The organism is Leptolyngbya sp. FACHB-8 (assembly GCF_014695575.1).
Lineage (GTDB): Bacteria > Cyanobacteriota > Cyanobacteriia > Elainellales > Elainellaceae > Vacuolonema.
Genome location: NZ_JACJOO010000077.1, coordinates 1 through 57,671, shown reverse-complemented (window position 1 = coordinate 57,671; position 57,671 = coordinate 1). Strand labels below are relative to the sequence as shown.

The following is a 57,671-nucleotide window of genomic DNA, read 5'->3' as shown; positions in this document are numbered from 1 at the left end:
GCAAACTTATGGAGAATTAATTTGTGAATTGGTTGACCAAGCAGTGGCTTCGCTGGAAATTGGTACTCAGTTTTCTGCTCGTCAGTTAGCGCAAGAAATCTCCTTAGCCGTGATTCTTAAGGTCGTTTTCGGAATTGATCAAGAGGAACGCTTCCATCATCTCAAGTCACTCATTGTTCAATTCACCGATTCACTACAATCTCCTTTTATTGGTGGTTTGCTTTTCTTTCCGTCTTTACAAAAGGATTGGGGGACGCGAAGCCCTTGGGGATATGTGCGGCATCTGCAACGGCAGATGAGGGAACTGATCTATGCTGAAATTTCCAATCGTCGTAGTCAGCAGCATGTGGGTTCAGACATTCTGAGTTTGCTGATGCTAGCCCAGGATGAAACGGGCCAACCCCTGAATGATGCCCAATTGCATGATGAGCTATTTACGCTTCTGTTAGCGGGTTATGAAACAACTGCAACGGCGATCGCCTGGGCACTGTATTGGATTCATCGCCATCCTGAAGTTGGCAAAGAGCTACTTGTAGAACTGAGTTACCTGGGAAAGGCTCCAGATCCAACTACCGTTGTACAATTGCCCTATCTCACTGCCGTCTGTAACGAGTCTCTACGCCTTTTCCCTGTTGCAACACTCACCTTGCCCAGAGAGGTCAAAGAGCCTGTAGAACTGATGGGTTATCAATTAGAACCTGGAATGAGACTGTATGGTTGCATTTATCTGACTCATCAGCGCCCAGATCTCTATCCGAATCCTAAATTGTTTAAGCCAGAGCGCTTTTTAGAACGGCAATTCTCTCCTTACGAATTCCTTCCATTTGGTGGTGGTACGCGCCGTTGTATTGGGGAAGCATTAGCTCAATTTGAGATGAAATTAGTGATTGCAACCCTGCTTTCTCACTGTCGATTAGAACTGGCAGATTCATCTCCTGAATACCCTCAGCGGCGAGGGGTGACCTTTGCTCCGGCTAGGGGGGTACAGATGGTTCTGACTACGAGGCTGGGAGGCGTGACGTGAGTCAATATTCAGGCTTGACTAAACTAATCAAAAAGCATCAGAGGATCTGCTTGGTGGACGAGAACCTGATGCATTGACAGACCACTAGATCCAAGCAGTGGTGGCCGCTGTCATCCAAGAAAAAACAGGGGGCAAATTGCCACCCTGCTTATGATTTCACACTTTAGAAAAGGCTATTACTACAGCCTCAGTCAGCTGAATTAGCTGTTGGCCTCAATGGCAGGTTCGCTCTCTGAGGTCACAGGTGTATTGCTCAGACTGACTTTAATAACCTGATTTCGGACTTCAGGGGTCTTCGGCAGTGTCAGATGCAAAATGCCATCTTTATATTCGGCTTGTATCTGGTCATTTTGTACCGCAGCAGGGAGGCGAAGGACGCGATGGAACTTGCCGTAGCGGAACTCAGAACGAAGTATATTGTTGTCCTTCTGCTTGGACTGCTGGTGACGCTCACCGGAGATGGCGATCGCTTCTCGGCTTACCTGAATATCAATGTCCTTGGCTTCAAGGCCAGGAATTTGAGCACGGAGCGTAAAGGCATCACCCGTATCCTGTAACTCAATGGCCGGTGTCCAGACACTCGATTGAGTGTTGGTCGTGGTCAGTTCATCAAAGAGATGATCAAACTGACGACGCATGGCTTCAATTTCGTAGAGGGGATGCCGGTAACGGGTCAGCATAGAAGGGGTTGGGTAACGATTTAGGTGTTGAATCATCATGTCCCTATGGTGCCGCAACGTCTGTATAGCAGGGGGGAGGTAAACTCGACAGTTTAAGGTGAAATTCCCGCAACTTACAGCGTTTTTCAATCACTTAAAATCCGGTTGTTTTTATGAGAGCCGCGCTTAGCGCGGCTTTCATAAAAACAACCGGGGCTGTAGCGTTGAGGCAGGTAATCCAGAAGCCTTTGAGACCTCAGTGATATTCATTATTTTTTTGTGCAACTACTGCTTGACTTCAAGTCAACTTGAAGTTGTATCTTATCTTCAAACACAACTGAGTACAAGACCCACGTTATTAAGTTCGTCGCATGTGATTGATATCTTGAGCAGCAAAGGAGCTGATATGGAAGCAAGTTTCTGGCATCAAAAATGGGAAAAGGGTGATATCGGTTTTCACCAAAGTGAGGCAAATGCATTACTAATAAAACATTTTGAAGGATTAAATCTGGCCAAGGGTAGCCGTATATTTCTGCCTTTGTGTGGCAAGACACGCGATTTTGCATGGTTGCTGGCTGGTGGTTATCGCGTTGTCGGTGCAGAATTGAGCGAACTCGCAATCAACGATTTGTTTAATGACCTTGGAATCGAGCCAGAAATTTCCAGAGTTGAAAAATTAACCCGCTACTGCGCAAAGGATATCGACATATTGGTCGGTGATATTTTTGATGTATCTGTTGAAGTTCTTGGACTTGTTGACGCGATATATGACCGAGCAGCGTTGGTTGCAATGCCAGCAGACATGCGGAATCAATATACGTCACACCTGATAAAAATCACGAATGCGGCACCGCAGTTGCTGATCTGCTACGAATACGATGAACAACTAATGGATGGACCCCCGTTTTCAGTCAACGAAGCAGAAGTAAAACGCCATTATGCGGCCGCTTATCGATTGAATCGTGTTGAACATAAGGATGGTGGCCGTAGATTAAAGGGAAAAGTTGCGTCAATTGAGACGGTTTGGTTGCTCCAAAAACCTTAAAGGGCTAGGTTTATATCATCCACTACGGCGGCGCGGACACTACCGCCGCAGCCGCACGAACTGATACGCCTCAAGCCGCCATCCTACAGAATTAGGGCATATCATCATTGGTCCGCAGGGTGCCGTTGAGCTTGCCTGTTAGCTTACTTAATGGTTTGTAGGAATGCATACAGCTAATCTGTAGTTATCGCAAGGTTAGCCTGAGTAGAAGCTTTTTGAGAGGGAGAGATGTTATTAGAGTTAGCGATTGGAGATGCATACGGTGCTGGATTTGAATATGCTTCAAAGCAGGTTCTGGAACGAAATAATTTATCTGGTTATTTCCAGCATCCCCGCTATCGTACCCGCCCGGGTCAATATACGGATGATACGCAAATGAGTTTAGCGATCGCAGAAGCAATTGTGGCAGACGATCCTTGGACACCTCTAAACCTTGCTCGTCGTTTTGTTGACGTCTTCCATCGTGATCCTCGTGAAGGTTATGCTTCACGCTTTTACGCATTTCTACAGCAGACTCAAACTGGAGAGCAGTTCCTTGCTCACATTCAACCTGTAAGTGATAGAAGTGGGGCTGCGATGAGGGCAAGTCCAATTGGTATTTTCACAACGCTGGAAGAGGTATTAAAGCGAGCATCGATTCAAGCGCAGCTGACACATAATACCGCTGCTGGAATTAGTGCCGCTCAGGCCTCAGCCTTGATGACGCATTATTTTCTCTACAACCTGGGTGCTAAGTCAGCACTCGGTGAGTTTCTTGATCGCCATGTTCCTGGGTATCAGTGGAGTGAGCCGTGGCAGGGCGAAGTAGGAGCCAAAGGATGGATGAGCGTTAGAGCAGCAGTGACAGCAGTGCTTCCTCACACAAGCCTCTGTGCCATTTTGCAAGATTGCATCAGCTTTGGAGGTGATGTTGACACGGTGGCAACGATCGCATTAGCGGCTGCCAGTTGCAGCCAAGAGGTAACTCAAGATTTACCGCAGCATTTGGTGGATGGCTTGGAGAACGAAGCATACGGGCGGGATTATCTGCGTCAACTTGATACTAAATTACTAGAGAAAGTCCAGCGGTAATTGTTGTATTTGTGTGAGTGGAGGACTTAGTAAGCTGGGGCGATCGCTAATGAACTGATCGTAAAATTGATATTTAAGCTGATATGCATTCCCTTCTACATTGATGCAGTGAAGTAGAGCATCTTCAGAAAAGCAAGCTCTAGATAGAAACTACCTGTGGCAGTACTATTGCAAACTACTAAAAGCCTATTGCAGAAATGTTGCCATTTGTAATCTAATCGTTATAATGGCCTGCAAACTCAAAGAAATTGTTGGGGATCCCTTATGAACAAAGGTGAACTGGTCGATCAGATAGCTGAGAAGGCAAACGTTACCAAGAAGGTGGCAGATGGCATATTATCGGCCGCGATCGAAACCATTATGGAATCTGTTTCTCAAGGGGACAAGGTAACGTTAGTTGGATTTGGGACATTTGAACCTCGGGATCGTCAGGCTCGTGAGGGGCGAAACCCCAAAACTGGGGAAACCATGACTATTCCTGCGACAAAAGTTCCTGCATTTTCTGCAGGGAAAATGTTTAAGGAGAAAGTAGCTCCTCAATAATTCTATTGAGAAGTCGCGATACAAGATTTGATTGACCAGGAAATGGGCATTGGCCCATTTCCTGGTTTTGCTTGATGCTTACGCTTACAAAATGCTTTGAAGTGTTACTTAGGGAAAACTCCTTTCACAAAATCTTGTTTCTGCTTACAGGTATCTCACATTTACGGCTTCCCAGTTGGCTTTTGGTTCATTGGTGATGTGAAAAAGCACCTCGACCTGTCGCCCTTCTGCATTCAGACCAACAACCCATAGCCCTCGGCTCGTTTGTTCCTGAGCAAAAATGCCTTTCAGATCTGAGAACTTCACATCGCTACTCCCTACTGAGAACCTGAACTTTTGACAGCAGCGGTTTCAAGGCGTTCGTACTGCTCACGATGGCGATCGCTCAAGCGAATATATTCCAGGTCCGTCTTAGCCAATTGCCACTTCTCATAAAAAATTCTGGCGGATTCAGCTTTAATCGGATCTTCTTCTCGGGGCAGAACTGTTTTCGACCCTGCTACATATTTGCGTCCTGACTTGTGATTGGCATAACGACGCGATCGCGTATAACCCATCTGTAGAAACTTTCGCGCCATGTCCATTCCAACGAAATCGCCTTGGGTCTTGTACTGGAGAAACAGGTTGTAAATTCTATCAGAGGATTGACGGGCAATTTCTGGGGTTTTGAACTTCCAGTAGGGCAAAATTTCGCTTTTGTAGGGTTCAACTAGCAAAACACCCTGTTCGCCCTTCCCGATGCGGTACAGTTCTGGATGCTGCCGAAAGTCGATTAGCTTGAAATCGAGTGAATAATCAAATTCCTTCATCTACAAAAGCTTAGCTAAATTCAGGATTGCCACGATTGACCCAGCTTCTTTATCTTGCCTCAATCTATTACTGATAAAATCGCTCTTCTGACATACTGCACTTCCAACATTCTGTATATGTATTTGGGTAAGGATAGTGCCAAAATGCCCAACACCTGTTGGACATTTTTGAGGGGAATATTGAGTAAGCTTCTGCAAACGCTCGCATATTCAGGAGATTAGAGCATGAAAAAACGCTCATATCGAGAACTCCTTTTTGAAGCAGCTTGCTAACCTCTCAATGACTTTTGCTCCCCAGCCTTGCTCCTGTTGTCGCTGAAGAATCTCCCTGCCAAGATGCCAGTACAACAAACTCAAAACTCAGGAGATTTCCAGCAATAAAATTACCTCTGTGATGTGGATGCTTTGCCCGCTTTGCGGGCAAAGCATCCACATCACAGGTAAATTCTTACGCAGAAATCTCCTCAGTTCTCGATTAACTGAAAGAGCGACTTAGAGTTGAGCCTGTTGAATTCGTTCTTTTAAAGACTGGAAAAAGCTTTCATACTTGCCCTAAGATAGCTTACTGCCCATGATCCTTTCAATAAACACCCACCCAAATAGAGCCCTCAATAAGGGCCTGTGCTTACACAGCTCCGATCATCCTTTCAATTTCTTGGAGCTTATTTTTCAGAGCTTGCCTCAATTCCTCTAATTGGTCTTGCTCAATTTCCTGTAGCTCAATAGATTGAATGGTTTTGATTGCCTTCTCAGCTACTTTAGGTTGTTTGACCTTAGAGTTAGTTGTTTGATACTGCTTTAAAGTGTCTTTTACTAAAGCTTTAGTCTGGCTTAGCGGCAGCTTTTCTTGAACAACTTTTTCTGATACTTCCAATCGAATTGAGCGAGCTTTTGACTCACTCACCTCTAATAGCTCCGCTGTCAGCTTGTTCAACTCTCGGGCTTTACTACTTTCGAGTCCTTCCGATTTGATAACCTGCTTCAAATCTTCTGGTAGATCTAGTAAAGGAAAGATGTTGTTACTAATGGATACTGGATGGAGTTGCAGCCCCAGAAGGACAGCAAAAATATCTCGTTCTTCTACCTGCTTAAATCCAACTGATTCAAGCCATAGTTCCTGCTCTTCATGGTTTGCAATTCTAATTTCCGATAGCTTTGATAACTGTCCACCTCGTTCAAGCCTGCGAATAACAGACTTAAGGGTTTTAGGAATTGTTTTTTCCTGATCCTCAAAGTAAGGATAGCGGTGAGTAATGAGCCGGACCAGAGCCGCCGCCAAATCTAGATCATGTAATTTTTGAGAGTGAATACTGGTAACCAATTGTCCCTCAAAAATATCTCCTTCATCTACTGCTTCTTCTAGCAAAAAGACGGCCTTAAGAGTTTTCCAACCCAACAGGCTAGCAGCTCGCCACCGCAGCTCCCCCTCAAATAAAACGTATCGTCCGTTGGCTTGAGGAACAACAATGATTGGAGTTTTCTGGCCATGCCGGGTCAAACTCTCTGCTCTTTCTTGAATCAGTATTTTCGGAAAAGTTGCTCTGGGTTGGTTGGGATCAGGCTCAATCAGACTAAGGCTAATTTCATGGGTTCCGCCTGTAGCTGCAAGCTGGCTTGTTAATTCTTCTATTTGTTGTTCTAGAGCAACTTTTTCCTGTGAGCTTAATGTACCTGACCGGAGTTGAGTGAGCTCGGCCTCAAGCTCTTCAACTCGATTCTTTAACTGGTGAACTTGATGAGATTGCCCCGCCTCACCAAATAACTGCTTCATACCGACTGGTTTGGGTGCTGCCATCTTCTATTCCTCCGTCATCAACTTCACTAAATCATTCACAATCGGGTTGAAATCTTTCACCGCATTACTACCCGGGCGGTATAGATGAAGTGGCAAACCAACTCCACAGGCTTTGATGTAGTAATTTGACTCCCTGATATAGGGGAAACAGCGAATTCCCATTTGTTCAATTAAAGCTGGCAATGTTTCGCTAGTGTCAATGTCTTTTCTGGGTTTTCCCTTTTTGTCTAGCCCTAAAATATCTCGATGGGTTCCAACTTCGTAGAGATCAACTCGCGTTGGAACAAATCCCATAATTTGAGGTTCGGGCTTTAATCGCAAATCATTAATTTTGCTGTAGTACCACTCCAAAAAACCTGCAAAGCTTCCAGTATCTTTGTACTCTGGCTTGATGGGTACAAGAACATGGGTACTGGCTGCTAAAGCTAATAAGCCCATCGGTTCTAAAGATGCAGGAGTATCAAAAATGACCAGGTCGGAATTAATGGGATAGTCATCCAATCTGTCTTTGAGGCTATAGTGGCGGCGATCGTAGAGATAGACCTCTCGAATACTTTCTTCTAGTGCTTTTCCTCCCTGAATTGCCGTTACCGTAGAAACGTGGTTAGTCCATAGGGGAGTGAGCGGATAGTTACCATCGAAGCTTTTTTTAAGCACTGCTGCAACAGATTCTTCATATGAAGCAGAATCAAGCCGTGCAAATATACGTAGTGAGGCGTTTTGATCTAATTCGATCAAGGTTACTTTATAGCCTTTTAGCCCTACTGCGTAGGCTAGATGAACGGCCAATGTTGTTTTACCTGAACCTCCGGCATTACTCGCGATTGTCAACCGAACTTGTTTTTTTGCTGTCTTTTTTCTCATAGAACCTAAAAGGATTGCTGTAGCGAGTGAGCTAACATCCGCCAACATGAAACTGTGCCTGGCAGGCGAGACTAACGTTAGTCCACAAAATTTATTGAGTGCAATACTAAATCACAGGTAATTGCAAGAAAGCTATGTTTGCACTACCCAGGCACTTCAGAAGCTTAGAACTACAGTAAAAGGCATGGGAGCGTTACGTTAATGTGGACTAACGTTAATCCACAAATGAAATTATAGAGCTGCTAGGCGATCGCACTTACACAAAACCGATCAAGTTTTTTGATCTTATGTGGGTACTGCTTATAGTCACGTTACATAACACGATGTGAAACTAAGGTGGTTGCATGAAAATTTTGTTAGGTGCCACTAAGCAATACATACGTCCTGGCCCTGGTGGGATATTAATTTACGTTTTCAACCGGTGATGTATCATTGCCCTTTTCTGCTGTGTAAATGATTCACTGACTATTCATTACCAGAGGATGACCCTTACCCCCTAGGGAGTTTGCTCTAACTTCAGGTGATTGTGCAGCCATCGCCTACAAGCGTTTCAGAAGGTGATGAATAATCCAGGCTAGAAAACTTTGGATAACGTGGTGCTTCAAACCCACATAGATTGGAGATTTTCGTGAACAAGAATCGGGCTTGGCTGCATCATATCGAAACGCTACACACACTCAACCCAAACGTGCGGATGCTGGTAGTGTGTGCGCGAGTTGGGCCAGATTTATAGATCTATCGAAACTCAGCACCAAAAAACAATTCTGCTTGACTTTCCCGACCACCTGGCTAATCTCTCCCGTTACCATCGTGCAGATCATCTCTTTGAACTTAGGGGAGTATTGGCGCACCTCTACGCGCTATCGAAGCCTTGCAAGATATTGATACTCTGGTTGCAGTTATCCCCCCTCGAGTTCAATCCCCAAAACCTGGTAGTAATACCTCACGAAAGCGATAGCTACTACCGGTTTAAGTATCTCCATAAACGGCGATCGCAGATTCAGGTTCCTCTGCCCCACTCCATTTCACCCCGCATTCAAACCCAAATTCAACAACAATTTTCCTGGTTCTACAGCAATGTGCGGGTTGATTAAGTACGGTGGTGTGGGGCACTTCGTGCCCCACACCACCGTTGCTGTACTTAACGCACTCGCACGTTGCTATATCAAACCTTTTATCCTGGTTTCTGGCCAGTAAAATTCGGCAAACCTATCAATGAGTTATTGCTCTAGACGGATGAATGGGTTGTAGTGAAAGGGATACAAGGTACCCCTTTCACTACAACCCATTTATACAGTTGAAATATAAGCTTGCTAAAGCTACCAAGGACTACCAATCATCGTAAAGGATGCCCAGAAGTAAGGATGAGTGAGGTCAATAGAAGTATCAGCAATGTCAGAAGGAATGGAAACGACTGCGCCTCGTGTGGTGATCAGTTGGTTATCGGTTAATTGAATTTCGCCACGTAGCAGAGCCAGCTGCGTTTGTCGTAAGGCTTCGGAACGAGTTGGGGCTTCCTGGAGTTGTTGATAAAACTCGCTCATAAAAGCCAGCGTACCCGTGTCACTCACATACCAGAGGCTAGCCAGCACCGATCGCACCCCAGCCTGCACAGCCAGACCACCAAACCCAAGTTCAGCCTGTTCATCTCCTAGCGCCGTTTTGCAGGCACTCAGCACAAGCAGTTCCACGGCCGGACTGTTGAGGCGCAGATCCCGCAAGGCATCCATGGGTAAGCGGCGATCGCCAAATTGAATAAAAGAGTTTTCCAATTGCCCCGGCAGAAACTCGGCATGAGTGGCTAAGTGCACAATGCTGTAGGGCCGCTCGTATCGGCTCTTGAGCAAATTTACCTCAGTGAAGTCTTGATTGAGATAGGCCACGCTATTGGGTACGGCTGCTGTGACAGCCTCCAGTTCAATAGGAACAGCAGGTAAGGGCTGCAAGGTATCAAACTGGGATGCCCCCATAGCCAGAATAGGCACCTGGCGGAGGTCGTGGTACTGGGTGTCCGTAAGACTGACGCTAGGCATCAGACCGATACTGTAACGTTCAATCAAAAACTGCTCACCATCGTAGAGAACCGAGAGGGGGAGCGATCGCAATCCCGTATCCAAAATAAACGCAAGATTGCCAATGTTCTGAGTTTCTAAATTCGCTTCTAAAGGAGCAATAAGCCATTCATAAAGCTGCTGGGCAGGAACTCGATAACGGTTCGATTGCAAGCGGTTCGGTGCTGTAATTTCATTGATGAGCTGTTGTCGTTGCTGGAGCACCATGGCACGGGTGACGCCTTCTACACGATGCCGCACCACATCTCCGCTGGGCAGTACCAGAAGTAGTTCTAGCTCATCACTAGCTTGGGGTTGTGCTGTGAGTAGGGGAGATTCAGTGGAATTAGGCTGTCCCAGATAGTTGGTGATTTGCTGGGACGCGATCGCCTCACGTTGGGCGTAGCCATTGGGCAGGGAAATGCTCGTGGAAGCAAAGCTGATATAGATCAGGGCAGGGGGAATGCCTGTCTGATCTGCCAGGGCTAGCAATGTGTCTCTAGTTGCCGAGATCTGAGGATACTCCAGGGGTTCGTCCGTAATGACTCTGGGCTCATTGCCTCCTCCACCGCAATCTCCCGTGTCAGAACAATTAATACGGGGCAGGCGGGGCCGAGGGCCAGACGGAGGGCCAGACGGAGGGCTGGAATATTCCGTTAGGATTTGCACATTGCCACGGGTCTCACTACCAGGAATGGATTCGCCAACCGCAAAGGTATTTACTCCATCGGTAATCGCTCCTACACTCCCATTCTCCCCAAAGTTCTCGCCAATGACGAAGGGGGTATTACCGTTGCCGCCATGGAGAACGGTAATGGCACCACCACCCTGACCACCCGTGGAAGAAATGCTGCTGACGACCCCATCTCGATTTAGCGTCGAACCGGTTGCCCGGAAAAATCGACCCACTGTAATATCGACGGTGCCACCGATACCTCCAGCACTTCCATCAGCGTTGATGGAGTTAACTTCTATGTCGCCACCCTCTGCTGTAGAGGTTAAGGTAATGGCTCCTCCGTTTCCCGAATTCGCTGACGATGAGTTGGAAGCCGAATTCAAGAAACCTGTTGTACTGTCTCCGTCAGCGGTTAGGCTGATGGCTCCACCATCTCCTGCTGTGCCAGAGCGGGATTCTGACGAGGAGTTTAAGTTGTTGGTCGTAATGTTGCCTCCAGCATTGAGGATGATTGCCCCTCCATTGCTTGCTGTGCTGATGAAAAACGCACCAGAATCGGAAGAGAGTGAGGATGAATCTATACTTTCTGTTGTAATGTCGCTACCTGCTGTGAGGGTGATCGCGCCTCCGTTTCCTGCGCTATAGCGCGGACGGGAGTAAGTGTTCAAATTCCCCGTTGTGAGGGTGCCACCGGCAGAGAGGGTAATCGCGCCTCCATTCCCGGCGGCTGAACTGGTATCGAGAGTGGTGACGTTGATGTTAGCCCCTGAAATCGTGATATCCCTTCCAGCAGCAATAATTGAGCTACCTTCATTCATCACAAAGTCACCCACTCCAGAGTTGTCGGCATCGGCTCTGAAGGTAATGCTTCCAGTTGTTCCAATCCCAAAGCTAGCCTGAAAGGTTATTGCTCCATCATTCAGTGTATTGACGGTGATATCGTTACTCGCCTCCAGAAGAACATTGGTACTGCTTGCTAAGGCTTCTAGAGCGCCTTCTGAAAGGGTGAAGGATGCCTCAGGGGAATCTGTAAAGAGAACCTGTCCATCAAGGATTTCTGTATCATTATTGCTATTGCCCCCGGTACCGACGCCCCCCGTACCATCAACAATGGTGATATTGGTAGGGTCAAGCAACAGGGTACCGAGTTGACCGTTGACGGCTGTCAAATCCGCCTGACCATTAAACAGCAAATTTTGGGCACCCGATACCTCCACAAACCCGCCATCACCTGAGATAGCTCCACCTCGAGCGGAAACCGTTCCAAGGAATTGAGTTGTGTCATCTGCCCAAATGATTGCCCGTCCCCCATCCCCCTGACCGGAGGCATCTACGGCGATCGCCGAATCCTGACTGACGTAGGTACGCGAGGCATTGAAAACATTACCCTGGCCCTGGTAGTCACCGCCGATGCGGATAGTGCCGCCATTTGTGCCGGAGGCGTTGAGGTTAGCGTCGAGGAGTGCGACGCGATCGCCCAACACATTAATCTCCCCGCCCGTCCCCGCCGCATTCAACGCTCCCGCTACCAGCGTTGTTCCATCTTGCACAGGCACATTCGCGCCACCCAACCGAACCGTACCATCCGGGTTCACTGTAATTTGTGAGGCAGCGGCTACATTGCCACCTGTCAGTAGTTGGGGAAGCGATAGAGGTGTGAGATTTACAGGATTCAAAGCGGCATCCCAGGTACCATTGACCGCTTCTAATTCCAGACTGAGCAGGTTACCTGACTGGCTCAAGCGCACTCGGTTCTCACCGGGAACAGCTGCTAAGGTAATGGTGCCACTGGGTGCGGTGAGGGTGCCCGTATTAGCTACGGTTCCTCCCAGTAAGGTGATACTTTCACCGGAAGGCACCCTGAGGTCAGCGAAGTTAACAATACTTCCGCTATTAGCTAACGAAAATGCAAAGCTATCGGGATTACCCACCAAATCAGCATAGCTGTTGTCGCCAAAGGCATTGAACCAGTTGTTACCGAATCCCATCCCGTTGGCTGTGGTGGCCAGGAATGACCCGGATAAATCCAATCGAGCATTGGGACCGAAGACAATCCCAGCAGGGTTCATCAGATAAAGGTTTGCGCCATCCTGCACTTGAACTAGGCCATTCAGGATGGAAGCATTACCTCCAGTGACCCGTCCTAAAATATTCTCAATACCAGGTTGTGTGAGAAATGTAGCAATTTCATCGGTACTCAACCCTAACTGCTGAAAGCTGTGAAAAAGATTTTCCTGAGTGCGGGTGCCACCAGTAATGGTATAGCGATCGCCTTCCCGTATAATTTGCGTCCCAGTTCCGTCATTAGCAGGAGTGATGGATTGTGCGAGCAGTGGGACAGGAGTCAACAGTAGAACGAAGATCGAAATGGGAAGCGATCGTCTATACATTACAAAACCCATACTCTAGGTAGACGCGAAGATGGCTGAATTTATCACTGAAATGAGCAGTTCCCAACGAATGCTTCTAAATAATTTATGATTGCGAAAAAACTTATGATGAGTTCCATTTTCATCAAGTAGCTCTCTTCATTAGCAGAAGCAAGCCCTTACAGCCCTGGTCGATAGCCTTTAGTATTCGTGTGCTAGTGCCGTGCTTCTCTATACCAAGGCGTTAGCAGCCAGCTTGGTAGTGATAGTGATGCGATCGCTCTCGATTTGCTCATAAAGTGGATTTGTGTAAGCCCTATATCTCTAATGCTGAGAACTGTCTTCTTGGTCACCCTACGAAACACTTTCAATTTAGAGAGCGCTTCCTGCTGGCTATTCCTCTGGGATTTCGATATCTGCTACTGCTTGGCGATCGATTAAGGCTTGAAGCATTGAGAGCTGCTGTTCTAATTCTGTAAGTACTTCCCGTCGCTGGATTCTTGACCTCCAATCGCGATATTTTTCACTACCTGCTTTGCCCAAGTGCTGATTCTTATATTCAGGATTCTTGCTGCTGAGCTTGTAGTAGAGGTACTTCCCCTTAGGCACAGGACTAATCCAGACATTGATGGGAGCGATACTGCCAGACCTCCGGATGCCATGAATAAGTTGAAGAAGCCGTGCGCGTTCTGCTTCTAGATGAGGGCTACCCATTTCTGCCGATTTACAGTTAGACCGACAGAATTATAGAAATTTAATTGCTAGTGTGATCGCCAGAACGTTACAAGATGTTTTAAAGGTCGTTTTTCCGTGCGTGAAACGCGCGAAAAAATAACCTTTAAAGCAGCCCCTAGTACGCTGAGGCAGAAATCCATCACCTATGTTTTGTGTGGGGTGCTTCGCACCCCACACAAAACATAGGTTGCGAACTTAGGCCGCAGCCTACTAGTTTCATATGCAGCGCTTTTCAAGTGCTTAGAATTTAATTGTTTTTGTGAGAGCCGTGCCGCGCACGGCTCTCACAAAAACAGCCGTGGCTGATTCAAGCGCAAAGCGCTGTAAGACCTTTAATCCAACTGCTCCGTTGCCTTAAGAAAAGCTCGTTTGGCGGCCAATTTATTCTTGCGATTGGTGTAGCGTTTGAAACTGCGAATGTCTCGGTGCCGCGATAGTTCCATCGCTAAAGCTGTGTCCATTTCCAATTTGACAATTAAATTGGTGCAGAAGGTATGCCGCCCACGGTGTGCATGCAAGTCAATCCCTGTGTACTCAGCCAGTTGTTTCATGACCTCCTGCACCCCCCAGTATGTTAACCGTTGCCCTTTGCTCCGATTGGAGTTGGAGATGAATAAGGGGCTCTGTGGTAGAACTTCCTGTCCTGTTGATCGTGCTTGAACTTGCCGTTGATGGATGTAAGCATCTAAATCAGTTCGTGCCTGCCGAGTGAGTGGCACTTCTCCCACACTATTGTGTTTTGCTTCTCGAACCACAACCTGCGACCCATCGTAATCCTCAAAGTTGAGGTTGATGGATTCCTCTGCCCGCAAACCATGTAGCAAAACCGAGAATAGTGCGCGATCGCGCACTGGGTCACGACTGATTTCTGAAATGGCTGTGTAAATCCGCTCAACTTCGTCATCTTCAAGCTCCTGGGATTGCGCCTCCGGAACCTTCTCCTGTTTCACGCCCGTTGTCGGGTCATGAGAGAGGTACTCTGACTCCAGCATCCACTTATAGAAGGTTTTCAGTGTGCGCAAAATCCGGTTGACCGAATTAGGAGCCAGTTGCCGCTCTTGCAAGAGATATTGCTTGAACTGTGCTACCTGTCTTCGGGTAACAGCGACCCAGGTCTGTCTTGTCCAGTCCATAAAATACTGCAAGTCTCGGCGGTAAGCTTTCTCACTCTTTGGCTTGAGCGATCGCGCTGCGATGAACTCATCCACCTTCACCTCTCTGAGATCCTTCGGAGACTCCAAATTAGTAGTCGGGGCTCTAGGAGTTTCTTTGCCACCGGTCAGCGACACAATTATGGGATCAGGAATAGTTGTGCGTTTCATGGCGATCGTTAGATAACAACAAGTGACTGCTAGATACTCCTCTCCTCTTGATTAAAGCGCGAGATGAGGAGAACGAGAATGAAGACGTGTAGACAGACCTAGCTAAGTAAAAATACTTATTCTTTGAGTCACTATTCTCGACATGGAATTATTATCCGGAATATGATACTCATCAGACAAGTTACAGCGCTTTGCGTTTGAATTAGCCACAGTTATTTTTGTGAGGGCTGCGCTCCGCGCGGCCCTCACAAAAATAACCAGATTTTAGGCGCTTGAAAAGCGCTGTAAGTTGCGAAATCAGGGGATGCGATACAGTCGAGGCAATATTTACGTTTGAGGTTGCTATGCTGTCGCCGTTTCCAGGTATGAATCCTTGCCTTGGAGGCTATCTCTGGGTAGATGTTCACAATGCCCTAGCGAGTAAAATTCGGCAGCAATGGGTATCCCATCTGTGACCCCGTTATACGGCATGATTAGAAATTTACATGGTAGAAGACATCGCTCCAGAAAGTGAAATTGGTATCCTCTATCCAAACGTGGAAGTTTTGCGTGTAATGTCTTCAGCAGGGGGACAGATTGCTGACATTGCTGATAAAACTGGAGGACCGGAGGGGCGATTGGTTTTCATCACAACGGTCCCTTTAACCCTGCCGATGCTTGCTCCCATTGATATTCGGATTCCAATCGTCGAAATTCATGATGCGGCCAATAGTATGCTAGTAGGCTGCGGCCTAAGTTCACAACCTATGTTTTTGTGTAGGGTGCGAAGCACCCTACACAAAAACATAGGTGATGGATTTCCGCCTCAGCGTACTAGTCTCTTGTATTAAAATTCTTTCACCCGTCAACAAACGAGAACTCGGATTGACACGAGGCGTTCACGGCTATTGATGAGGAAGCGGCTTATGATTTATCCATTAATGACCGTTAGACTCCGCCACCAACTTTCTCCGAATCGGAGGGCTAGTGGATGGATCGGCTTCTTACACCACTGCGCGACGTGAAATAACAAGGGTTAATCAATATGGCAGCATCTATCTCTGAAGCGATGATTCGGCATCATACAACGGCAAATTCCTGGAACCAGGGAGAAGATTACTACCAGGGGGGAGCCGTTACCGATATTGTGCAAAGAGGAAACACCATTTCTGCTGAGGTGGAAGGGAGTGATGTTCGACCCTATCGCATTGATATTCAGCTTGATGCAGGGGGTGTCAAATCTGCTCATTGTAGCTGTCCCTATGTTTACGAAGGCTGGTGTAAACATATCGTAGCGGCGGCTCTAACCTCGGTGCGCCAGCCCAAGCGCATTCAACAACGGCCTACATTATCACAGCTTCTGGATCGCCTGGATCATGTAAAAACTCAGCAGTTAGTACAAGCGTTAGTCGAGGAACAACCCACACTCATTGATGTCATCGATCGCCAGGTGACGCTGCTATCAGCATCGGCAGCACCGGCTCAGACAACGCCAGCGCGTCGGCGTGCATCGTTCGATACGACTCCTTTTCGGCGGCAGGTGAAGCAGATTTTGCGAGAAGGCGTGCGATGTTTGGAAGATGGCTATGACGATGATCCCTTTACCGATGCCTTGCTGAACGTTGTTGAGAAAACCTTGAACTTTGCCAGAAATGGTGATGGCTATCATGCGATCGCCATCTTGTCTGCCATCACAGAAACCTATGTTGGGGAATGGGACGAGCTTTGTGAGTATGGTGGGGATTCCTTTTCAATTACTGACCCTTTGGATGAGGCCTGGACAGAGGCGATCCTCAGTACGGATTTGAATGAGTCAGAAGCCGTGGATTTGGGCGTCATGCTGGATGAATGGCAGGATAGCCTGGATGCAGACTTCTCGATGAGCCTTGCAGCCTTGCAGCAGGGCTGGGACGACCCAGAACTTCAACGAGTACTGAACCAAGGCCGTGGGTATTCTGACCCAGCTCGACTGGAATCTTCTTTCGGGCAAAAACTGGCTCAGATTCGACTGCAAATTTTGGATCGTCAGGGACGACAACAGGAGTATTTGAACCTGGCGCGGGTTGAAGGATTAATCCTGCAATACCTGACGCGATTAGCGCAGACGGGCCAGATTGAAGCGGCTATGGAAGTGGCTCAGGAACGGATGACGACAGCGGAGGAAGCCTTTGCTCTGGCGCAGGTATTGCGGGAGGGTGAACATTTAACAGAGGCGTTGGCGATCGCCCAAGCCGGTCTTCCTCTGACAGGCAATTGTTGTTACACCCTGGCAGATTGGACGAGTAATTTGGCAGAAGGTATGGGAAATTTGTCTGTTGCTCTGGAAGCTAGTATTCGAGCGTTTCAGTTGCAGCCGAACTTCTCTGATTATCGACGGGCTGCCCATCTTGCAACGGATCAGTGGGAGTGTATTAAACCAGATTTGCTCAACATGCTACGGCAATCTTCCGACTGGCAGAACCGGGAAGCCAAGGTTGATATTTTTCTGTATGAGGGACTACTGGATGATGCGATTCGTGCAGTGGAAACGGATACCTACTACCGCTCTGAATTGCTATATCGGGTGATGCAAGCAACGACATCCACCCATTCGGATTGGGTCATTAAAACGGCACGTAAACAAGCAGAGCCGATTATGTCACAGGGAAAATCCGATCGCTACCAGGAGGCGGTGAAGTGGTTACAGCAAGCCAAAACTGCCTATGAGCAATCAGGGCAGAAATCGACTTGGACTGATTACTTCAATCGATTGCAAGTGGATTACGGCCGTAAGCGTAAGCTGATGGATTTATTCAACCAATTGCGGTAGCTCGACATGGCAAGAAGCTTACCGGATAAATGTTGAAAGTGTGCCATGCTATCAGCCGAGCAGTCTCAAGTGCTGCACGGAGCGGATGGTTATGGATGCTAGAATCCATCCGTTTGTATAGCCGCAGATCTTAGGTGCGGCATCGCGATCGTGTCGACCAAACGCGCAGTTGTAAGCGGAAGGAAAAAGAACCTGAGCTACGATTTAAGTACTCAGATCTGACAGTTTCTTCTAATTTTTATTAGACGAAAGGAGTAAGTTTTTATTTCTTAGGAACACATACAAATTATAGCGCTGTGCGGGTTGATTAAGTACGGTGGTGTGGGGCACTTAGTGCCCCACACCACCGTTGCTGTACTTAACGCACTTGCACATTGCTATAAAATAAAACCTGGATTATATAGAAAGCGCAGCTCTGCTGTATTTGCTACATATAATTCAAGGTGTTAATAAATTGGCTCTTCTAAGTGAACTGAATGAAATGAGGAATTAGAACGTGATGCAATTGCAAGAGGGGATTTTCTCAATCTCCACCGGAGATTTTCCACAGGTTGTTAAAGTATGGGAAGCCTCTGTTCGGGCAACCCATCATTTCCTTACTGAATCCCATATCCAATTTTTTAAACCTCTGATATTTGATGCACTCTCTCAGATAGTAGAGTTAGATGGTGTACGGAATCATCAAGGAGAAGTTGTTGGCTTCATTGGTGTAGTCGGAAACAAAATCGAAATGCTGTTCATTGATCCGGCATGGCACGGGCAGGGGATTGGACGGCAGCTCATTCAGCATGCCATTGGGACGTTGGGCGTGACAAAAGTGGATGTGAACGAACAGAATGAACAGGCAGTAGGGTTTTATTTACGAATGGGGTTTGAAATAGAAGGGCGATCGGAGGTGGATGGCATGGGTAAGCCATTTCCTCTATTACATCTGCGGTTAAGGAATGGATAGGTGAAATGTCTCGTGGTGTTGACAACATAAGGTAACGGCTTTGCTTACAGCATAACTGCTGTATCTTCTGCTCGACCTACGGTTGCCTTGTACAATTAGTTAATCGCTCTCCTGAATTACGGGAGGAGGAAAACGGCACACGAAATGCCTTGTTTCTAGAGTGTTTTGGGCGTATGAAGTATGCCTAAAACGTTCCTCTGTAATCTACTCAAATTGGGAGTTAAGGGGCGTTTGAATTTCCGGAATATTGGCAGCACTGACACCTTCTACGAGGGTGCGATTTAGCATAGGGTTATTGCGATGGGTAAAGCCAGTATCGCTATCAGGATGGAATACAACGAGGGCAAGACCACTATTTTTAGTGCGAAATTTGTGGGGACTATGGCAAGGAATTATAAAGAGCATGCCGGGTTGGAGTTGCACAATGCGATCGGGTGTTTCGGCTTCCCCAACTCCATTGAGGACGACACCAATGCGATCGCTGGGATGGGTATGCATCGTTTGATCACAACCTGATGGGAAATAGAGAGCATTAAGGCAGGGTTCACCGGAGCGCATCGGCGGAATTAATACACTGTTGGCTCCACCATCAATGTAAGCAAAACGTCCCCTGGATTCGACGGGTCCTCCCATGCTAAACATCCCTTCGGCATTCAAGCAGGTAATCACCATCCCACAGGAGTTTTCGCCGCCAATACTACCCTGACCGGGTAAGCAAAAGTACATGTCGGGGTACAGTGAGAAGGTTTGTCCTGCCCAATGACGCTGAAGTTGCGGATTGCCCTGATAAACAAAGCCCCAATGAGTTCCATCCCCAGGAAGTTCGACGACATTGTTCTGCCAGGTTGTCAGGGTTAGGATTGGACTGAGGTTCTGAACTAGGGTTTTCTGAATTGAATGGATATCCATAGGGCTAGTTTGGCATCAGTAAAGTCTCTTCAACATGCTGGCGCGTCTTGCGATCCATTCGGCAGCCCTCGCTCTTAAGACAGCGCAGGAGTAATTCATTAGCTTTGTAATATTGACGTAAAAGATTTTTCTCGTTATCAGTAAACTGACGATTGCTCAATTTCCATGCGTCATTTCCGATATGATTTAGATTGTCTTTTGCAACTTTTCTGGCATCATCCGCCATTTGCTCTAACGCCTTATCATCTTGTAGTATTAAATTTTCCCGTTGCGTAAATTCTTTTAATCGTCGATGTAAGTCTGGTTTAATTTTTTCTGACTGTAATGCTACCCGAACACCAATCCACATAGCTTCATCAGCGGAGTGAGTTGCCGTGATTTTTTGATCACTCGGTGCGCTTGCTTCGTAATCCTGGGCGATCGCAATGGCCTGTTCGAGACTAATATTGAGGATACGAGTAAAGAAACTGGCGCATACGAGAATTTTTGCGGTGGGATCTGCCAGGAGGGCGATCGCTCGTCGCTTGTCTATGTCGAAGTCGATATCAAAACAAAAGGCACGGGCAGCCAGTGGTTTACAAAAAGAGAATTCTGGCGAAGTGGCGCGATCGTGAACATAGTGCAAAAAACGCTGAAGCTTTGCTTCATGGGCTAAGAGGCCGTCAATGGCTTGCTTCATAGGCAGAATTAAGCGACTAGCATCGCGCAACATCTCTGTTGTTAGGAGAAATATTTCTTGCCAACGGCGATCATGAAGATGGTTTAGTAAGTTATGGATGGCCTCATCAAGATGAGCCGCGTTGAAAACGATTTCACGGGCTGCAAAGTATTCTTGAAAGGTGAGGTGGGAGAAGGAATAAATGCCTTTTGCCCGTTCTACCAATAACCCATGCTGTGCTTCGATGGAGCGCAGAACAGCCTCGCTATCAAGTTTTAGGGCTTCAGGGTCAGACTGAGCATCGGGTAAATCAGCAATATAGTCAGCAATGTACTCCTCCAGTACCGATTGTTTGAAGAAATAGGATTGCTGTTTGAACGTGACCAACGCAATATAACTGAGTAGATCTTGCTTGTGCTGGAGTGATAGCTTCTTGTAAACTTGGTCTCGTTGAATTCCCCGTTTGGCATCCCATTTCTTGAGAAGTGCATCAATACCTTCCTTATATAGCTCGGAGCGGCTTGCTGGAAACTCACCTGATTCCTCAAAGGCAAGGCAGAGCAATGTCAGCAATAAGGGACTGACAGCCAATTGATATATTTTAGGGTTTTGATTCAATGCCCGAAGAAAACTTTCAGGTTTGATGGGTTTTTGGCTAAACCATTTAGCTACAAATGCCGCAATTTGTACCTCATCAAAATCAGCAATTTCGACCTCAGTGAATTTTTCAAAGGTATATTCCCATGCGGCGATACGACAGGTAATAACAAAGTGGTTGTCGTAATATTGTTCCGAAAAAGTGCGAATGTCTCGCACAATGCGATCGTGATCCTCACCGCGAACTTCATCTAATCCATCTAGCAGAACCAACGCTCGACCCTGCTGAAAAATGGCGGCGATCGCCTGCGAAGCCTCTGGATCATCATGAAAATCCCGATGACAAATGTATTGTAATAACTCAGGTTGGTCGGGAGTTTCTGCAAAATCCTTTAGAGTAACAAAGATAGGCAACCGTTCCGATTCAAATTTTCCCTCATTGCACTGGATGGCTAAATGCTTCAGGAACGTTGTTTTTCCTGCTCCAGGCTTACCTAAAATAATCAGCCTGCGATATTTCTGAACTGCTTCTATACCAGAAATTCGTTCTTCAGTGGCCTGCCCAAAACCCAGGCGATCGAACGTCTCAACATCGCAACTTTCCAGCAGGTCATCTAGCTTTTTGCGCCTGCGCCCACTGAGTTGCTCCAGAATATTGACATCCGTATAGATGTCCTCAATGCCAATGGGGTAGGACATATCCAGAATTCGCATCGTGCCGCACCGCTCCTCAAGGGCAGCGTAGGTTTGCCGTCGCAGGTTCTGCACTAACGCGATTGGATCATGATCAAAGGATTCTAATGAGACATTCGTTATCGTTGAAACTGTCGGTGTAAGGGCAGAGAAGTCAGCGATTTCTTGCCAGTTGAGATTGAGGCGATCGCAAATTTTGACAAAAATGGGTTGGGCGACTGGTTCTCCCTTGAAGAAGTTGGTAATGGGCTGCCGACTGCAATCAACGAGCGTACTCAGTCTTTTCTGAGTCCATCCTGCTTTTGTCATGGATTGCTTCGCAAGTTGAATGCCGATCTGAGAGGCAGCTAGGGAGGGTTTAGCCATAGAACCGCTGTTTTGGTAGGGCAATAACATTCGCAGACAAATAGCCCTTAAATAGACTATACACTAGCTTTACTTGCTACTTCTCTTAAAACTCACACCCAAGAAAGAGTTTTTCAAGGTGAAACCTACCCATTACTGGTATTTCCCAGTCATCCTTCACGCTTCGTCGGTATAGGCGAAGGGTCGGGGAGCCTCAAGACAGCACTTAGTCATTTTATAAATAGGATTTAGTCATTACTTACTTGACATCTTTGATGATGTTACCTAGGATGCTTCTAGGCTCAAAAGAATAGCGCTACTCAAAATGACTTGCCTTTAGTGTTTGCCCCTTTGTGAGGTGATGCGTGAAGTATTCCCGACCTGGAACGATCGATGACCTATTTCAGACCTTGCAAACTACTTTGAGGGAAACCTTGCAGCACAGTGGGTTTGGCTTCTTCTCCATCACAAGCCAGCGTGGTATTTCCTACACACGCCAGCTAGTCTTCCTGTGCGACTCAACACAATACTCTTTCGCTTTTACAAGCGAGGATATTGAAACATGGAAAACACGCATGACTAGGCGTCCTTTCAAACCCCAACCTGAGATGAAAGACCAGCCTGAACAAGTTCTACAATGTCTCGAACAACGTCTGCTAAGAACTTGGACAGAGACAGGATGTGGCTGTCTGGAAGTTACCTGTGAGCGTAGTGGTCGCAATACAACGCGAATCATTATTGGTGGTGCGCCTTCTTACTGTTTCCATCTTAATGAGCAGGAGATTCAGCGTTGGATACAGCAGGAACAGGCGATCGCCCAACCTGCCTGAGTAGGCTCTCAAATCCAAACATCAACTTTAACTATTCGGTTCTGATCAAGTGCAATTCTGACATGACCGACCTGTAGACAATTGTGTCTATAAGTCGGTCTTTTTGCGTATTTAGTGTTGCAAACACCAAATTTTGCAACTTGGGGTTTGGGGGCTTCGCCCCCAAGAAGGGGTGGGACCCCTTCACCCCTTTCAAAACTTTCGTTTTGCTGTACTAGCACGTGTTAAAAGGCCTGTCAAAACGACAGACCAGTCATGACAAAAGGATCTAATTGACGATATGAAGCAATTATTTTACTGGCTTCTGGGTGACAAGACAGGACGAGGTGTTGTTTATTGGTTGCTGGGCGATCGCGCTGCCCAAACGCTGATTGCTTTGTGGAATTGGTTGTGGGGAATTCCGATCGAGTCCGGCGGCAAAATTGCCGTAGAAGCAGCCCAGGAATCTCTCTATTCCATGCAGGAGGCTGTGCAGCAACTCACCGAATCGGTGGCAAAGATGACTGCCAGTTATCAACGGGCACAGCAGAAATATAACGCCAAACAGAAGGAATTGGAGGGTATCCAACAACAGGCGCTCCTGGCACAGCGCCAAAACAACGTCGAAGCGGCTCGTCTAGCAATGGGAAAGGCTATTTTAATTGAACGGCTCTTACCCATCCTGGGGGAACAGGTTTCGCAAGCAGAGCAAATCCTGACAACTCATCGTGAACGCTTGCAACGAGAACAGCAACGCCTGGAAACTTACAAACTTGAGATGCAAAATCTCAAGGATTTGTCAGAGGTAAACGAAGCGCTGAAAACCATTACACAGATTAACAACAGCCTTGAAGTGACATCAGCTCGATCGCAATTTGAAGCCGCTCAATCCTCTATTCAACGGCGTTATTTGAGAACCAATGCTTTAGCTGAACTTTCGGAAAGCCCAACGGAAAAACTTAACTCCGACCTGGAAAAACTCACCCTGGACGACGAGATTAACCAGCGGTTGCAACAAATCGACTCAACATCTGAATGATAGGAGCAATGGAATGGCAACTCATTCTAAGCGGCGGACTCCTCCGCCCATCGTTTTCATCGTGCTCGGTTTCATACTCTTTATTGCTGTGCCTCGATTGGTGCCGTGGTTGCAGTCGTGGGAAGGAACATTCCCCAGGTCCTTCCTTGAAGCGATCGCCTCTAGACCCTCTCGGGTCATGAGCCGCATGAGCTTTGGTGAACGTTTGCTCCTGACATCTGGAAATACATCTGATCAACAGAAGGGGGTTGAAGCCTTTGCTAGAAAAGACTATGCCACTGCTGCTAAGCACTTTCAAATCGCTCTAGAGCAGCGCCCTAATGACCCGGAAACGCTAATCTATTTGAATAACGCCAAAGTGGGCGATCGCCCTACCCTTCAGATCGCGGTAAGCGTACCCATCGGCAGCAACCCTAATGTGGCTCAGGAAATACTGCGGGGAGTTGCCCAAGCTCAGGATGAAATTAACAGCCAGGGTGGTATCAAGGGAGTAGGGCTGCAAGTCCAAATTGCAAATGATGATAACGACGCGCAAATTGCCGAACAAATTGCCGAAGCGTTCACAAACAATCGGAGAATTTTAGCGGTGATTGGGCATAATGCAACCGATGCTTCTCTAGCGGCTGCCCCGATTTATGAAAAAGAAGGATTGGTGATGGTTTCTCCGACTAGTTTTGCCAACTCGTTATCGGGTTTTGGTGATTATATCTTCCGGACCGTTCCTAATATTGGGGCGATCGCAACTCCTCTAGCAGAACACATGGTTAAACAAAAGGGGTTGCAAACTATAGCGATTTGCTACGATTCTCAAGCTCCAGATAATGTATCGTTCTATGAGGAGTTTGTGCCAGCGCTTTCCGGTTTAGGAGGAAAGATTGTCTCTGTCGCTTGCGATTTTGCAAGTCCTACGTTTAATCCTCAAATGGTTATGCGTGACATTATTCGTAGTCGAGCCCAAGGTATTGTCTTTGCCCCCCATATTGATCGGATTAATCGTGCGATCGCCCTCATGCAAAACAATTCAACCCGATTACCGCTGTTTGGAAGCCCCACTCTCTACACCATGCAAACCTTACAAGAGGGCGGTTCCCATGTTTCAGGGCTCATCCTATCCGTTCCCTGGTTTCCTTCAGAACCTTTCGCCACTAAGGCTCAACAGCGCTGGGCAGGTAGAGTCAACTGGCGCACGGCTATGAGTTATGATGCAGCCCAGGCTGTCATTGCTGGTTTGCAAGAAAATACAACTCGCGATGGGTTACAGAAGGTGTTGCAAAAGGCTGGTTTTACCGCTACGGGAGCGAATGGTCAGGTGCAATTTCTGCCAACAGGCGATCGCGTCGGCAATGGTATTCTTGTTCAGGTTGTATCTGACGGGCGAGGGGGCGATCGCTTCACTTTACTGAAGCGGCCGTAATGCCAATACAATTGCCAATTGCAATCATCAACCACCACGCGGTATTCTCAATTCCATAGCAATCAGAAGGGCGTTTTTGAGTACCCCAATCCTTTGCATTGTTTTCCATTTCATACCGAAGCATTGTTCCTGGCCCAACCAAATTGAACTGTGGTTTGGCATTTTGATGCAAAACCTCCTCAAACGGGGCAACATTTAACGATGGCTCAATTACAGCGTTTCCCGCTTGAGTAAACCACAGTCAATTTTGTGAGAGCTGCGCTGAGCGTGGCTCTCACAAAATTGACTAGATCTGAGTCACTTGAAAATTGCCGTAAAGGATTAACATGAGGCAGAACAAGATGCTGCACAACTCCCTACAATCTGCTCGTGCCTTGCTCTCTTCCTGTGACAGGTGAGCTTGGTTGTTAGCTGGTTGTACAGGAGGGATAACCTGCTACTCACGAGGAGGTCAGATGGAATTAACGAGCATAGTGGTCTATGTGGATGATGGCGCTGTGCCAGCCGCCCTTGAGTTTTACGAGCGTGCGCTTGGGCTGACGCGTCGCTTCTACGACCCTGACTATCAGTTTGGGGAGTTGACGGGGTGCGGAGCGAGCACGTTGGCAGTAGCGGCACACGTGACGGGCGAGCGCTTGATGCCAGTCGGGTATGAACGACCAAACTTGGGGACGCGCGTCTCAAACATTGAGGTGGCTTTCACGACAGATGATGTGCGCGGTGCGTTCACGCGCGCTGTTGCGGCAGGAGCGAAGGTGCTCGCTGAGCCTTACGTGCTGCCTTGGGGGCAGGAGGTTGCCTACGTCCGTGCCCCAGATGGCACACTCTTAGAATTGTGCGCACCGTTGCCTGCTCCTGAGAGTGGAAGTGGGGAGAGCACACCCGCCCCGCCGGTTTTCTAACGAATCGTTGCAACTGATGCAACAACCCAAGGCTCTTCCGTGTTCACGGCTTCACACAGGCTGCTGTACAGCTAGATTCAGGGGTTATGTGCTTTAGCGATTTCAAAACGATCTTGGGCTGCAACAAAGGAACTTGCGGCAAAGCTCCAGTGTGGGTCATGCTTGCAATTCGCCAACCAGCCAACTCGTACCAAAGGAGATTCTGATGCGCGTCTTGTTATCGACCATCGGAACGCGAGGCGATGTTCAACCACTGGTATCGCTCGCGCTGGCATTAAGAGCCCTCGACCAGGAGGTTCATCTGTGCGTGCCGCCCGACTCCTGCAACTGGATTGAGGGGCTAGGAATACCCGTCACGTCTATCGGGCCTCAACTGCGATCAACCGGGAAAGTCAACCCAACGGCAGTTCTACCCACTCCCGAACAGCGGCGTCAGATGATGGAAGGCACAGTTGCCACACAATTTGAAACGATTGCAGTGGTAGCCCAAGGCTGCGACCTCATTGTAGGAGCAACAGCCCTCCAGATCGCTGCTCCCTCGGTGGCCGAGAAGATGGGCATCCCGTATGTCTTTGCCGCCTACTGCCCGGCTGTTCTACCATCGCCATATCATGCGCCACCCGTACTGGGCATGTTAGGAGACACACTGACGCCTGCAGATGTCGATTACCACGAACGTTGGGTGCAGGATGCCCAGCGTTGGAATGACATGTGGGGTACCCTGCTCAACTCGCATCGGGCATCCCTCGGTCTCGTCCCGGTCAGTGACGTGCGCAGCCACATCTTGACCGATCGCCCCTGGTTGGCAGCCGACCCAACGTTGGCACCCTGGCCTAACTCTGCAGATCAGTCGGTGTTTCAGACGGGTGCTTGGATTCTGCCGGATGAGTGTCCTCTGTCCCCCGAACTGGAGGTGTTCCTCGACGCTGGCGAACCCCCTGTGTACTTCGGCTTTGGCAGCGTCCGTGCACCGGAAAACATCAGCCAGGTGATGGTCATGTCCGCTCGATCAGTTGGGTACCGTGCGATCATTTCTCGTGGGTGGGCTGACCTATGGCTGGTGGATGATGAACCCGATTGCTTGATCATCGATGAGGTCAATCAACAGGCCCTGTTCAAACGGGTTGCTGCCGTTGTCCATCATGGTGGCGCGGGAACTACAACTGCCGCTGCGCTTGCTGGCGTTCCCCAAGTCGTTATTCCGCAGATGTACGATCAGCACTACTGGGCCCAACGAATTCACCACCTCGGCATCGGAACCGCGCATGCGCCTGGCACACCAACTCTCGATTCATTAACGAGTGCCCTCAAACTAGCTCTTCAATCCGATGTGGCTGCTCGTGCCCAATCTATCGCTACCACCGTACGGAGGGATGGCGCGCAGATCGCAGCTCAGCAGACCCTCTATCGCTACGGATAAAACGAGAACCCTTAGAGTCGATACTGACTGATTTCAAAACCAGCAAATGGTACAAGAAGCCAGAATGCTTGCAATAGCAGAGGCTATAACTGGCCGCTTACCGCTCAGCAGTCGAGGCTCTGTTTGAGTTGAAACTTAATTAACCTCAGTTCAGGATAAGCTGAAGTGCTCATTTTGGCGTGCGCTTTGCGCACGCCAAAATGAGTGTTTTCGAGTGCCACGCAACGCGCGGCACTCGAAAACGCCCTTAACCCGAACTCAGGTTAACATAGCTGGAATCCGATCAACATTGCTCATTTATTTAGAGGAGTAGTCGCTTGGCAAATTGACAGCCTTTGAAGCGCGTCTGGGTGGCTGACAAAGTAACTCTGGAGCCAATCACATCCCTGTTTCATAAGAGGCTCCAAGTCATCAACATTCCACGTCTTGATTGTGCCATCCTGTCGGACGGCAGTTAACTGCTGACCCTCCCCACTAAACCAAAAGCCAGCTATGCCCTGCGGATTTTTGAACTCACCCAGAAGCTGGCCCTGAAGCGTCCACAATCGAAGGATCCCATCCACTGTTAGGGTTACAACGCGATCGCCTGCTGGACTTACCTTGAGTTGATAAATGGGTCCCTGATGCCCTCTCAACTCCGTGACGAGTTGCCCTTGAATAGACCAAATTTTAGCGGTTCCGTCTACGCCATCGGTGACTAGATACTGACCATTTGGGGTGAATTGAACCGATTGCGTCACTGAAGCATGCCCTTTGAATTCCTGAAGCAATTGTCCTTTGAGATTCCACAATCGAATGCTTCCATCTTCACCCGCTGTCGCAATGGATTGGCCGTCGGGGCTAAATTGCAAGACATGGGCACTTTGAGAGGAAACCTGCCAGCCGGTAATGCGGGTTCCTGTGGCTGTCCATAGACGTAATTCTCCGTTTGGTGAGAGAGTCGCAACAAATTCTCCACTGGGGCTAAACTGCGCTCGTGAAATTAAATTGTGATCGCGATCGCCCTTTAATTCTGCTAACTTTTGCCCTTGAAAATTCCAAATATAGGTAGGCCCATCGATGGTTGGCGTAACGAATTGCTGCCCATCAGGACTAAAATGCAGATCAATTACCTGACTCCACAGCCCTTGGATGTTTGTAATTAATTCACCCTCTCGATTCCAGATCTGAATGCTATTGTTAGTGCTAACTGTCACTAAAAAACGTCCATCACGGCTAAATCTTGCGATTGATTGTGAAACATAGGGTGTTTTTTGCAATGGGTTCAGCGGTCTTCTGAACTCTTTAATTAACCTTCCATCCACATTCCATAACCGAGCGATCGCATCATCATCGATCGTTGCAAAAAGTTCTCCCTCTGGGCTTAACTCTGCCTGGTTCGTTCTACCAGAAATTAGTTGGATTCGACGTTGTGGAGCCGTTTGTAAATTCCAGACTCTAACCGTTCCATCCACTCCAAGGGTTACCAGGCGATCGCCGTTGGGGCTAAACCATTGGTCAAGAATGCTACCCTGATGACCTTTTAGCTCTGTGATTAAGGCTCCATCTAAGTTCCAAATGCGAATGCTGCCATTCATGTCCGCGGTCGCCACTTGACCATTGCCATCGAAGTGTACATCTATCATGTTGGATGAGGAGTTGAGTGTACGAATCATCTCACCTTGTACACTCCAGATATCGACAGTGCCATCATTGATCACCGTAGCGATGCGATTTCCATCTGGCGTAAATTGCGCTGTGATAAAGCTTTTAGCAGTTCGTAATTGCCTGAGTAATTGTCCACTGGATGCCCAGAGCTTGACCGAGTTAGAAAATCCACCAATCGACAGCAATTGCTCACCATCAGGGCTCCACTGCAATGTCGTTATGCTACCGTCATGCCCAGGCATGGATGCTAAACGCTGCCCCTCCAGCGTCCACAGATAAAGTTTGCCGCGTTCATCGGCTAAAACAAGGCGATCGCCCCTCGGGCTGAACAATACGCGATGTACTGAACCTTCATGCCCTTTTAGTTTTGCAATTTGCTTTCCTTCTGTTGTCCAAATGGTGGCCGTTTGGAAACCAGCCGTTACTAAATAGTTTCCATCCGGGCTGAACTGGACATCTGAAATGGGTTCGTTGGTTGTGGCTTGAAACGATCGAATCTGCTGACCCTGGCGGTTCCACAGAATAACGATGCCATCATAACCGCTAGTCGCCAGATAATTTCCATCCGGGCTAAACTGCAGCGCATACATAATCTCCCCATGATTGTTCAGTTGAGCAATCAGCTCTCCTCGCATATTCCATAACTTAGGAGAATTGCGATCGGCAGCTGTCACGAAAAGTTCTCCATCCGGGCTGAAACGTGCCACCCGGTAGCCTCCGGGCAGTCGTAGAACATTCTGCTCATGAATGGTGTCCAGGATTGTCTGGAGCGCCAAAACTGGGCTAGTTGCAGGATAATCAGTAACGGGTTGATCTGCTTTAACCAATGTCCTTAGTGTTTGCCCTGCTTCCATGGCAGCGACTAAAGAACCCACTTGATTGGTTTCAAATTGGCGTAAGATGCTGACTCCTTCTCGCTCCAGTTGCGTGCCGATCTGGGCGGCTCGTTGTTTTTGGAATGCAGTGTTGGTGAATGCCGCAGCGATCGCTGCCCCTATTAAAGAAGCGGTGAGCACGAGAGACCCAATTCGGATCCGTTTTTGAGCTTTTTGATGCGCCGATGCCAAAATTTCTCTCGCACGCGCAATGGCTTTTTTTTCTTGCTGTTCCGTTTCAAGCTGAATTTGGGTTTCTAACTTCTCAAGCTGAATCTTGCGGTTTTCTGCTTCCTGACTGGCCGCTAAAAATTGATAATCCTGATTTCCCAAGTGCTTACCGGCTGACCATGCCATTGCTTCTCGCAAGGTTTGTCCTCGCAGTAAATGCGATTCATCCCGACAGTGAGACGCAAACCAGGCTCGCAGCGAGTCGTAATAAATGCGGAGTTTCCCCAATTCTGTTTCAACCCAATGACTGTTAAAGGTGTTTCGGTAAATACGATTGGCGACACAAAGTAAACCTTTTTCTTTGATCACCAATCCCGATAACCGCAGTTCCACCTGTTCTGGTGAGTCATCGGATGGAATTTGAGATACCAGTGAAGGAAGGCTCTCATCCGTACTGGCTAGCACCTGTTGGTAAAGCCCAAGCAATCGCCCTGCTTGCGTTTCATCTCGCAAAAGGCGATCGCGAATGGTTCTCAGATGTTCTGGTTCATCCTGAGATTCCCAGTTGTGTACAACGTGTTCTTGAATCAGTTGTGTTGCTGAAAACTTGAAAGATCTTTGGTCTTGTTTTGTGACAATCAAACGACAAATCTTTTGCGTTAGAAAAGGTTGTCCTCCGGTCCATCCTAGAATCTCTTTCAAGACGGACGATGGATCATTGACATGATTCATTAACCCGGGAACTAACGCTTGAGCTTCCTCAAACTGAAAGCCATGAAGAGCGATCGCTTCGCCAATGTTGAATGGCGTTCTCGTTTTGTCTTTTACCAAATCTGAAGGTGTTGTTACACCCAATAAGCAAAAGGTAAGGCGATCGTAGATAGGTTGGTCAGCTCTCTGGTTGTAATACGAGCGAATGAGTGCGAAGAAGTCGTTAATTGAAAACTCCAGGCTGAGAACCGTATCGATCTCATCAATGAAGATGACAATGGGTTGATCGACTAGCTGTACCAGTAAAACACGGTCAATAAAGCGATCGAGCAATTGTACAGGGCTAAGATTTTGATGCTCATCTAACCAGGCTTTGAGATTAACTTTGCCTAATAAATTAGCTCCCCGCCAGAGTTCTGAAATCACCCGTTCATACCACTGATGAGGCGTCAGGTGTTCGCTGCCAATGCGGGTCATGTCGATCGCAATACAGCAAAATCCCTGCGATCGCAAACGGTGCATGACCCGCACTCGCAGGCTCGATTTACCCATTTGCCGACAGTTAAACACATAGCAAAACTGTCCTGCTTTCAAAGCATCGTACAGCTCATGGTCAGCTTGCCGTTCAACATAGCTTGGTGCATCCACTCGCAGGCTTCCACCTACTTGATACTCGTAACTGACCATTGTGATCAAACCTGAATGAAGTATGCACTTTCACCTTAGAGACGCATTCAACCTTCTGCGTGGTTTGTGCAGGAACTTGAACAGGATTCAATAGGTTATAAGCGATCGCTAAAGTATTGTCGATAGAGTTCACAGCTGAGCCTGGCTTGATTTCCCTCCAGTTTGATCAAGCCCGAACTTTCAAGCTTATAGGCGAGAACGGGATCGAGAGAAATTCCCCGGGATTCCTCGACCATGGCGAGATCAAGGGCCGTTTGTAGCTCTGGGTGGTCTTGCAACATCTGCCAGTGGCGACGGAGATGGTCCCGATAAATCCCCGCTTGAGTTGGAGCCGTTTGCAGCAAGTGCTCCAACGGCATCCCCTGTTGTAAATGATAGAATGCCAACTGCAACAGGTAGGGATGACCACCAACCATTGAAACCAGCGATTGCACAGCTTGAGTTGAACTGTGCCAACCATACTGCTTTGCCAATCCCTGTACCTGTATCAACGAAAGTTCGGGTAGTCGAATGGGCAACCCCACATTGAAGGGAGACTGGTTGAGGTTGAGCGAGATATAAACTTCAGTTGAATGTGCAACAACGAGGCGCAGGCGTTGCCATATGTCTAAGTTATTGGCTTCCTCGTGCCAGCTTCGTAGCAGGGCAAAAAATCCTTGAGCAACGGGGGGAAATTCAAAGAGCCAATCGACCTCATCCAGTCCCAAAACTAAATTTTGATGCAATTGCTCTAATATGCAAGATTGGAAATAGGTCGTGCAACTGACCAGGCTGCCGAAGCGATCGCCATCCCAATACTCATCGAGTTGTCCGGGTAAATTTAGCTTGCGGCTGAGGTTCACACAAAACCAGCGCAAAAAGGTGTCTAAATCAGCCGCAACTGCCGCCTCTGCTTGCCGCAGGTTGAGTCGCACTGTCGCGTAATTCATCTCGCTAGCCCTCGCCAGAATTCGATGCAGTAGAGAGGTTTTACCCATGTACTGTGGAGCACGAATCCGAACTAAGCTGCCTGGTTTGCAAATTTCCTGAAGGCATTGTTCCTCAATGGGAGGGCGTTCCACATAAAACGGTGACTTCAAAGTGAGGGGACTACCGGGGAATTCTAAATTCGCCAACTTCCCCCGGTAAACTAATTCTGGATTCACGAGTTCGGGTCGATGGTGCGCGAACAACTCAATTAATTCATCTCGGTAGGAATAATGTTCTCCCTCCGCATTATTTAATCCAAAGGCTTTACAAATATTAGCGATATGACGACGAATGGTCGAGGGTTCTAAATACAGAGCAGAGGCAATTGCTTCGTCGGTCTCGGCTGCCAAGAACCGCTGTAAGACCTTACGTTGCTTTGGTGTCAGCTCTTCAAAAACAACCTTAAATTCGGCTTCTCTCATGCTTTCTAAACCGCCTCAAGCCCACACAATTCTTACTTCAAATGCCCCCTGAACTTTTCCCGATGTTTCCAAGGCTCCTATCAAATCTAAGCGTTGAAGGTGAGGAGTCCTGTGTAATTTCTTGCACAAAACCCAAAGTAGTAGGGCAGTTTGCTTATCTTGGTTGTAAGACAAAGGTTAGGAGAAGACTAATCTACAGCCCAGATTGAGGCACTCGAAAGGGCAATTGTTATTAAATCGGAAACCTCAGTTTCAAATTTGAAATCATATATGCTGAGGCTTCCCAACTGATCTTCTGAGTAAATTTGAGTAACATGGATTGAAATCATGCAGCAAACATTCAGCTCCTTGCTTAAAACATTTCTCTGGAGCAGCGCGGCTTTAGGTGTTGCGATCGCCGTGCAGATGCCGACTGTAGCTCAACGATCGCCCGACTCTAACCCAGTTCCTTCAGATAATATTTACCACGAACGCGACAATTTGCCCGATGATGCCGATGTCTTTCCCCGGATGGGAAAAATTGCAGGCAATGAGCAGGAGCAATCAAACTGCCGCGTTGCGCCCTGGGGTAGAGTGGCGACTCGTTTTTCGGGCAATTCCTTCATTGAAATCGATCGCCGTCAGGTGGATAACAATGGTGAATCCTGGTTTCACAATCCTGATGGCAACTGCTGGATTCACGATAGCCGTATTGACTTACTCTAACTTGTTGAGCGAAATCAGATGAACTTTAATTGTAGCAAAAAACAATTCATTGCCTGTGTGATTGGATGCTGGATGGTGACTAGTGCGATCGCCGGATGCACCGCCACAAAATCCCAGCCACAATCTCAAGTCCCTTCACCCAGTCCTGAAACCGTTGATACCTCCGCTCCCACACCCGCCGATTCCCCAGCGCTACCAAAGATGGCAGGAGTACAGGAATGGGCCGAGATTTTAAAGGGCGAATCCGCGCAGGGGCTAGCATTCACCGAAGACGGCAGGCTGTTATATCAAGACAAGATTTTGCTGACCGAGATTCCCGTTAGCTATGTGAGTAATGGTGACATCACCTATGCTCAACGGCTGATTGTTTCTGATGTGTCTCCATCGGGCAGATTTAATATTGTGAAGGCCTGTGAAGATGCGACGGCTGAATCGGGACTGTGCTGGTCGGTGTTTCTGGCCGATCGCCAGGCGGGAACTGCTCGGAAAATTGATATTGCGAAATATGGTGGGCTAAATTGGGTGCAGTGGACGGGTGATGAACGGTATGCCCTGTTTGTTGAATCTATGGAAGGTGTGTCCTGGTTTGTCGCGCTCGACTTACAGACGGGAGAATCCAAAATGTTTGAGCAAACAGCGGCAACGGTTGATTTAAGCAGCTTCAAATGGATAGATCATCGTTCCTTTGAAGCGAATCTCTCTTGTCAAGATGGAGCAACTTGTACGGAACCCCCATTTCGCGGGAATATCTCGACGTTGTTCTCTCAGTAATATTAGTTTGTGAAAAAAAGCTCTGTACTCCAAAGTCATTTTTATATTCTGCTGGGTCTGTGTATCAGTCTTTCTGCCTGTCAACCTGGCAATGTTATTCCATCTCCTCCGTCTGCTGAATCGAATTCATCCTCGAATTCTGAAGCGGCAACAGTAACGACAATTGTCCATTTTCAAGGTGACAACGGCAGCAATCCCCTTGGCTTGGTGCGAGCCAGAGACGGCAACTTTTACGGCATCACCGAAGGTGGACGAATTGGACCTGGCGTCATCTTTCGCCTCACCCCTAACGGACAGATTCAGCCGATCGTGCATCTCCACGGTGAAACTCAAGGTTACAACCCTGAAGCCGAGCTAATTCTGGGGCGCGATGGCAATCTATATGGCACAACATCGGGCGGTGGTGCAAATGGGCAGGGATTCGGTACAGTCTTTCGTGTCACCACGGGGGGAGAATTGACGACGCTGGCCGTGTTCGATCACAAAAATGGCTCCAGTCCTCAACGTCCCCTGATGCAGGCACAGGACGGCAATTTCTACAGCACGACCTACACGGGCGGCGACCATCAGCAAGGCACTGTTTTTCGGCTGACACCTGCAGGAGAACTGACCACCCTGATTCATTTCAATGTCGATCGATTTCCAGGGGCACTGGATCTCATTCAGGATCGATCCGGCAAATTCTATGTTACTCACGGTAATTTTTATGGCACAGAATACATGGCAGATGGTGCGGCTACTATCTTTCGATTGAACAATGATCAGGCGTTAGAGCCATTCGCCCGATTCGCAGGGTTAAACGAAAACCTGAGCCGGGATGCCTATCCGAGCCGCTTAGTGGAAGCACAGGACGGCAACTTTTATGGGGTGACGCTGTTCGGGAATTTCTTTCGTTTAACGCCCGACGGACAAAAAACAACGATCGCCACCCTCGATCGCAATTTTCTATTTAATCGCCTGATTCAGGGCAGCGACGGCAATTTTTACGGCACGGCGATCGGTCCTGAACCGCCTGATCCGGGTATAGTCTTTCGTCTCACCCCCCAGGGAAAAATGACTCCACTGGGCTACTTTAGAGGAAACAACGGTAGCCAGCCCAACAGCTTGGTCGAAGTTGAGAACGGCACATTCTATGGCACGACTTTGATGGGTGGCAACCACGACCAGGGAACCGTCTTCAAGTTTACGATCAATCCCTGAGGCGATCGCTAAGGAGATTTCTGGGAAACAATATCCCCATTATTTGGGAAAAAGGCGCGGCTTCGCCGCGCCTTTTTCCCAAATAATGGGGAAGTTCTTATCTGGAAATCTCCTAAAGCCCTGTTACAGAATTAGAGTGTATGCCAATTGAATTCAATTCCAACAATTCTTTGATTCAAGCAACAGGGATTGATCCTATTGATGCGATTCTCCGTCGCGGGAATAAAACAGGGGTTCCTCAAGTTCTTAAATCATGTTTGAAAAATTAACCTTTATCATTCACTTTAACTTGCGAGACACTAGCCAGAAAGTAAGAACCGAAAATCCTATCAGCGCAACCAGATCAATCACGACGCGCTGTGTCATAGGCTCTAACAACGTTTGTTTTAACGCTGATGCCGCATAGGTCGCCGGACTAAAGTATCCGATCGTTTGAACGATTTCTGGGAGACGACTGGCAGGCAATAAAACGGGTCCAACAAACAGGGCCAGCATAGTTACCAATAGCGTTAATCCCCCGCCGACCTCGGGGCTGGGGGAATTTGCCCCGATCGCGGCTCCCACACCAGCCAATGGCAAGACACAGAGCGGAATGATCAGTAGAATCAACGGGTGAATGGTCAAAGACAAATGCAGAAACCATGCACCAAAAACGATTGTCACCAGCAAAGATGGTAGTGACAACACAAAGAATGCTAGAACAACGGCAACCATGAGCAGCGATCGCCGAATCGGCAATGTAGCGTAATAGTCCAACGCCCCAGAGAACCGCATATAGGCAAATCGGGAAGACACATTATCCAAATTGCCAAACATGAGAGACATCACCAAACTTCCTGCGAGAATGGCATGGAGTGATTCAGCATCATTTCTAGTGACAAAACTGCCTAACGCAATAATGCTCAACACGGGACTGATGGTTGCCGTTAATACCATCACCTGCCATGACCACCGCCAGTTACTCAACTCCATACACAGCAGATCGAACAGTTGCAGCAAGAGTGGTAGAGGTCTACGGTTGAGTTGCATAGTGCAAATACAGGTCTTCTAAAGTGGCAGAATAGAGGCGAAAATCGTCAACCTGCTTGAGATCAAGACCGTTCAGCGTTTGCTCAACTTGATCCCATTCTAGAAAAATGCGCCAGTGCCCCGGAGCATGGCGATCGCACACCAAGTTTGGAGGCAAGATTGGAGGACGATCAGGCTCAAAGAATAGCTCCAGACGCAGCATTCGATCGACCTGTTGCTTCAAGTCACTTGGGCGGCCGATCGCGACCAGTTTTCCGGCGCGTAAAATTCCGACTCGCTGAATCGCTTTTTCTGCCTCGATCGCATCGTGGGTAATCAGAATAATCGTGGTTCCCTGTTCGCGATTGAGTTGCCGCAGGTTATCCCAAACTAATTTACGTCGTTGTGGATCTAGATCATTGGTGGGTTCATCCAGAATCAAGACAGGAGGAGAACCCGCCATTGCCACCGCTAATCTTAGGAGTCGCAATTGTCCACCGGAAAGCCGAGCCGCAGGTTGATGGCGCCATTCGGTCATCTTCCATTGGTGCAGCAGCCGATCGCGTTCCTCACCAGCTTCTCGCCGACTCATGCCGCGTAAATGGGCAGTAAAGTACAAACTCTCTGCGATCGTCAGATTTTTTACGGCTCCGCTTTCCTGAGGCATGTAGCCTACGTTCATTTGCACAATTTTGGGAATGGTCGTAATCGATTTACCCAGAAATGCGATCGTCCCTGAACTACTCGGCAATAAATTAACCATCTGGCGTACTAGCGTGCTTTTACCTGCCCCGTTATCGCCTAAGATACCGAAAAGTTCACCCTGATGAATTTGGAGGGTAATGCGATCGTTGACAGGCTGAGATTGCCCTGGATAAACCTTAACCAGATTTTGAATGTCGTAAATCAGCATGAGCAGACCGCAACTGAGCAAAATTTGCAAACGCTAAAGAAAGCTTATTGACTCCATTCGTCCCAAGCTGCCTTTGCCACCTTTGCAATGACTTCTTCACGGACTGTACCGCTTGCTCTAGAATCTGAAACAAAGACGGCGATCGCTAAATGCTGCCCATTCGGCAACGTCACAATTCCCACATCATTAGTTGCAGCCGTTACTCCATCGACCGTCGCTGAAGTTCCTGTTTTGTGCGCGACAACGGTTCCCTCAGGCAACAGTCCCTTAATCCGGTTTGGACCAGTCGAGGTCTCTGTCATCCATTCTTGCAGGGAGGCGTGACTAGAATCTGAAAGCCCTTGCCCTTCATGAAAAGCACGTAATAAATGAACGGCTGCATCTGGCGTTGCATAGTTACGATATTGCAAGGTTGGATCTTGCCCAAACTGAATCTCATTCTCTGTGTTCGCGACAACGATATCATTAATGCCAAGATTGCTTAAATACGCCGTGACTTGTTGTGGTCCACCGATGAGCCGTAATAGCGCATCACAAGCCGTACTATCACTTTCAGAAACCATATACTGCAACAATTCGGCTAAACGGAATTCCTTTCCTTGGGAATTCTCCTCCAGAATCTGGCTATCTTGAACAATATCGCTGGCTTCAATTCGGATCGTCTGGTCTAGCTCCAGGTTTCCTTGATCGACTTGAGCCAGAACCGCCATTGCGATCGGAAACTTGTAAACGCTCTGCATTGGAAATTGTTGATCTCCATTCAGAGATACTGACTCTCCAGTTTCTAGCACGGTGGCTGTTGCCCCAACCCGCCCTTGAGCCATTTGAGAAATTTGTTCAATGCGATCGCGTAACTCGTTGTTGCGATCGGTGTCGGATGTTGTGATTTCGCTTGGCGCACGGGTCTGGCTATTGGAGTTTGTTTCCCCGTTATTGGAGTTAATGCTTGTACAACTAACAGTGAGTAAAACAGTCAGAAAAAACAAACAAAATGAGCGAAGCGAAGCTCTTTGCATCCCTTGAATCATACACTTCAACCTGGAGTTACGAGCCGTTAGAACTACACTCATTAGTTCTGAAATTCCGGAGAAAGTTCTCCTAATTTTTGAGGCTATCAACCGAATTCATACGCATTAAATATCTCTCTAAAGGCAGATGCCTGTGCATATTAGGTCAGAACCTACTCGAATAGTTCACCGGGTACGCACCATTGTCTCGACCGGCCGCTGCCAGTCCTGCCTGATAGAACATGATCAATCAGGCGACCTCAATGGAATTCCATAGTCTTATCCTGCAAGTTAAAGACGGCTCATACGCTGGTCAAACATTGCGCTGGTTGAGTTCCTGCTCAAGTTGCTCATCCCAAAATGCGGCTTCTATCTTGTGTCCATCCGGATCGCGCACAAAGCAGCCGTAATAGGGCTCACTGTATTCAGATCTACCACCGGGGGCACCTTCGTCTTTGCCTCCTGCCGCTAATGCTGCCTCGTAGAAGGCGTGGACGGCTTCTTTAGTGGGCGCGATAAAGCCAATATGAGTGCCATTCCCAACTGTTGCAGGTTGCCTATCAAATGGATTTCCCACCCAAAATTCGGGATACTGTTTGCCATAGGCGATCGCTCCCGGATGCTCCATCAACCGCTTACAGCCCAACGTTGGCAACACAGCATCATAGAAGGCGATCGATCGCTCAAAATCATTGGTGCCAATCGAAACGTGTGAGAGAATGCTGGGATTGTTATCCATATCTGAATCCTCCATCAGTTAAGTTGGACGTGAATGTGACAGAGAAAGACCCATAAGATACACCTCTGTAGACCGTGCTGCTGTAAGAGAACGTGATTTATACAGAAAGTGTATCACTTAGAGATATTGCGATAGAACCAACAAGTTTCAGTCTTAGGGGAGTGACGATGCTCAGGTTTATTCCTGCTAACATCTTGAAGATTGTCAGGCTATGTTTGCTGCTTAACCTCTTCGTTTTCTCATGAAAATCTGTATTCTAATGAAAAGCAGCGCAGGGACAAGGCAATGCCCTACTATAGCCAACCGGAACAAATTCCTACTTTACTTGAAGCCCTCAACAACTGTACCGTTGATCAGTTGAAGGTACTGGCGCAGCTGTTGCCCAGTGGTACCATTCCCACGCGCAAAGCTGAGCTCGTAAGCTATGTGTCGCAACGACTGCAAGGCAAAGCGCTCCAAAGGCTGTGGCAGCAGTGCGATCGCCTCCAGCAAGCCACGATCGCTGAAGTGGTTCACAGCCGGAACGATCGCTATCAGCAGCAGCGGTTTGTGAGTAAATATGGCGCAGAAGCCAAGTGGCAGCAGGACGATCGCCCCTCCTACTATTCCTTCCGCCCAACCATTTTGGGGCTATTTTTCTATAGCGGCACGATGCCGAAGGATCTCAAAGCGCAGCTTAAAGCCTTTGTGCCACCGCCAGAACCGACGCAAATGGACAGCCTTGAAACTCTGCCGTCCAGCCTACCCCGAACCTTGATGACATATGACAACCGCGAACGGAAACAGTACAAAACCACTGTCGAATTTCCCCTTACCGTTCGAGAAACTGAAGCGATTGCCCGACGCGATGTTCAGACCGTACTGCGACTGGTGGACCTGGGCAAAGTTGCGGTGAGTGACAAAACCTTCTTTCCGACAGGGGCAACGCTGAACATGATCGCCGAAGTTCTGGAAGACGGCGATTACTATAGCGGTTGGGCAGCAAAACGATCGCCTGCGGGCTGGGACTACGAATATGACATTGGCTCGATCAAGCCGTTTGCCTGGACGATGCTATTGCAGGCGGGAAAGCTAGTTGAACTGAACGGAAAACGGTTGGCATTGACCAAAGCCGGACAAAAAGCACTGAATGAACCATCCGAGAAGACGCTGCAAACCCTATGGAAACAGTGGCTTAAAACGACGTTTCTGGATGAACTGCGCCGCATTGACAGCATCAAAGGTCAAACCGGGAAGGCCAAGCGTAGCCTTACTGCCGTCGCAGGACGACGGAACGTGATTGTTAGTGCCCTTAAAGACTGTGCGATCGATCGCTGGGTAGAGTTTTCTGCCTTTTTGCGCTACATGGTCGCCGCAGGCTACGATTTCCAAGTCAGTCGCAACCCGGAGAGTTTATCGCTCGAAGATTACGGTTCCTTTTATTACAACAGTTGGATGCTTCTGGAAGCACGATACATTCTGTGCTTTCTATTTGAATACGTTGCCACCTTAGGCTTGATTGATGTTGCGTATCTGCACCCAGATGAGGGCTTTCTCATCTTGCCTATGGACCACTATCACGAAGCCACTTTCAGCCGCTATGACGGGCTTGCTTACTTTCGGCTCACGCCGCTAGGTGCGTATCTTTTGGGGCTAAGCGATCGTTACCAGCCTGCCGCCCCCACCCCCAAGCGAATTCTGCGCGTTCTACCAAATCTGGAGGTCGTTGCGGTCAGCGAATTGTCCCGTGCCGATCGCCTACTGCTCAATAGTTTTCTCGTGTCCGTGTCCGATGTGGTGTGGAAACTAGATCAGGCAAAATTGCTGGATGCGATCGCCCAGGGACGCACCGTGAAGGAATTACAGGACTGGCTCATGGCCAGCAGCGGAGAACCCTTACCACAACCCGTCACACAGTTTCTTGCCGACCTGCAAACCCGCACCACCAGCCTGCAAGACCTGGGAGCTGCCCGTTTGATTCGCTGTGCCGATGCTGCCCTGGCTGCCCAAATTGCCAGCGATTCGCGCACCAAAGCCTACTGTTTTCTCGCTGACCAGCCCAAAGCCATCGGTACAGGTGGGGCGTGCTACCTCGTCGTGCCGGCCGAGACGGAAACCAAGTTTCGCAACGGTTTGAAGAAAATGGGCTATAGCTTGCCGGGGTTGGGTTGAATCATGTCCTACGTTCCCGAAAATCCACTCATTATTCAAAGCGATCGCTCCGTCCTGCTGGAAGTGCATTCGCCCCATGCCGATGCTGCCCGTGCTGCGATCGCCCCGTTTGCAGAATTGATCAAGAGTCCAGAGCATATTCACACTTACCAGATCTCGCCCCTGAGCATCTGGAATGCCCGCGCTGCCGGAATGCCTGTTGTCGACATGATTGCGGCGCTGCGGGGTTACGCAAAATATCCCATGCCCGATGCCGTGGCGCAAGAAATTACGGCATTGGGCAGCCGCTACGGTCTGACGGTGATTGAGCGAGACAGCGATCGTCTGTTGCTCAAAATTGCTGATTTGCCCTTAGCGGAACTCCTTAGCCGCAGTGATGAGGTGGCGAAGTATTTGGGCGATCGTCTTGCAGACTGTGTGTTTGCAGTAGAGGCAGGCGATCGCGGTGTTTTGAAACAGGCATTGCTGGCGGCAGGCTATCCGGCGGAAGATCTGGCGGGTTATGTTACCGGTGATGCTCTGCACTTGGAGCTGCGAACGATTTCAACAGTGGGAATGCCATTTATTTTGCGCGACTACCAGAAGGAAGCGGCGGAAGCTTTTTATCAGGCCGGCCGGGTACAGGGTGGCAGCGGCGTCATTGTGTTGCCCTGCGGAGCTGGAAAAACAATGGTGGGACTGGCGGCGATCGCGCAGGTTCAGGAAAATACCCTGGTGCTAACAAGCAGCCTGACCTCGGTGCGGCAGTGGCAGCGTGAACTGCTAGATAAAACGACATTGCCGCCAGAAGCGATCGCGGAGTACAGCGGCGAGTCAAAACAAACGGCTCCGATTACACTGGCGACCTATCAAATTCTCAGCTATCGCTCCAGCAAAGATGGCGAGTTTCCCCACTTTCAGCTATTCAATGCCCGATCATGGGGCTTAATTATTTACGACGAAGTGCATCTGCTGCCCGCCCCAGTTTTTCGCATTACGGCCGAACTGCAAGCCCGCCGTCGCCTGGGGTTGACAGCGACTTTAATCCGCGAAGATGGCAAAGAAGGGGATGTGTTTGCCCTAATTGGCCCCAAACGGTACGATGTGCCCTGGCGCGAACTCGAAGGACAGGGCTTTATTGCTGCTGCTGAATGCACCGAAATTCGCGTGCCGCAAACTATGGCAAGACAGATGGAATATGCCGTTGCCGAGAAACGTCATCAGTTTCGCATTGCGGCGGAAAATCCTCGTAAAGAAGAAGTCGTGCGATCGCTTTTGGAGAAGGAAAGCGGACATCGCATCTTAATTATTGGCGAATACCTCAATCAACTCAATCAACTCGCTGCCCAAACCGGACTACCACTTGTCACGGGAAAAACATCGCAGGCTGAGCGCGATCGCCGCTACGAACAGTTTCGATCGGGTGAGATTTCGGGCTTGATCCTCTCGCGGGTAGGCAACTTTGCGCTCGATTTACCCGATGCTGATGTGTTGATTCAAGTGTCGGGCAAGTACGGCTCGCGACAGGAAGAGGCGCAGCGGCTCGGTCGGGTATTGCGTCCCAAATCGGATGGTCGTAGCGCCCAGTTCTATACGCTCGTTTCGCTGCGAACCTGCGAAGAGGAGTTTGCCCGGCATCGGCAGTTATTTTTGGCAGAGCAGGGCTACAGTTATCAAATTGAAATTCTGCCAGAGTGAAGTTCTTGTAACCCCTAACTCGACTTTATTCTACGCTGTGGGATTCTCGCCATGTTTTGCATATTGGTGGATCAGTTTTGCGACTAGCCCAGTCCAACCCGTTTGGTGACTCGCTCCAATGCCTGCACCGTTATCGCCATGAAAATATTCATAAAATAGAACCAGATCATGCCAATGGGGATCGGTTTGAAAGGTTTCTGTTCCGCCATAGATAGGGCGTTCTCCGTTGACATCGTTTAAGAATGTCCGAAGCAGCCGTTGGGATAGCTCAGCTGCGACTTGCCAGAGCGTCATCATTTGACCAGAGCCAGTTGGGCATTCTACTTTGAACTCATCCCCCAAATAGTGATAGTACTTCTGCAAGGACTCGATGACCAGGTAATTCATGGGAAACCAAACAGGTCCACGCCAGTTAGAATTGCCTCCAAAAACACCTGTTGTCGATTCCGCAGGTTCATAATCGACTCGGTACTCGTTGCCATGAATTTGGAGAACGTAGGGATTGCTGGCATGGAATTTGGAGAGCGATCGAATACCATAAGGGGCAAGAAATTCAGCTTCATCCAGCATTTTTTGCAGAATTCGTCGCAATTGATGTTGTCCTGCGATCGCCAGCAAGCTTCTCGATTGGCCCCCTCTTGTCTCCAGGCAGATAGCTTTTCGGGTCAAGTCAGGACGATTTTGCATAAACCATGCGGTTCGTTTTCTGAAACCAGGGAATTGATTCAGGGTCTCCGGTTCTAGAGTTGTAACGGCAAATAGCGGAGCAAGCCCTACAACCGATCGCACCTTCATCAAAAAGTGCTGTCCGTCAGGCAAATGCAGTGCATCATAATAGAACCCATCTGTTTCGTCCCAGAGGGATAGTTCGGCTTCACCCACTCCGTCAATAGCATCGGCAATGTAGAGAAAGTGTTCAAAGAACTTGCTGGCAACGTCTTCATAGGTAGAATCTTCTTTTGCCAGTTCTAAGGCAATCTCCAACATATTTAAGCAGTACATGCCCATCCAGCTTGTTCCATCTGCCTGATTAATGTAACCACCATCAGGTAGCGATGCACTGCGATCAAATACTCCAATGTTGTCTAACCCTAAAAATCCACCCTGGAATACGTTTTTGCCTTCGATATCTTTGCGATTCACCCACCAGGTGAAGTTGAGCAGTAATTTCTGAAACACTCGCTCTAGAAAAGGGCGATCGCTTCGACCATACATTTTCTGCTCAATTTCGTAGATCTGCAGGGCCGCCCAGGCGTGAACCGGTGGATTGACATCACTGAATGCCCACTCATAGGCAGGCAGTTGCCCATTGGGATGCATGTACCATTCCCGCGTCAAGACACTTAACTGACGTTTAGCAAACTCCGGATCGAGCAGGGTTAAAGGAATGCAATGAAAGGCTAAATCCCATGCAGCAAACCAGGGGTATTCCCACTTGTCGGGCATTGAGAGAACATCATCGTTATAAAGATGCGTCCATTCATGATTCCTTCCATATTTACGTTCCGGCGGTGCAGGATTTGTTGGATCGCCATGTAGCCAATCATGTATCACGTAATGATAAAACTGCTTGTTCCAAAGCATTCCTGCAAAGGCCTGCCGCTGAATATTTTGCATCTCCTCAGACTGTGAAGAAGGGCTAATACGCTGATAGAATTCATCTGCCTCTTGCTGACGATTGCGAAAGGTGGCCCCAAATTCCTGCCCGAACAACTCTGTCCTGCTGTTGCTGGGATCAGAGTAAGAGTCCCTCAATCGAAGCCGTACCGTTTGCATTGCACCAGGCGCGATGGCAAGCTGATAATGAGCCGAGAATTTTGTTCCGGTTTGGCTAGGATTAATCGCATCCTTATGGTTGTGAATCACATAATCGTTGATGCCATCTTTGACATAAGACGAAGCGTTGCTTACTTCAAACAAACGTTCGTAATTCGTTTCATTGTTCGTAAACAATAGATTGGGGATGTCCTCACAGTAAAACCATCGCCTTCCCAGCGTGGGATGAAATGCCTCAATAACGCTGAGATGATCGGTTGTTTGGCTCACAGCCAACCAAGGTTTTTCTTCCTTCTCAAAACCCCAAGCCCAGGTGTTGCGAAACCACAAAGTCGGTAGTAAGTGCAGCGTTCTAATTTCAGTTCCCCGGTTGATAACATTAATTTGGATTAGGATATCCTCAGATGATGCTTTGGCATATTCAACAAATACATCAAAATAGTTGTTACTCTCAAATATTCCTGTATCCAGTAGTTCAAATTCAAAATCTTGCCGACTTCTACGACGATTCTCCTCCACTAACTGAGTGTAAGGAAACGCACGATGTGGATATTTATAGAGATACTTCATATAGGAGTGAGTAGGAGTATTGTCGAGGTAAAAGTAGTACTCTTTGACATCCTCTCCATGATTGCCCTCATTCCCCGTCAACCCAAACAATCGCTCTTTAAGAATTGGATCTTCACCATTCCACAAGGCGATCGCAAAGCATAGCCGCTGATGCGTATCCGAAATGCCAGCAATCCCGTCTTCTCCCCAACGGTAAGCCCGCGATCGCGCATGGTCGTGGGGAAAGTATTCCCAGGCCGTTCCGTTGGTGCTGTAGTCTTCGCGCACGGTGCCCCACTGCCGTTCACTCAGATACGGCCCCCAACGTTTCCAGTAGGCGGTGCGTTCGCGATCGGCTGCCAACCTTGCTTCTTCTTGCGTCATACCAATTCCTACTGCTCATGATAATTCCGAATCAACCCCCCATCGACGAAGAAAGTTGCCCCAGTGATGTAATCAGCGGCAGAGGAAGCGAGAAACGCGACCATTGGAGCAATATCTTCCGGTGTCCCCAACCGCCCAAGGGGGATATTCTGTTTAAGCGAATTGAGTTTCACTGGATCATTCAATAGTTTGGTGTTGATAGAAGTTTCGATTGCTCCAGGGGCAATGTTGTTGATTGTGATTCCTAGGGGTGCCAATTCTACTGCTAGATTTCGCATCATCATCTTCACTCCACCTTTGCTGGCGCAGTAAGGTGTGAAGTGAGGAAACGCCATCTCCTCGTGGACAGAACTGATGTTGATGATTTTACCGGCTCGTTTCGTCTCAACTAAATGTTGCACAAAGGCTTGCGTGGTGAAGAATGTGCCTTTGAGGTTAGTGTTGAGTACCGCATCGTAGTCTGCTTCGGTAATGTTCCAGAAGTCAACATTTCTCCCATCTATACCAGCGTTGTTTACCAGAATATCGAGCTTGCCAAAGCGCTGAACTCCTTCAGTTACCAGCTGGCGAACGTTGTTGACCAAGCTCAAATCTGTCTGGATAATATGCCCTTTACGCCCTGCTGCCTCTACCTTCGCCAGCGTTTCGTTTGCCCCGTCCCTATGAGAGCGGTAATCAATGACAATATCGGCTCCTTCTTGTGCCAGACGCATCGCAATTGCCTGGCCAATTCCTTGGCTACTACCGGTGACTAAGGCAACTTTTCCTTGTAGATTTATCATCCCTTTATCCGTCCGTTATGGCTGGTTCGGACCGTTTGCTGTGACGTAGGGCCGCGATCGTTGTTGCATAATCTTTTGACTCAAAAATTGCTGATCCGGCTACGATCGCATTTGCTCCTGCCTCTAACACTTGCCACGCATTATCTGGCTTCACGCCTCCATCCACTTCAATCCACGGATCAAGTTCCCGTTCATCGCACATCTGCCGTAAGCAACGGATCTTGGGCAGCATGGTTGGAATAAAATGTTGCCCACCAAAACCAGGATTGACGGTCATAATTAGCACCACATCACACAGATCGAGCACCCACTCGACCGCCTCTAAAGGATTACCAGGATTGAGCACAACACCTGCTCTTTTACCCAGTTCCTTGATTTGCGACAGGGTACGGTGAAGATGAGTAGTGGCCCCGACTTGTACTAAGATGTGATCCGCACCTGCTTGAGCAAAGTCGACAATGTACCGCTCTGGCTCAACAATCATCAAATGAACATTTAATGGCTTTGCCGTCTTCGGTCGAATTGCTTCTACAACTAAAGGCCCAATCGTAATGTTAGGCACATAGCGACCATCCATCACATCAATGTGAATCCAGTCCGCACCTGCTGCATCCACGGTTTGCACTTCTTCTCCTAACCGACCGAAGTCAGCGGACAAGAGAGACGCTGCAATCACGGTTGATTTAGAGGATTGAATGGGTCGCATAATTCAGCCAGAAATTGATGAAACAGCGGTGGACAGGGAACTTGCTACTTGATCGACCATCCATACCACTTTTCCTGGGGTTAAGCGAACGATTTGAGCAGGTAAGCGATCGGGTTGATATTGTCCGATGGAATCGCCCGGCGGCACTCAGGGGGCCATTGAAACTGATCTAAGATACAGCGCTTTGCGCTTGAGTCAGCCACGGTTGTTTTTGTGAGAACCGCGCGGAGCGCGGCTCTCACAAAAACAACCAGATTTTAAGTGTTTGAAAAGCGCTGTATCTCTTAAACCAGACAGCCTAATTTCCAGGCTGTTTTGATTAATCGTAAACCGATCAAAACAGCCCGAAAAATGATTACGTTAGGACAGGCGTGCGAATGGATGTACTCTGTTCACTATAAATATCTATGATTGCGTTCAGCAATCGCAATGCGTCTGGTTTGGAACGTTGGAAAGAATTGCGGCCGACAATCGAGCCAAATCCATGTCCGGCATGAATAGCCCGAACTTCATTGAGGAAGGCTTCATCAGCGTCGATCGGTCCACCTGAAAAAATGACAATCCGCCGTCCGTTAAAGGCACATTGCACCACATGATGGACTCGTTCGGTTAATGTCGCGATCGGAACCTGCTCCCGCTCATACACCTTACGAGCTGCCTCCTGCTCAACGTGCTCATTTGGCAATTTTACCTTGATGATGTGAGCCCCCAGTTGAGCTGCAATCTGGGCTGCGTAGCCAATGACGTCGATCGCCGTCTCTCCCACCTTACTCAACCCTGATCCCCGCGCATAGGACCAGATCATCACGACCAATCCATGTCGCTTTGCTTCTTCGGCACAGGCTCGAACCTGCTCGTACATTTCAAATCGATGAGCTGAACCCGGATAAATGGTGAAGCCGATACCTACGCAACCCAGCCGCAGCGCATCTTCTACGCTGCCAGTAAGCGCTTGTGTTGGGTCTGCCTCATCTAGCAATATATCGTGATCGTTGGCTTTTAGAATTAGGGGAATTTCGCCTGCAAATTCTCGTGCTCCCGCTTCCAAAAATCCTAGTGGTGCGGCGTAGGCGTTACATCCCGCTTCGACCGCCAGTTCAAAGTGATAGCGAGGATCATAGGCTGGTGGATTGGGCGCAAAACTACTAGCTGGACCATGCTCAAAGCCTTGATCTACCGGCAGAATTACGAACTTGCCAGTACCAGCTAGCTTGCCATGATTCAGTAACCGCGCTAGGTTGGTCAGCGTTCCAGGATTGTCGCTGCCATACCAACTGAGAATTTCTTTGACACGTTGAGTCAGTTGAGCCATTGTATTTCTCCTAAAAATATTGCTTGGTACGATTTTTTCTCTTTTTCTCTCATCACATATCCTGCCAGCAGCTTCGACAAAACCAATGCAGCTGATGATGGCGAATGTGACGCAGCAGTAGGCTAGAACAACAGGGGCAGACCGCTTTGTTCATTTCAACGCTAAACCGCCGATTGAAGACGGTTTCCTGGGACATCTATGGCATTATTTCCCAGAATGAATTGTTCAACCGCATTGGCAAATCCTTCATCTTCATAGGATGTTGTGACGTACTGGGCCTGCTTCTGCACCTCTGCACTTGCGTTACCCATAGCGATGCTCAATCCGCTGCGTTCAAACATGGGTACATCGTTGGGCATATCACCGATTGTGGCGATTTCTTGTCTAGGGATCCCCAGTAGTTGTGAGAGGCGATCGACCACTGCTCCTTTATTAGCGTGAGGATGCGTCACGTCCAGGTAGTAAGGCTGTGATCGAGCTGCGGAAACCTGTTCGCTGCCATTCGAACTGGCTCTTGCCTGACAGTGAACGCGCTGGCTAAACGCCTGCTGGATATCTGCCTCGCACTTAGCGACAGCATCCAAATCATCACTTACACCAACAATCTTAACCACACTATCCAATAAATTGTCGAAGCTAGAAACAACTGTTGGAGAGAACTTAACCGTCCACTCTTCACGGTCGACGTGAGAACCGTGCCGTTCATGTACATACCAATCCTTACCGCGATAAATCCAAACATCTAGATGATGAGCAGCGATCATCTTAATAACATCTTGAGTGATGGTGCTGGACAAAACGTTCTCCTCCAACGTGGAGAAGTCAGGGTAGACAAACAGACCACCATTAAATGCCGCACTCGGCTCAGTCAACTTCAGGGTCTCCACGATCATCTTCATCCCTAAGGGCGGACGACCACTGGTAATAGCGAAACGGATGTTTGCATCCCGAAGCTTATGAACAGCAACACGAGCGCGATCAGTCAGTATTTTCTCTTTTGTTACAAGTGTGCCATCTACATCTGCTAGCAGAAGTGAAATTTTAGGTAACTTGGAAGAATTTATTGAGCTCATAATAAAACAATGGTTGTTGATTGTTGGTACGCAATTGAGTGAATGAAACTTATACAACTGATCGCACTAGACCACCATCAACCCTTAAGGCTGCACCATTCGTAGCAGACGATAATGGGCTAGCGGCAAATGCAACCAGCGCCGCTATTTCCTCCGGTGCCGCGAACCGTTTGATCAGCGACGAGGGCCGCGTTTTCTCAAAGAATTCTTTCTCTACCTGCACGGGAGTAATGGATTGATCTTTTGCCAATCCTTGAATAAAGCCTTCGACCCCTTCCGAACGAGTGGGACCAGGAAGCACTGAATTAACGGTGACATTGGTGCCAGCCGTTGTCTCTGCCAGGCCACGGGCAAGTGCGAGTTGTGCGGTTTTCGTGACGCCATAATGAATCATTTCTGCTGGAATGTTTAGGGCAGACTCACTGGAGATAAAAATAATACGTCCCCAGGCCTTGTTCAGCATCAACGGTAAATAATGTCGCGAAAGCCGTACGCCGCTAATGACGTTTACTTCCAAAAACTTCATCCACTCGTCATCGGAAATTTCTCCAAACGCTTGAGAGCCGTAGATGCCCAGATTATTGATCAGAATATCGACTTCTGGAACTTGCTCAAACAATTCTGAAGCTCCTGCCTGGGTTCCGAGGTCTGCTACCACCCCTTGAAGTTTGGCACCCGTCACAGTTTGTTTGATTTGAGCGATCGCCTTGTTCACACGTTCTGTTGTCCGTCCATTGACGATCACGGTTGCTCCTTCTTGAGCGAGGGTAGTCGCGATCGCTAATCCAATCCCTGCTGTGGAGCCACTGATCAGAGCCGTGTGACCTGTGAGTTTAAGATCCATCTGGCGTTCACTCCTTCAATGCTTCTACGAGAATTGCTGAGGAATTAGAAATAGAATATAAACGACAAACACTACTTCATTGATTGAAGATAAGTGTTTATCAGATAGGAAAAAGTAGAGACAATTGCGTCAAATCAAACGATGTCCACCATCAACATGCAGCACTGTTCCTGTGGTGAAACCATTTTGCATCAAAAATAGAACGGCATTACCTTAGCACCTGCCTCTGCTGCGGCTTTGGCAGTAGCCAACCCCATCCCAGAACTCGCTCCAATGATGACAACCTTTTTGCCTGTAAGTGACATAAGTGTACGTCTCCACTGATTATTTTTATGAGTTAATCGATCGCCACCGCCGACCATCACGATAGAGCAGTTCGTCAGCATCTTTAGGACCCCAGGTACTAGCGGCATAATTGGGGAAGTTTTGAGGCGATGTTGCTGTCCAGGCGTCAAGAATGGGCGATACAATGCTCCAACCCAATTCCACGTTGTCCGATCGCTGAAATAACGTAGCATCGCCAATCATGCAGTCATAGAGTAGCGTTTCATATCCTGTACTGGGGGTTGTGCCAAAGTAATCGGCGTAGCAGAAGTTCATATTGACGGCTCCCATCTGCATCGTTGGGCCGGGAATCTTGGCACCAAACTGAAAGTTAATGCCCTCATCCGGCTGAATACGGAGTACTAGAAAATTGGGAGTTAGGTGATCAATCGATGTATCTCGGAATAAGAGGGAAGGAACTTGTTTGAATTGAACCGCAACTTCAGTCACTCGCTTGGGCAGGCGTTTTCCAGTTCGCAGATAAAACGGCACACCTGCCCATCGCCAGTTATCAATAGTGAGCTTTAAGGCTGCATAGGTTTCAGTGGTGGAATCAGCAGCAACACGCGGTTCCGATCGATAGGCAGGTACCATCTCTCCATTCACTGCGCCCTCGCCATACTGCCCTCGCACGGTCTGTTTTTGCACAGCCTCAGCCGTAAAGGGTTGAACTGCCTTCAGTAGCTTTGACTTTTCATCGCGTACAGCATCAGCATCAAATGAGACAGGAGGTTCCATCGCCACCATGGTCAGCAGTTGAAACAGGTGATTTTGCACCATATCTCGTACTGCTCCTGTCCCTTCATAGAAGTTGCCTCTGCCTTCTACACCGACTGTTTCCGCCACTGTAATTTGTACATGGTCAATATGATTTCGATTCCAAATCGGTTCAAACAACCCATTACCAAAACGAAATACCAGAATGTTCTGGACGGTTTCTTTACCCAGGTAGTGATCGATGCGGTAAACCTGGCTTTCCTCGAGTACATGGCTAATGTTCTGATTTAGGGTGCGAGCAGACTCCAGGTCATGTCCAAATGGTTTCTCAATAATTACCCGTCGCCAGCATTTATTGTCCTCACGCGCTAATCCGGCAGTACCGAGCTGAGTGATAATGTCACAAAAAAAATTAGAGGAGGTTGCCAGATAGAACAGGTAATTTCCTTGTGTACCACAGTCTCGATCAACCTGAGTCAACAGCTCTTGCAACTGCTGGTAAGTTTTAGCATTCTGAAACTCGCCGGGAAGATAGTACAATCGTTGCTCAAACTGTTGCCAGAGTTGATCATCTACATCAACCGTTGCAAATTCGTGAATATCTCGATTAAGCTTGCTGCGAAAGTCATCCTGGCTCATAGGAGTATGAGCAACTCCCACAATTGCGAACTCCTGCGGCAGCAGATTACTACGTCGCAGGTTGTAAAGAGCAGGCATTAACAAGCGCTTGGTTAAGTCCCCAGCAGCTCCAAAAATGACGATCGCACAGGGTGTAGCCGGACGAGTTGGGGATTTTGTTTGAGGATTAGGTACGGTGACGACCGTCATAATTTTGCCTCCGCATGTTGTTCCAGATGTCCACCGAACTGGAAGCGCATGGCAGATAGCAGTTTGTCTGCAAAATCATTCTCACCCCGTGAGCTAAACCGCTGGTACAGAGCTGCACTGAGTACAGGGGCAGGAGTGCCTTCGTCAATAGCAGCAGTGATCGTCCAGCGTCCTTCCCCTGAGTCCGACACACGACCCCCAAAGGTTGCTAAATCGGGTTGTTCGAGGAGGGCGATCGCCGTTAGATCCAGCAGCCAGGAAGCAACGACGCTGCCCCGTCGCCAAACTTCTGCAATATCGGGCAGATTCAAGTCGTATTGATAGTGCTCAGGATTTCGCAATGGAGCGGTTTCGGCATTCGTTGCTCGCTCCTGTTTACCCACATTGGCGTGATGCAGAATATTTAATCCTTCTGCATAGGCTGCCATCAAACCGTATTCGATGCCGTTATGTACCATTTTGACGAAGTGCCCTGCTCCATTGGCTCCACAGTGTAAATAGCCTTCCTCAGCTGTGCTGTTCACCTTTTCCCGCCCGGGAGTTCGCGGAATCTCACCTCGTCCAGGAGCTAATGACTTAAAGATAGGATCGAGATACTGAACCGCCACTTGCGGTCCCCCGATCATCATGCAATACCCACGCTCCAACCCCCACACTCCGCCGCTGGTTCCCACATCCAGGTAGTGAACGCCCTTTTGTGCCAAATCATTTGCTCGCCGGATATCATCGATGTAGTAAGAGTTGCCACCATCGATCAAGATGTCATCTGAGTCGAGTTTTGCAGCCAGTTCTTGCATCATTTGTTCAGTCGGACCTCCGGCGGGCACCATCAACCAGATGACACGAGGTTTGTCGAGCTTTTGAACAAGATCATCGATTGTGTATGCCCCAATTGCTCCCTCTGATTCCAACTGTTTCACTTTGTCCGGTGTACGGTTGAACACAACACATTCATGCTTATCTCGCAGTAGTCGTCGAACAATGTTCGCACCCATTCGTCCTAGACCAATCACTCCAAGTTGCATTTGTATTTCTCCAATGTGGTTTTCGGTTGCATCGAGTACGGATTGTTGATGAGCAAGATTTATTTGTATTACGACAGTGTTCACCTATTCCTGATCAACAACTTTATCTGTACAGAATTACCTACAGAATTTGCTCGATCGCTGTTCGCAATGCCGCTAACCCCGCTTCAACATCTTTGCCGAGATGAAACCGTAGTGCTCGTCGATCGCGTTCTGCCAATACTTGAAAATCTCCCCGTGCTTGAGCGGCTTTTACAACGCTGAACGTGTATTTCTGCTGAGGAACAGAAATATCTATGGCATCATCACAAGTGATTTGGAGAAACACGCCGCTGTTGGGTCCACCCTTGTAAGCCTGTCCGGTGGAGTGCAAGAAACGCGGACCAAAGCCAAGACAGGTTGCAACTTTTTTAGCATCCCGAATGGTTGCTCGAATGGCTTGTAGCTGCTTTTGATAGGCGTCATTGCGATCGATGTAGGCTAGCAGTGCAAAATAATCGCCTGCCTGGAGCCGATTTAAGTGAGCACGCAGATAATCGGTTATCGTTGCAGATTCTCCGACAGCCTGTTTTAATGCGGCTGCATTCTTTGAATCAGTGAATAGTTGAATGCCATCGGCTGCAAAAAACGGACTTTCGGGCGGTAGTTTTCTAGTTTTTTCGTACTCCTCTGTCAGTTGACGAGTCACAATTTTGCTGGCTTCCACATCGGGTTGATTGAATGCGTGGATGCCAATGATGGAACCTGCTACTGCTGTGGCAATTTCCCAGCGGAAAAACTCTTGACCGATCTGGTAAGGATCAGCAACTGAAATTCGCACCACAGGTTGCCCTGCATGTTCTAATGCTGCAACCTTTGTATCTTGAGTAACGTCAGGTGCAGATTCCAGGCGGATGTAGGCAAAGATGCGATCGCTCCCATACATTTCTGGAGTTCCTAATGGCTCTTGATCGACCGGAATCAATCCTTTCCCGTCTTTGCCTGTGGACTCTGCTAGTAGTTGCTCTAGCCATGCACCCAAGTCGGCAATGCCTGGTGACGTAATCAGCGTTACTTTGTCTCGTCCCTGCTTTGCCAAGACACCAAGAATTGTTCCTAACACAACGCCAGGGTTTTCCTTCGCTGGAACCGACGAGGCACAGGAATGTACCATGACTTCAGTTGTATCCAGAAATCTAGCAACATCCACACCCATTGCTGCCGCAGGCACCATGCCAAAGTTTGAGAGAGCAGAGTAACGGCCACCGATGCTGGGCATCCCAAAGAAGACATGACGAAAATCATCGCCCTCAGCAATATGTTGCAGTTTAGAGCCAGGATCAGTCACGGCAACAAAACGGTTACCTGCCGATTCTGCCCCTCGAATTTGTTGCAAGCGATCGAAGAAGTATTGTTTGAAAATATTTGGCTCCAGTGTGCTGCCAGACTTGCTTGACACAATAAACAAGGTTCGGGGCAGCTCAATTTGGTTTTCGATCGCTTTAATTTGAGCTGGATCAGTGGAATCGAGAACCAGCAGTTTTGGAAAGCCTGGCACGTTGCCGAAGGTGAGCTTCATGACCTCTGGGCAAAGCGACGAGCCGCCCATTCCCAGCAACAACACATGAGTAAATTCTAAATCTTGGACTTCTTGCGCCAGTTGCTTCAGGTGGTCAATGTGTGCCAGTTGGTCTTCCGTAATACCAAGCCAGCCCAACCATTTATTTTCATCCGTGCCTGTCCACAGCGTTGAATCCTGTGCCCAAAGGCGGCGAATCTTACCGATCTCTTGCCAATCGTTCAGGGAGGTTTGAACAGCGGTATTCAACGCATCAGATAGTTTGTAAGTCAGACGATTAAGCTTTGTACTAAGAATGTCCGTTCGCTTGTTTTCAACCGCAGTCAGTAATTGATCAAAGGCGCTTTGAAAAAGCTCTACTCCTTGTGCCAATAATTGATCTGTAGTTTGCTGCAAAGAAATTCCAGCTTGCTGTAGTTTTATGATTGTCGATCGAGCCTCATCCAATCCTTCGGTTAGACTGGGCCTCGGATGACCATGATCACCGAAAGCGGAGAGCGTAGCAGGTGGAATGGTATTCACGGTATCAGAACCAACCAATTCTTCTACATACAGCACGTCGCTATATTGGAGATTCTTCGTACCAGTGCTTGCCCATAGTAACCGCTGGGTCTGCGCGCCCTGCAGGGTCAATTTCTGCCATCGGCTAGAGCTGTAAATATCCTGGTAACGCTTGTAGGCGAGCTTGGCATTGGCGATCGCCACTTTACCTAATAAGCCTTTGAGTAAATCACGTTGCGCTGCATCTGTAGTAGCTTTGAGTTGAGCCGTAATCAAGTTGTCAACGGCCGTATCAATCCGGCTGATAAAAAAGCTGGCAACACTGGCAACACGGCTAATGTCTCCTCTTTTTGCCTCAAGGATCTCTAAACCTGTGATGTAGGCATTCGCAACCTGCTCATAAACCTCTTTAGCAAACAGCAGTGTTACGTTTACATTGATGCCTTCACCGATCAGTTGTTGAATCGCTGGAATTCCCGCAGGTGTTGCAGGTACTTTAATCATCAAATTAGGGCGATCGACTTCTCGCCACAGACGGCGGGCTTCTGAGATCGTTCGCTCGGTGTCATTTGCCAAGTAAGGTGATACTTCCAAACTGATGTAACCATCCCGGCGATTGGTCTGGTCATAAATCGGTTTCAAAATATCAGCAGTTGTCTGGATGTCGGCTATGGCAAACGACTCGTACAGAGACATGACATCTCGATCTTGGGTATGCTCACTTACACTTAAAGCTGTATCGTAATCGGTGCTGCCTGCGATCGCTTTTTCAAAAATTGAAGGATTCGAAGTCACACCTCGCAAACCATTCTCATCAATCAACTGCTGGAGTTCACCACTGGTAATTAGACTACGTCGAATATAGTCTAACCAGACAGACTGCCCGTAGGATTGTAACGCTTGCAAAGAATTCTTTATTTGCGATACTTGTACAGTAACCATTGGTTCATATCCTTGTTGAATTAACATGAGTTGCGTCAGCCGAAAATTTAAACTGACTGGTTTTGAATTCCTAAAGATAGAGAAACGATGACGGGTATCAAGAGTCTTTTGAAGCTGTCAGCTTCAAAGCCTTTTGTTTGTAAAAACGGCATACTCACCACTCGTGCTTTAATGCCTTTCATTGCGCCCTGGATATTTTTGACATCACTCGGATTCACTGAGGCAGCTTGAATCTCGATCAAAACTTTGTTTTCTTGAGGTTCGGATTTAGGTACATCCTGAACCGGTAACTCTGAGGGTGAACCAAAGCGATCGAATCGAACTGCACGCATGGCTATTTACTTCCTAGATTATTGTTAATGTGAAGTAAGCCGAATCAGAAATATAAATTTCACGCCTATAGACGCAGATATTCAATCAACGTTGAGATTTTACTGCAACTGAAATTCTAATTTTTTAAATGTACTGATAGCTCTTATATTGAAACTTGCGAGAATATTAACTTATTGCAGTATGTAATATGAACTGGTTTCTAACTACCCAAGATTGCAACGTTAAACAGGAACTTAAGAGTTAGAGCCAATTGAACTTTGATGAATGGGAAATAGCTACCAGATGTAAAGCAATAGGAACAGAACAATCCAAATTACATCAACAAAGTGCCAGAATAGGGAAACTGCGCTCACGCCCTGATGACCAGCATTATAATTGCCGGGAACCAGAGAACGGAAATACATGTATAGCAGCAAGAGCACACCAGTCAAAACGTGCAGCCCGTGAAAACCAGTCAGCAGATAGAAGGTCGCGCCTGCTAATCCTGAATCCAAACCAAAGGGCATATTGCGCCATTCGATCGCTTGTCCAATTAGAAAAATCATACCCAGTAGCACAGTTAGTAACCACAAACGACGGAACTTGATCAGCTGATGTCGATCGAGGGCACGTTCAGCAAGATAAATTACAACGCTACTGGATAGCAGAATTGCGGTATTGATGGTTGCTCTGGGAATGTCTAATCCAGAAACACCCGGTGGAAACCAGTTGGCATTTTTCCAACGCAGCAGCGCATAGGTGACAAAAAAGCTAACAAAGATGCTAAGTACCGGACAAAAGCTTGCAAAGATTGAGTAGGAGAGGGTTTCATGAGAATTACCACATTCATCCACGAAACCCTCATGAACCAGATTACTCTAATCCGAAAAACATTG

47 protein-coding genes (1 of these 47 running past the window's edge) are annotated in these 57,671 nt (G+C 48.2%); 18 read left to right on the top strand and 29 right to left on the bottom strand.

The window, feature by feature from the left end; all coding sequences use genetic code 11:
- On the top strand, positions 1-1,024 hold the 3' portion of the coding sequence (locus H6F91_RS21820; protein WP_190773565.1) for a cytochrome P450. The gene continues 335 nt to the left of window position 1, outside the view; 1,024 of the gene's 1,359 nt are visible here — the last part of the coding sequence; the start codon falls outside the window, past its left edge; it ends in the stop codon at positions 1,022-1,024.
- Positions 1,025-1,224: 200 nt separating this feature from the next.
- Here H6F91_RS21820 and H6F91_RS21815 read toward each other — a convergent pair whose 3' ends face one another.
- The gene (locus H6F91_RS21815; RefSeq protein WP_190773564.1) at positions 1,225-1,704 is read right to left on the bottom strand and encodes an Hsp20/alpha crystallin family protein; all 480 of its coding nucleotides are present in this window, start codon (positions 1,702-1,704) and stop codon (positions 1,225-1,227) included.
- A 385-nt stretch (positions 1,705-2,089) separates the two neighbouring features.
- On the opposite strand from H6F91_RS21815, the gene tmpT reads away from it, so the two are divergent.
- The 3 genes from tmpT to H6F91_RS21800 all read left to right on the top strand — a co-directional run bounded on the left by tmpT (position 2,090) and on the right by H6F91_RS21800 (position 4,342).
- Positions 2,090-2,728, top strand: a complete 639-nt coding sequence (tmpT, locus tag H6F91_RS21810) for a thiopurine S-methyltransferase (protein WP_190773563.1) — start codon at positions 2,090-2,092, stop codon at positions 2,726-2,728.
- Between the two features lie 228 nt (positions 2,729-2,956).
- On the top strand, positions 2,957-3,799 hold the full coding sequence (locus H6F91_RS21805) for an ADP-ribosylglycohydrolase family protein (protein ID WP_190773562.1): 843 nt from the start codon (positions 2,957-2,959) through the stop codon (positions 3,797-3,799).
- A gap of 264 nt (positions 3,800-4,063) precedes the next feature.
- Positions 4,064-4,342, top strand: a complete 279-nt coding sequence (locus H6F91_RS21800) for an HU family DNA-binding protein (RefSeq protein WP_190773561.1) — start codon at positions 4,064-4,066, stop codon at positions 4,340-4,342.
- Positions 4,343-4,486: 144 nt separating this feature from the next.
- Here H6F91_RS21800 and H6F91_RS21795 read toward each other — a convergent pair whose 3' ends face one another.
- The 5 genes from H6F91_RS21795 to H6F91_RS21775 form a co-directional block, all read right to left on the bottom strand.
- Positions 4,487-4,648: a hypothetical protein gene (locus H6F91_RS21795; protein WP_190773560.1), complete on the bottom strand. Its 162-nt coding sequence runs from the start codon at positions 4,646-4,648 to the stop codon at positions 4,487-4,489.
- Between the two features lie 11 nt (positions 4,649-4,659).
- Positions 4,660-5,151, bottom strand: coding sequence for a DUF4385 domain-containing protein (locus tag H6F91_RS21790; RefSeq protein ID WP_190773559.1), 492 nt, complete (start codon positions 5,149-5,151; stop codon positions 4,660-4,662).
- A gap of 237 nt (positions 5,152-5,388) precedes the next feature.
- Positions 5,389-5,499 (bottom strand): DUF1016 N-terminal domain-containing protein, encoded by a 111-nt coding sequence (locus H6F91_RS28025; protein WP_242035917.1) that lies wholly within the window; start codon positions 5,497-5,499, stop codon positions 5,389-5,391.
- Positions 5,500-5,776: 277 nt separating this feature from the next.
- The gene (locus H6F91_RS21780) at positions 5,777-6,922 is read right to left on the bottom strand and encodes a ParB/RepB/Spo0J family partition protein (protein ID WP_190789471.1); all 1,146 of its coding nucleotides are present in this window, start codon (positions 6,920-6,922) and stop codon (positions 5,777-5,779) included.
- Positions 6,923-6,949: 27 nt separating this feature from the next.
- Positions 6,950-7,858, bottom strand: a complete 909-nt coding sequence (locus H6F91_RS21775; protein ID WP_190773557.1) for a ParA family protein — start codon at positions 7,856-7,858, stop codon at positions 6,950-6,952.
- Positions 7,859-8,703: 845 nt separating this feature from the next.
- Between H6F91_RS21775 and H6F91_RS21770 the strand changes: the two genes are divergently transcribed.
- Positions 8,704-8,904, top strand: coding sequence for a hypothetical protein (locus H6F91_RS21770; RefSeq protein WP_190789470.1), 201 nt, complete (start codon positions 8,704-8,706; stop codon positions 8,902-8,904).
- 225 nt (positions 8,905-9,129) lie between these two features.
- Here H6F91_RS21770 and H6F91_RS21765 read toward each other — a convergent pair whose 3' ends face one another.
- From H6F91_RS21765 to H6F91_RS21755, 3 genes are all read right to left on the bottom strand, one after another.
- Positions 9,130-12,927 (bottom strand): CHAT domain-containing protein, encoded by a 3,798-nt coding sequence (locus H6F91_RS21765; RefSeq protein WP_190773555.1) that lies wholly within the window; start codon positions 12,925-12,927, stop codon positions 9,130-9,132.
- A gap of 372 nt (positions 12,928-13,299) precedes the next feature.
- Complete coding sequence (locus H6F91_RS21760) at positions 13,300-13,620, bottom strand: hypothetical protein (RefSeq protein WP_190773554.1); 321 nt, start codon at positions 13,618-13,620, stop codon at positions 13,300-13,302.
- Between the two features lie 353 nt (positions 13,621-13,973).
- Positions 13,974-14,963: a tyrosine-type recombinase/integrase gene (locus tag H6F91_RS21755; RefSeq protein WP_190773553.1), complete on the bottom strand. Its 990-nt coding sequence runs from the start codon at positions 14,961-14,963 to the stop codon at positions 13,974-13,976.
- A 485-nt stretch (positions 14,964-15,448) separates the two neighbouring features.
- Here H6F91_RS21755 and H6F91_RS21745 point away from each other — a divergent pair, with 485 nt between their 5' ends.
- The 3 genes from H6F91_RS21745 (at position 15,449) to H6F91_RS21735 (ending at position 18,703) form a co-directional block, all read left to right on the top strand.
- The gene (locus H6F91_RS21745) at positions 15,449-15,793 is read left to right on the top strand and encodes a hypothetical protein (RefSeq protein ID WP_190789469.1); all 345 of its coding nucleotides are present in this window, start codon (positions 15,449-15,451) and stop codon (positions 15,791-15,793) included.
- 194 nt (positions 15,794-15,987) lie between these two features.
- Entirely contained in the window at positions 15,988-17,751 is a 1,764-nt protein-coding gene (locus tag H6F91_RS21740; protein WP_190775634.1) for an SWIM zinc finger family protein, read from the top strand.
- Positions 17,752-18,250: 499 nt separating this feature from the next.
- The gene (locus H6F91_RS21735; protein ID WP_190775635.1) at positions 18,251-18,703 is read left to right on the top strand and encodes an acetyltransferase; all 453 of its coding nucleotides are present in this window, start codon (positions 18,251-18,253) and stop codon (positions 18,701-18,703) included.
- Between the two features lie 204 nt (positions 18,704-18,907).
- On the opposite strand, the gene H6F91_RS21730 is transcribed toward H6F91_RS21735, so the two are convergent.
- Both H6F91_RS21730 and H6F91_RS21725 read right to left on the bottom strand, forming a co-directional pair.
- Positions 18,908-19,612 (bottom strand): cupin domain-containing protein, encoded by a 705-nt coding sequence (locus tag H6F91_RS21730; RefSeq protein ID WP_190775636.1) that lies wholly within the window; start codon positions 19,610-19,612, stop codon positions 18,908-18,910.
- Between the two features lie 4 nt (positions 19,613-19,616).
- The gene (locus H6F91_RS21725) at positions 19,617-21,926 is read right to left on the bottom strand and encodes an NACHT domain-containing NTPase (RefSeq protein ID WP_190775637.1); all 2,310 of its coding nucleotides are present in this window, start codon (positions 21,924-21,926) and stop codon (positions 19,617-19,619) included.
- A gap of 554 nt (positions 21,927-22,480) precedes the next feature.
- Between H6F91_RS21725 and H6F91_RS21720 the strand changes: the two genes are divergently transcribed.
- From H6F91_RS21720 to H6F91_RS21700, 5 genes are all read left to right on the top strand, one after another.
- The gene (locus H6F91_RS21720; protein WP_190775638.1) at positions 22,481-22,735 is read left to right on the top strand and encodes a hypothetical protein; all 255 of its coding nucleotides are present in this window, start codon (positions 22,481-22,483) and stop codon (positions 22,733-22,735) included.
- Between the two features lie 280 nt (positions 22,736-23,015).
- Positions 23,016-23,753 (top strand): PspA/IM30 family protein, encoded by a 738-nt coding sequence (locus tag H6F91_RS21715; protein ID WP_190775639.1) that lies wholly within the window; start codon positions 23,016-23,018, stop codon positions 23,751-23,753.
- Between the two features lie 13 nt (positions 23,754-23,766).
- A complete protein-coding gene (locus tag H6F91_RS21710; RefSeq protein WP_190775640.1) occupies positions 23,767-25,167 on the top strand; it encodes an ABC transporter substrate-binding protein in 1,401 nt (466 codons plus the stop codon).
- 455 nt (positions 25,168-25,622) lie between these two features.
- Positions 25,623-26,069, top strand: coding sequence for a VOC family protein (locus H6F91_RS21705; RefSeq protein ID WP_190789468.1), 447 nt, complete (start codon positions 25,623-25,625; stop codon positions 26,067-26,069).
- A gap of 205 nt (positions 26,070-26,274) precedes the next feature.
- Positions 26,275-27,489: a glycosyltransferase gene (locus H6F91_RS21700; RefSeq protein WP_190775642.1), complete on the top strand. Its 1,215-nt coding sequence runs from the start codon at positions 26,275-26,277 to the stop codon at positions 27,487-27,489.
- Between the two features lie 293 nt (positions 27,490-27,782).
- Here the strand turns inward: H6F91_RS21700 and H6F91_RS21695 are convergent, their stop codons facing one another.
- Together H6F91_RS21695 and H6F91_RS21690 are read right to left on the bottom strand one after the other, a co-directional pair.
- Entirely contained in the window at positions 27,783-31,580 is a 3,798-nt protein-coding gene (locus tag H6F91_RS21695) for an AAA-like domain-containing protein (protein ID WP_190775643.1), read from the bottom strand.
- 95 nt (positions 31,581-31,675) lie between these two features.
- Complete coding sequence (locus tag H6F91_RS21690; RefSeq protein ID WP_190775644.1) at positions 31,676-32,971, bottom strand: AAA-like domain-containing protein; 1,296 nt, start codon at positions 32,969-32,971, stop codon at positions 31,676-31,678.
- Between the two features lie 327 nt (positions 32,972-33,298).
- Here H6F91_RS21690 and H6F91_RS21685 point away from each other — a divergent pair, with 327 nt between their 5' ends.
- From H6F91_RS21685 to H6F91_RS21675, 3 genes are read left to right on the top strand one after another with little or no spacing between them, the layout of a single operon-like run.
- Complete coding sequence (locus tag H6F91_RS21685; protein WP_190775645.1) at positions 33,299-33,676, top strand: hypothetical protein; 378 nt, start codon at positions 33,299-33,301, stop codon at positions 33,674-33,676.
- 18 nt (positions 33,677-33,694) lie between these two features.
- Complete coding sequence (locus tag H6F91_RS21680; RefSeq protein WP_190775646.1) at positions 33,695-34,447, top strand: hypothetical protein; 753 nt, start codon at positions 33,695-33,697, stop codon at positions 34,445-34,447.
- 9 nt (positions 34,448-34,456) lie between these two features.
- Positions 34,457-35,647, top strand: a complete 1,191-nt coding sequence (locus tag H6F91_RS21675; protein ID WP_190775647.1) for a choice-of-anchor tandem repeat GloVer-containing protein — start codon at positions 34,457-34,459, stop codon at positions 35,645-35,647.
- 279 nt (positions 35,648-35,926) lie between these two features.
- Here the strand turns inward: H6F91_RS21675 and H6F91_RS21670 are convergent, their stop codons facing one another.
- The 4 genes from H6F91_RS21670 to H6F91_RS21655 form a co-directional block, all read right to left on the bottom strand.
- The gene (locus H6F91_RS21670) at positions 35,927-36,676 is read right to left on the bottom strand and encodes an ABC transporter permease (protein WP_190775648.1); all 750 of its coding nucleotides are present in this window, start codon (positions 36,674-36,676) and stop codon (positions 35,927-35,929) included.
- Positions 36,660-37,568, bottom strand: a complete 909-nt coding sequence (locus tag H6F91_RS21665) for an ABC transporter ATP-binding protein (RefSeq protein ID WP_190775649.1) — start codon at positions 37,566-37,568, stop codon at positions 36,660-36,662. Before H6F91_RS21665 ends, H6F91_RS21670 begins: the two co-directional genes overlap by 17 nt.
- A 44-nt stretch (positions 37,569-37,612) precedes the next feature.
- Positions 37,613-38,596, bottom strand: coding sequence for a class A beta-lactamase (gene bla / locus H6F91_RS21660; RefSeq protein ID WP_190775667.1), 984 nt, complete (start codon positions 38,594-38,596; stop codon positions 37,613-37,615).
- 292 nt (positions 38,597-38,888) lie between these two features.
- Positions 38,889-39,314 carry a VOC family protein gene (locus H6F91_RS21655; protein ID WP_190775650.1) on the bottom strand — a complete coding sequence of 142 codons (426 nt, stop codon included), beginning with the start codon at positions 39,312-39,314 and terminating at the stop codon, positions 38,889-38,891.
- Positions 39,315-39,599: 285 nt separating this feature from the next.
- On the opposite strand from H6F91_RS21655, the gene H6F91_RS21650 reads away from it, so the two are divergent.
- Both H6F91_RS21650 and H6F91_RS21645 read left to right on the top strand, forming a co-directional pair.
- Complete coding sequence (locus H6F91_RS21650) at positions 39,600-41,465, top strand: helicase-associated domain-containing protein (protein WP_190775651.1); 1,866 nt, start codon at positions 39,600-39,602, stop codon at positions 41,463-41,465.
- A gap of 3 nt (positions 41,466-41,468) precedes the next feature.
- Positions 41,469-43,142 carry a DNA repair helicase XPB gene (locus H6F91_RS21645; RefSeq protein WP_190775652.1) on the top strand — a complete coding sequence of 558 codons (1,674 nt, stop codon included), beginning with the start codon at positions 41,469-41,471 and terminating at the stop codon, positions 43,140-43,142.
- Between the two features lie 30 nt (positions 43,143-43,172).
- Here H6F91_RS21645 and H6F91_RS21640 read toward each other — a convergent pair whose 3' ends face one another.
- The 12 genes from H6F91_RS21640 to H6F91_RS21585 form a co-directional block, all read right to left on the bottom strand.
- Entirely contained in the window at positions 43,173-45,851 is a 2,679-nt protein-coding gene (locus H6F91_RS21640) for a glucosidase (RefSeq protein WP_190775653.1), read from the bottom strand.
- Positions 45,852-45,859: 8 nt separating this feature from the next.
- The gene (locus H6F91_RS21635; protein ID WP_190775668.1) at positions 45,860-46,630 is read right to left on the bottom strand and encodes a glucose 1-dehydrogenase; all 771 of its coding nucleotides are present in this window, start codon (positions 46,628-46,630) and stop codon (positions 45,860-45,862) included.
- A 7-nt stretch (positions 46,631-46,637) separates the two neighbouring features.
- Entirely contained in the window at positions 46,638-47,339 is a 702-nt protein-coding gene (rpe, locus tag H6F91_RS21630) for a ribulose-phosphate 3-epimerase (RefSeq protein WP_190775654.1), read from the bottom strand.
- 355 nt (positions 47,340-47,694) lie between these two features.
- A complete protein-coding gene (locus H6F91_RS21625) occupies positions 47,695-48,642 on the bottom strand; it encodes a class I fructose-bisphosphate aldolase (protein WP_190775669.1) in 948 nt (315 codons plus the stop codon).
- A gap of 170 nt (positions 48,643-48,812) precedes the next feature.
- The gene (locus H6F91_RS21620) at positions 48,813-49,724 is read right to left on the bottom strand and encodes a Cof-type HAD-IIB family hydrolase (RefSeq protein WP_190775655.1); all 912 of its coding nucleotides are present in this window, start codon (positions 49,722-49,724) and stop codon (positions 48,813-48,815) included.
- A 49-nt stretch (positions 49,725-49,773) separates the two neighbouring features.
- Positions 49,774-50,568 carry an SDR family oxidoreductase gene (locus H6F91_RS21615; protein WP_190775656.1) on the bottom strand — a complete coding sequence of 265 codons (795 nt, stop codon included), beginning with the start codon at positions 50,566-50,568 and terminating at the stop codon, positions 49,774-49,776.
- A gap of 191 nt (positions 50,569-50,759) precedes the next feature.
- On the bottom strand, positions 50,760-50,873 hold the full coding sequence (locus H6F91_RS28610; protein ID WP_347280068.1) for a hypothetical protein: 114 nt from the start codon (positions 50,871-50,873) through the stop codon (positions 50,760-50,762).
- Positions 50,874-50,898: 25 nt separating this feature from the next.
- Positions 50,899-52,437: a glucose-6-phosphate dehydrogenase gene (gene zwf / locus H6F91_RS21605; RefSeq protein ID WP_190775657.1), complete on the bottom strand. Its 1,539-nt coding sequence runs from the start codon at positions 52,435-52,437 to the stop codon at positions 50,899-50,901.
- The gene (gene gnd / locus H6F91_RS21600) at positions 52,434-53,462 is read right to left on the bottom strand and encodes a phosphogluconate dehydrogenase (NAD(+)-dependent, decarboxylating) (protein ID WP_190775658.1); all 1,029 of its coding nucleotides are present in this window, start codon (positions 53,460-53,462) and stop codon (positions 52,434-52,436) included. Before gnd ends, zwf begins: the two co-directional genes overlap by 4 nt.
- 121 nt (positions 53,463-53,583) lie before the next feature.
- Positions 53,584-56,463 (bottom strand): bifunctional transaldolase/phosoglucose isomerase, encoded by a 2,880-nt coding sequence (locus tag H6F91_RS21595; protein ID WP_190775659.1) that lies wholly within the window; start codon positions 56,461-56,463, stop codon positions 53,584-53,586.
- 47 nt (positions 56,464-56,510) lie between these two features.
- Positions 56,511-56,795, bottom strand: a complete 285-nt coding sequence (locus H6F91_RS21590) for a hypothetical protein (protein ID WP_190775660.1) — start codon at positions 56,793-56,795, stop codon at positions 56,511-56,513.
- Between the two features lie 276 nt (positions 56,796-57,071).
- Positions 57,072-57,587 carry a heme-copper oxidase subunit III gene (locus H6F91_RS21585; RefSeq protein ID WP_347280069.1) on the bottom strand — a complete coding sequence of 172 codons (516 nt, stop codon included), beginning with the start codon at positions 57,585-57,587 and terminating at the stop codon, positions 57,072-57,074.
- Positions 57,588-57,671 lie beyond the last annotated feature (84 nt).

Excerpts from the sequence above, each read along its gene's own strand:
- H6F91_RS21715 (WP_190775639.1), top strand. The coding sequence starts at position 23,016 with ATGAAGCAATTATTTTACTGGCTTCTGGGTGACAAGACAGGACGAGGT.
- H6F91_RS21760 (WP_190773554.1), bottom strand. The coding sequence starts at position 13,620 with ATGGGTAGCCCTCATCTAGAAGCAGAACGCGCACGGCTTCTTCAACTT.
- H6F91_RS21590 (WP_190775660.1), bottom strand. The coding sequence starts at position 56,795 with ATGCGTGCAGTTCGATTCGATCGCTTTGGTTCACCCTCAGAGTTACCG.
- H6F91_RS21815 (WP_190773564.1), bottom strand. The coding sequence starts at position 1,704 with ATGCTGACCCGTTACCGGCATCCCCTCTACGAAATTGAAGCCATGCGT.
- H6F91_RS21780 (WP_190789471.1), bottom strand. The coding sequence starts at position 6,922 with ATGAAGCAGTTATTTGGTGAGGCGGGGCAATCTCATCAAGTTCACCAG.
- H6F91_RS21615 (WP_190775656.1), bottom strand. The coding sequence starts at position 50,568 with ATGGATCTTAAACTCACAGGTCACACGGCTCTGATCAGTGGCTCCACA.
- H6F91_RS21645 (WP_190775652.1), top strand. The coding sequence starts at position 41,469 with ATGTCCTACGTTCCCGAAAATCCACTCATTATTCAAAGCGATCGCTCC.
- H6F91_RS21725 (WP_190775637.1), bottom strand. The coding sequence starts at position 21,926 with ATGGCTAAACCCTCCCTAGCTGCCTCTCAGATCGGCATTCAACTTGCG.
- H6F91_RS21680 (WP_190775646.1), top strand. The coding sequence starts at position 33,695 with ATGAACTTTAATTGTAGCAAAAAACAATTCATTGCCTGTGTGATTGGA.
- H6F91_RS21620 (WP_190775655.1), bottom strand. The coding sequence starts at position 49,724 with ATGAGCTCAATAAATTCTTCCAAGTTACCTAAAATTTCACTTCTGCTA.
- H6F91_RS21740 (WP_190775634.1), top strand. The coding sequence starts at position 15,988 with ATGGCAGCATCTATCTCTGAAGCGATGATTCGGCATCATACAACGGCA.
- H6F91_RS21670 (WP_190775648.1), bottom strand. The coding sequence starts at position 36,676 with ATGCAACTCAACCGTAGACCTCTACCACTCTTGCTGCAACTGTTCGAT.
- H6F91_RS21755 (WP_190773553.1), bottom strand. The coding sequence starts at position 14,963 with ATGAAACGCACAACTATTCCTGATCCCATAATTGTGTCGCTGACCGGT.
- H6F91_RS21745 (WP_190789469.1), top strand. The coding sequence starts at position 15,449 with ATGGTAGAAGACATCGCTCCAGAAAGTGAAATTGGTATCCTCTATCCA.
- tmpT (WP_190773563.1), top strand. The coding sequence starts at position 2,090 with ATGGAAGCAAGTTTCTGGCATCAAAAATGGGAAAAGGGTGATATCGGT.
- H6F91_RS21765 (WP_190773555.1), bottom strand. The coding sequence starts at position 12,927 with ATGTATAGACGATCGCTTCCCATTTCGATCTTCGTTCTACTGTTGACT.
- zwf (WP_190775657.1), bottom strand. The coding sequence starts at position 52,437 with ATGACGGTCGTCACCGTACCTAATCCTCAAACAAAATCCCCAACTCGT.
- bla (WP_190775667.1), bottom strand. The coding sequence starts at position 38,596 with ATGATTCAAGGGATGCAAAGAGCTTCGCTTCGCTCATTTTGTTTGTTT.
- H6F91_RS21705 (WP_190789468.1), top strand. The coding sequence starts at position 25,623 with ATGGAATTAACGAGCATAGTGGTCTATGTGGATGATGGCGCTGTGCCA.
- H6F91_RS21775 (WP_190773557.1), bottom strand. The coding sequence starts at position 7,858 with ATGTTGGCGGATGTTAGCTCACTCGCTACAGCAATCCTTTTAGGTTCT.
- H6F91_RS21640 (WP_190775653.1), bottom strand. The coding sequence starts at position 45,851 with ATGACGCAAGAAGAAGCAAGGTTGGCAGCCGATCGCGAACGCACCGCC.
- H6F91_RS21655 (WP_190775650.1), bottom strand. The coding sequence starts at position 39,314 with ATGGATAACAATCCCAGCATTCTCTCACACGTTTCGATTGGCACCAAT.
- H6F91_RS21710 (WP_190775640.1), top strand. The coding sequence starts at position 23,767 with ATGGCAACTCATTCTAAGCGGCGGACTCCTCCGCCCATCGTTTTCATC.
- rpe (WP_190775654.1), bottom strand. The coding sequence starts at position 47,339 with ATGCGACCCATTCAATCCTCTAAATCAACCGTGATTGCAGCGTCTCTC.
- H6F91_RS28610 (WP_347280068.1), bottom strand. The coding sequence starts at position 50,873 with ATGTCACTTACAGGCAAAAAGGTTGTCATCATTGGAGCGAGTTCTGGG.
- H6F91_RS21695 (WP_190775643.1), bottom strand. The coding sequence starts at position 31,580 with ATGGTCAGTTACGAGTATCAAGTAGGTGGAAGCCTGCGAGTGGATGCA.
- H6F91_RS21790 (WP_190773559.1), bottom strand. The coding sequence starts at position 5,151 with ATGAAGGAATTTGATTATTCACTCGATTTCAAGCTAATCGACTTTCGG.
- H6F91_RS21735 (WP_190775635.1), top strand. The coding sequence starts at position 18,251 with ATGCAATTGCAAGAGGGGATTTTCTCAATCTCCACCGGAGATTTTCCA.
- H6F91_RS21730 (WP_190775636.1), bottom strand. The coding sequence starts at position 19,612 with ATGGATATCCATTCAATTCAGAAAACCCTAGTTCAGAACCTCAGTCCA.
- H6F91_RS21650 (WP_190775651.1), top strand. The coding sequence starts at position 39,600 with ATGCCCTACTATAGCCAACCGGAACAAATTCCTACTTTACTTGAAGCC.
- H6F91_RS21595 (WP_190775659.1), bottom strand. The coding sequence starts at position 56,463 with ATGGTTACTGTACAAGTATCGCAAATAAAGAATTCTTTGCAAGCGTTA.
- gnd (WP_190775658.1), bottom strand. The coding sequence starts at position 53,462 with ATGCAACTTGGAGTGATTGGTCTAGGACGAATGGGTGCGAACATTGTT.
- H6F91_RS21700 (WP_190775642.1), top strand. The coding sequence starts at position 26,275 with ATGCGCGTCTTGTTATCGACCATCGGAACGCGAGGCGATGTTCAACCA.
- H6F91_RS21690 (WP_190775644.1), bottom strand. The coding sequence starts at position 32,971 with ATGAGAGAAGCCGAATTTAAGGTTGTTTTTGAAGAGCTGACACCAAAG.
- H6F91_RS21805 (WP_190773562.1), top strand. The coding sequence starts at position 2,957 with ATGTTATTAGAGTTAGCGATTGGAGATGCATACGGTGCTGGATTTGAA.
- H6F91_RS21685 (WP_190775645.1), top strand. The coding sequence starts at position 33,299 with ATGCAGCAAACATTCAGCTCCTTGCTTAAAACATTTCTCTGGAGCAGC.
- H6F91_RS21800 (WP_190773561.1), top strand. The coding sequence starts at position 4,064 with ATGAACAAAGGTGAACTGGTCGATCAGATAGCTGAGAAGGCAAACGTT.
- H6F91_RS21720 (WP_190775638.1), top strand. The coding sequence starts at position 22,481 with ATGACTAGGCGTCCTTTCAAACCCCAACCTGAGATGAAAGACCAGCCT.
- H6F91_RS21665 (WP_190775649.1), bottom strand. The coding sequence starts at position 37,568 with ATGCTGATTTACGACATTCAAAATCTGGTTAAGGTTTATCCAGGGCAA.